Raw genomic sequence first — 57,671 nt, forward strand, 5'->3', positions numbered from 1 at the left:
TAAGCAGACGAACTATTCTAGCAACTTTTTTAGATCTGTCAACTCTATTTTAAAAGTTTTTGTGCTCGAAAATCGATCAACTCAAAACCCGTAAAACAAACCGTTTAATCAACACCTCAAATTAACTAAGGGGATAAAAACGAAACTGACAAACCCAATTGTTAAAGTGCCAATCTTGCAAACTCCGCTAATTTACTCATGAAACTCGCCTCGCCGCCTGGAAGATTTTTTGTTCTCTGCCGAAACAGGTGATCAATTATAGCGAAGATTTAGATTACGTCAACCCCGATTTAAAAGAAAAACGAAAGATTGTCACAAATCCGCAATAAGACCATGATTTGACGAGGAAAGAATTTTGATGTTTTTAGAAAATTCTCTCGAAGATCTATTTAAGAAGCTTTGACACCCTACTTTAACTCTCCCTACCCTCGCACTCCTCCCCCACTCTCTTCTTATTACCTTATATATTCCTTATATATAGGCCTTTATATATAAACACCCCTCGCTTAAAAACCCTTTATCTATATAGAGATAAATAAAGATTCGTTATTTAACGCAAACTTTTATTGCAAAAAACGACAGAAAACACTGATTTATATATCAATTTAGGTATAATATTTCGACATACAACAATCAACTACCCAATACCGAGGTGTTTTATGGCACGGCGCATTCAACTTTCGCTGTTTTTATTCTTATCCGTTCTGCTGACGCCGCTTTTTGCAGGCATCAGCTCCATCAATCTTGCCACCATTGAAGATCAGGCCTCGATTGCAATCTTTTTTGATTCTCCCGAAACTTTTAATGAAACCGCTCTTTCCGCACAATTTTCCATCGATGAGATTGTTGATTACGACTATCAAACCGGTGAAGAGAGTAAAAAACCGCTATCGACCGGGAAATGGCACGCGAGTAAAGATGGCCGATATATCTATTACACGCCAATTAAAACCGGTAGCTATATCGTGACGCCGAATGATTATCCTAATCATAATTCGCGCTTTAATACGACCTACATCTATTCTGGAGAAGCCCCTGAAGTGGTAAACATCATAGGCAAAGGCCCGGTTATGCCGCTCACTCAGCGCTCACTTCCGATTGAATCGGTAGGCGTTAACGAGGTGGATATCGAGTTTTTCCATATCGATAACCCCGCGCAATTTTTAGAAGATTACTACCTTGGTAAAACCCTCGATTACTGGACGCTTCGCGAGATCAGCCGCAATCACTTAAAGCCTAGCGGTATTTTCCGTTATGTTATGCCTAATGATGTGGATCTCAATAAAAAGACCGAACACCGCATTCCCGTCGATAAGAATATCACCTCCGGCGCTTATGTTGTTACGGTAAATCCTGCCGGACAGATCAATCGTACACTCGATGCGCGCATTCTTTTCATCTCGGATATCGGGATGCACGTGCGTCAATATAGTGATCGCGCACTTGTAATGGCCAACTATTTTTCAACCACAAAACCGCTCAATCACGGCACGCTTGAAATTTGGCGTCAAGAAAAGGGTAAACTCGTTATTCAAGAGGATGTTTGTCAATTTAAAGAGGGACTGTGTGAGATTCCTCGCGCACTCAAACAAAATGAACTGTTAGTTGCGAAGACCAATAACGATATCTCGATGTTGCCGATGCGTGAAATTGCGCTCGATCTAAACGATTTTGCCATTGCAGGTGACCGTTTCCAAAAAGCGCCGGCCCATCTATATAGTAATCGCCTGCTCTATCGCCCCGGTGAAACCATTACCGTTAATGCGCTACTCCGCGACCAAGATGGCGGTATGTTGCCTTCGCAACCGGTAGAAGTAAAACTGATTAATACCGAAGGGAAAGCAGTCCAAACGCGCACGCTCACCGCAAAAGAGAGCGGCTTTTATCAAACGGATTTCACCACCGATCACGATGGAAAAACGGGGATTTGGAAAGTTGAACTCCGCACAGACCCTTCGCTTGATATCCCCAATGGCTCGCTTACACTGCATATTGAAGAATTTATGCCTGAGCGCATGGAGCTTATTTTAAAACCTGGGCATACAAAACTCACCGCCCGCGATACGCTTCAGTTTGATATTGCGAGCCGCTATCTATTTGGCGCTCCCGCTGCGGGCAATGAAGCCAAAATCACCACACGTTTACAGCCGAATCTCCACCCTTTCCCCCGCGAGAAGGATTGGTATGTGGGCACCAATGAGTATTTCTATCAATCCCTTGATCAATACTCACTCTCCATGAATGAGATTCTATCGGATGAAGGGGAGAAAACGGCACGCATTTCGTTACCGCTTTCAGATACAAACAACCTACCGAAACAAATTATCCGCGCGATGGTGGATGTGAGCGTACTCGATGGCGATGCTACCGGCATTAATCGTAATTTTACCGCAGACTTTTGGCCGCAAGAGATCGTCCCGGTGGTTCACCCGCTCTTTAATTCCCGTGATCTTGGTTATGGGCAAAAAGCCGATTTTGAGATTTTCGCCGCCGATAGTGATGGCAATATCGTTCCGCGCGATCTCACCTTAACGCTGCGCTTTACGTCTAATTGGTGCATTTGGGTCTACAACTCAGGCCGCGGTTGGCGCTGTCATGAAAATGATAGTGCGACGATTCAAGCGCTCAACACCATCGATAAAGATGCCGGAATCTATCGCTTTAGCGTTGATCCTTACAGTTGGGGACGTTACGAGCTTTCGATTGTTGATAATGAGACCGGATTTGAGACCGTTTACCCCTTTAGCAGCAGTTGGGATGATGGCCAAGGCGATCAATTGCCGGCCGCTCGCCCGATGAGTCTTAATTTAACGCTCGACAAAGTGGCCTATCAAGATAACGACACCATGAAAGTTGAGATCGACTCACCTTTTACTGGCACGCTCATGCTGCTAATTGAAGGGGATTCACCGCTCTATAAAAAATCGCTTAAAGTGAAAAAGGGTAAAAATAATCTTTCGATTAAACTTGATCCTTCGTGGAAACGTCACGATCTCTATTTAACCGGACTCCTTCTCTCTAAAAATAGTAAAGAAGAGATTGTCCGCGCCCTTGGCATTCAAGCGATTCGTCTTGATCGTCACGAGCGTTCATTAAAGGCAGAACTCAATTTTGAGCCCGTTGCCCTGCCTGAAGCGCCGGTTAAAATTAAGGTGAAAGTGCTCGATCCAAAACCCAATGAGAAACTCTTTGCAACGCTATCGATCACCGATCAAGGCATCTTAAATATGACGCCGACGCAAAATAAAAAGATCTTTAATGCCTTCTTTGCGCAGAAACGTTATAACGTCGATATTATCGATTATTACAACCGTCTCTTTGGCAATAGCACCAAAGCGCTCTTAACACCGAAATTTGGGGGCGATGGTGAAGTGAGTGAAACCGAGGCCGACCTCAATCTTACCGAAATGAAAACTGTCTCGATCGCGACTGAACTTCTTGCGCTAAATGATGACGGTGAATATGAAGTAGAATTGATGCTCCCGGATTTTAATGGGGAAGCGAAGGTTCTCGCGACACTCTTTTCCGATACGCGCATGAACGAAACGGAGAAACAGCTCACCATTCGCGCGCCGATTATCGCGGATCTCATCACCCCGAATTTTATTCGAGTGAACGATCACAACCACTTTTCGCTCTCGCTCCATAATATGAGTGGCAACGAAGAAGCGGTTCGCGTGCGCCTTGAGAGCGATTCCCTTGAAACGGCGTTTGATAAAACTTATATGCTTAAAGATAAAGAGAGCCTCAATGAGCTGATTCCGGTACGCCTCTTGGAATATACCCATTACGCGGATGTGAATCTGATTATTGAATCCGATGCCTTTTCAACGACGCGCAATTATCGTATCGGCACCATTCCCTATGCGGAAAAAGCGATATTTTATGATCGCGCGGAGCTCACTGTCGATCGCCCTTGGAATAAGCTCAACACTCAATTTAGCTCAATGACAGGCAATGTCTCTGAGTCGCTTCTTGTGTCGCGCTTCCCGATTATCGATGTGCTCACCTATACCAACAATCTTTTTAGCTACCCTTATGGTTGTACCGAGCAGACTACAAGCCGCGCGTTTCCGTGGCTCTTCCGCTCGCATCCGATCTTAGATATGGAGAAAAAAGCGCTCCATCAATACTATCTCGATCGAGAAGAAACAAACGGCCGTAACACCCCGCTTGAGTATGACGCGTGGGAATATCAATTGATGGAAAATGCGATCAATCGGATCTTGATGCGCCAAAACCATAACGGCGGATTTAATCTCTGGTCGAGCGATTATCACAACATTGCCGTATCGAGCTATGTGGCAGACTTCCTCTATCAAGCAGCACGAAAATATCCTGAACTAGTATCATCGAAAACGCTTGATGAGGTGAGTGCTTATATAAAAAGTTCAGTCACGGATATGAGCCGAAAATTAAATTACGGTCATCACTACTACCTGCTCAATGACACCGTTTACGGCGCTTGGGTTTTAGCCCGTGAAGGGAAACTCTTTAGCGCGGATCTGATGATTTTCAATAAACATACCGATAAGATGAGCCCGCTAAGCCAAGCGTATTTGGGTGCTGCAAACCTTATAGCTGGCAATCAGAGCGTTGGCGAGGCGATTCTCGATAAGGTGACGTTTACCAATTGGAATAGCTATTATGGCTATTATCATACGGACGTTGCAGAAATTGCCCTAACGATCGATCTTATTAACCAACTCACCGCGAAAGGCGTATATACCGCGCCCGAAGGTAAGGTGAAAACGTTAATGAATCTGATGAATGAGCGCCTCAAAAATCGTACCTATTTTAGTACGCAAGAGCGTTACGCAATGATTAAAATTGGCATTGATACCCCTGATGATGGCACCCCGATTGAGCTTGTCGATCAAGATGGAAATCGCTTTAATGTGATGCCCAATACCATGATCGACTCAAAAGGTTTTACAGAGCTGTATAGCGATGAGCCGCTCTATCTTTCCTATAAAACGGAAGGATTCCCAATGAAGCGCACGTCAACCTCCACCTTTGATGTTGAGATTGATCGCCAATACCAACGCCTTGGAACAACCGCGAATGTCGGCGATCGTTATTTAGTGGTGCTCACGGTGACACCAAAACGCACAATTAAAAATGCTCTCATTGAAGATGAGATCTTGGGTGGTTTTAACCTCATCAACCCAAATCTTGTGAGCGATAACGTCTCTGAGTTTTACCGCTCCTTTAATATTAAAGCCGCGGATAAACGGGCGTCCAATATGCATCACGAAGAGTTCCGTTTTGATCGTTACGTGGCATCGCTTGATCTTGATATCAACAAAACCTATACCTTTGTCTATGTGATCGAGGCGGCGATTCCGGGGGATTATGAGGCTCCCAATACCTATATCGAAGCGATGTATCTACCCGAGCTCCGTGCGGTACGCGCCTACTCAGGTAAAGCGCCGATCAGCATTTTAAAAAGCCGATAGGTCTTCCGTTTATAACGCAACTAAAGCGCCGGTTTATTGATTAAATCGGTGCTTTTTTATTGTATGATTCATACTACATTTTAGTTTTTATTTTGCGCCTCTCTATGAAAAAATGGCTTAAACGAACCTTCTACACCATAATCATCCTCTTTTTGAGTCTGATTGTTGGGTTTAAAATTCTCGATCATCTCTATCCTCTCCCGGAGGTTAAAATTGATGTTTCCCCCGTTGCGCTCGATCGTAATGGAGATGTTTTGCGCCACTTTTCCAGCAAAGAGGGCGTTTTTCGCCATTGGGTCACGCTTGACGAGGTAAGCCCGCTCTATATTGATGCGCTCCTTGCCTATGAAGATCGTTTTTTCTACTCGCATTTTGGCATTAACCCTCTTGCGACGCTCCGTGCGACGTTTCAATGGATAACCCACGGAAAAATCATCTCCGGAAGTTCGACGCTCACCATGCAGGTCGCTCGCCTGCTTGATCCTCACGAGCGCTCCATCTCAGGAAAATTTAAACAGATGTTTCGTGCACTGCAGCTTGAAGCTCGTTATTCAAAAGATGAAATCCTCACCTTTTATCTCAATTTAGCACCGATGGGCGGTGCGATTGAAGGCGTGGAAACTGCCAGTTGGCGTTATTTTTCAAAGCATGCCCGCGACCTAAATCACGGTGAAAGCGCCCTATTAGTCGCCCTTCCCCAGCGCCCAAGTCTCTATCGCCCCGATCTCTATCCCGAAAATGCGCGCATGGCGCGAAATAAAGTGCTCGATCGAATGGCCAAGCGTCAGCTCATTAAACCGCAACAGGCAGAGCAGATTAAAAAAGATCCGCTCGATTATCGCCCGCAACCAACCCTCTTTCTCGCTCCCCTTTTAAGTGAGCAATTGCGCAATCAATATCCCGACGCGCATCGCCTTGAAACGACGATCGATAAATCATTGCAGATGCAGATTGAACGCTATATCGCGCGCGAATCAAAACACTGGCAACCCGCGCTTTCTACGGCGGTAGTCGTCATTCATAATCCCACTCACGAGGTCTACAGCTATGTGGGCTCTGCCGATCTTTTTAATCAAGAACGTTTTGGTTATATCGATATGGCGATGGCGATTCGTTCACCGGGATCGACGCTCAAACCCTTTGTCTACGGCATGGCGCTCGATTACGGCATCGTACACGAGGCAAGCCTTTTGACCGATATCGAACGCAATTTCAATGGCTATATTCCCAAAAACTTTGACAATCAAGAACGCGGCGCGGTGCCACTTTATCGGGCATTGCAACAATCGCTCAATATTCCCGTTGTGCAAGTGACTCACCATTTAACCCCCGAGCTTTTTATCAAAACGCTCCGCGATAGTGGCATCGATATTTTGATCGATTACCCCAATCTCAGCGTCGTGCTGGGCGGTGTTGGAATTAATCTCATTGAGCAAGCGCGCCTCTTTTCAAGCCTTGGGACGGAGGGAAAGCTCTATCCTCTTCACTTTCTCAAAGATCATCCCCCTTCAAATGCCACCGGTTCTATTATGAGCCCGGAAGCGAGTTATCTTATCAGCCGAATTTTAAGCGATGTCAGGCCCAAAAACCGTTATACAAAACGGCGCATTGCATGGAAAACGGGGACAAGTTACGGGTATCGCGATGCGTGGGCGCTGGGGGTGAGTCCCGATTGGACTATTGGCGTTTGGATCGGCAGGCCTGATAGCGTACCAAATGTCGGAACGCTTGCGAGCCAATATGCCCTTCCGATGCTCTTTGATCTTTATAATTATCTCCCGAGTGACACGCGTGATTTCCCTAAACCAAACACTATCATCCGCGAGACCATCTGCTGGCCGTCAGGCATTTCCAAAAAACAGGCAACGGAGTGTGATGAGGAATTTACCATCGATACCGTTCGAGGCATGGTTCCGCCAACGCTCTACGATGCCCCCGGGGAAATTCGTCATAACGGTTGGCCTGCGGCATTAAAATATCACCCAAATACGATACAAGATGCTAAAATTATCACCTTTGCCGATGAGAGCATAATTTTTAAAACTCATCGTACACTCACCCTCGAAGCGCGCGGTAAAGCCCCTTTTTTATGGTATTTAAATGGCGAATTACTGCCGAGCAATCAGCTCGATATCGGCGCGATGCCTGAAGGCAATAACGTGCTCACCGTTGTCGATGCCAATCAAAAACGCGATCGTGTCCGCCTTGAAGTTCGAGAATATTAATCAACGCGGGCGCTAACCCACATCCGAGCAAAGTATCCTACTATTTATATATAGGGCGCGCTATAGAGCGATACAGATTGCCCTTAGAACTTTTTGCGGACGCAATTTGATAAATAAAAAACCATCCCCATATTGCTTAATAGACCCAAAAGAGCAAAATAGAGAAAAGAATTAACATCATTGCATATCGATTTTGATGTGCTGATAAGGAGATTACATACATGGCGATCGATGACCGCGATCTTATTCCAACCCATCCACAAAGCGACAATCAGGACGCAAACGAGCCGCAAAGTGGAAACCACGAGATCATTATCGAAGGGGATACGATCTCGAATATTATCCATGTTTTGCCGCTCAACGAACGCCCATTTTTCCCGCCCCAAGTGGCGCCGCTTGTATTAAATGAGGAACCTTGGCTTACAACGCTCGATTCCATTATGGATAATCGTACCCGCGTTGTCGGTCTTGTGCTCACGAAAAAACAACCGGGCCCATCCCTCGATCCGGATGATTTTTACGAATATGGAACGCTCGTGCGCATTCATCACCCCCACCGTGAAGATGGTCGGGTGCAATTTATCGCGCAGGGAATTCAACGGTTTCGCATTAAAAAATGGATCTCCACCGAGATTCCGTTTGTAGCGCAAGTAGAATATTTTGATGAAGAAGATAAAAATAGCGAGGAGCTTCGCGCCTACTCAATGGCGGTTGTGAACGCGCTCAAAGAGCTGCTTCCGCTCAATCCGCTCTTTTCAGAAGAACTCAAACATTTCCTCTCGCGCTTTACCAGCAATGAGCCCTCGCCCCTTGCGGATTTTGCCGCGAGCTTAACGACGAGCTCTGCGGAAGATATGCAGGAGATTTTATCGACGGTACCACTCCTTGATCGGATGCAAAAGGTGGTTGCGCTCATTCATAAAGAACTTGAAGTGGCGAAACTGCACAACCAGATCCGCGAGCAGGTGGAAGATAAAATCACTGATCAGCAGCGTCAATTTTTCCTCCGCGAACAGCTTAAAGTGATTCAGCAGGAGCTTGGCATCGCTAAAGATGATAAGACGGCGGATATCGATCAATTTGTCGATCGTCTGCAGGATAAAAATCTTCCCGAGCATGCGCAAGAAAAGATTGATGAGGAGCTCGAAAAGCTTCAAGTATTAGAGACGGGCTCGCCTGAATATGCGGTTACGCGCAACTATCTTGACGTGATTACCTCGCTCCCCTGGGGCAATGAAAGTGACGATAATTACGATCTTGATCGCGCACAACGCATTCTCGACCGTGAACATTTTGGCCTTAAAGATGTGAAAGAGCGCATCATCGAAATCCTCGCCGTTGGAAAACGTAAAGAGGAGATTAAAGGATCGATTGTGGTGCTCGTTGGCCCTCCTGGCGTGGGTAAAACCTCCGTCGGGCGTTCGATTGCTCACAGTTTAAATCGTAAATTTTATCGCTTTAGTTTAGGCGGCGCCCGTGATGAGGCTGAGATCAAAGGCCATCGCCGCACCTACATTGGCGCGATGCCCGGTAAAATTATCCAAGCGCTCAAGGAGACCGGTACCGACAATCCCGTCATTATGCTCGATGAGATCGACAAGATGGGCAGTTCCTACCAAGGCGATCCCGGCAGTGCGCTGCTCGAAGTGCTCGATCCTGAACAAAATCACGACTTTTTAGATCACTATCTCGATATTCGTTACGATCTATCGAACGTACTTTTTATCTGTACCGCAAATACGCTCGACTCGATTCCCGCAGCGCTCCTTGACCGTATGGATGTGATCCGTCTCTCGGGCTATATCTTGGAAGAAAAAGTAAAAATCGCGCGGCAATATCTCTGGCCGAAATTGCTAAAGCGTGCGGGATTTGAAAAGAGTGAACTTCGCATTAGTAATGCGGCGATTAGCAATGTGATCGATGGTTATGCCCGCGAAGCCGGTGTGCGTCAGCTTGAAAAACAGCTCGCAAAACTTGTACGAAAAGCGGCGGTTGAATTTGCAAAAGATGAATCCCTTAAAGCGCTCAGCATTGGCGTGAACGATATTAAAACTCATCTTGGCAATCCCATCTACACCCGTGAAAAACCGCTTGCCGGCGTTGGCGTAGTGACCGGGCTTGCCTGGACATCGCTCGGCGGCGTCACCCTTAACTTAGAAGCGGCGAAAATTCACGCAAAAACCCGCGGCCTAAAAGTGACCGGGCAACTCGGGAAAGTGATGCAGGAATCCGCAGAGATCGCGTATAGTTTTGTGATGGCCAATCTCAAGCGTTACGGCGCTGATGAAACCTTCTTCGATGAGACCTTTATCCATCTTCACGCCCCCGAAGGTGCAACTCCTAAAGATGGCCCAAGCGCGGGAATCACCATGGCATCGAGCTTACTCTCGCTTGCCTTAAATAAACCGGCGAAAAATATCGCCATGACCGGAGAAATTACCCTCACCGGGCACGTACTGGAGATTGGTGGCGTTAAAGAGAAGTTGATTGCGGCAAAACGCGTCGGCATTAGTGAAATCATCTTCCCGTATGGCAATAAAAAAGATTGTGATGAACTTCCTGATTATCTTAAAGAGGATCTCACACTCCACTTTGTCAAAACCTATGACGATGTAGCTAAAATCTTATTTGAAGTCACTGCGAAATAATGACCGCTCTCAAACTCGGCTCTTTTTTATAGTGTGTCGCTTTAGATATCTATATAAGAGAGTCTGAGCCCCTCTAAAACCTTCTTCATCGATCGCTGAGCGAAAGATAAAGAAGGTTTTTTATTGTTTGTGTCATTTCTACAACATCAAACTCACCGCTCAATGGAACCATTTATTCGTTTTAATCTGCATTAAATTTCCTCTATCGACGTAAAGCCACCCTTCAAAACGAGATATTTTCGTAAAAATTACAATCTATTTTTATTTTTCTACGGATGATTTTAAAAGTGTATCTTTTTTGAAACAACAACCTCAAACACAAGTATTAATGAGCCTTCTCGCAACTATAGTGATCGGTAACAATAAACAAAAATGCCCTTTTATCGCTCTCAATCGTATAAAAAGAACCACTATTTGTATTAAAAAAACAAAAAAGAGTTGCTTTTTAGATAAAAAAGCGTTTTAATAGCACCCATAGATAGTTTTCTATCTTTCGATTTGATTAAATTTTATTAACAACTTTTCCATGGAGTTCAACATGAAAAAAGGTTTATTAGCAGTAGCAGTAGCTGGTGCACTTACAATGGGTGCAGCACAAGCTGAAACTTCAATCTACGGTTCTATCCGTTATGATTACAACAACATCAAACAAGAAATCGATGCTCCTAAAGGAGAAGCTAAACGCGTTTCTGATATGCAAGACCAAGGTTCACGTATCGGTATCAAAGGTTCTGAAGATCTAGGTAACGGTTTAGCATTAGTCTTCAAATTAGAATTTGGATTCAACGGTATGGAAGGCTTAAGCACTAATAATGGTGACGGCTTTAATAACCGTATCGCAATGATCGGTTTAGCAGGTGACTGGGGTACGTTCGCAGTGGGTCGTTTAGACAACCCATTCAAACAAACCATCGTTGACGGTTCAGTAATTGATGACTTCAACAGCACATGGTCAAACTCTTCAGCTAATGCAGCGCTTCGATATGCATTTGCTGACCAAAATATCGACCGTGTTGGTAACGCATTAGCATATATTTCACCTGAGTTTTCAGGTTTCTCTGCAAACGCTGCTTTCATCATCGATGACACCTTAAACTTAGGTACTAAAGAGAAGCCAAATTTTGTAACTAAGAAAGAAAAACATCTTGATATCTGGACTATCAACGCACAATACCAACACGAATTAGGTTTCTACGGTAAAGTGGGTTACATCCAAGGTAAACTTGGTGAGCGCGATCAAGAAAATGTAGAGAAATCAAAAGCTTGGGGTACTCAACTTGGCTATAAACAAGATCAATTTGGTTTAACCGTATCTTACGCTGACTCTAAGAATGGCAATAAAAAAGATAAAGGTTGGGATCTTGGTGGTTACTTCGCATTTGGTAACGACTACTCAAGCACTATCCGTGCTAACTACGGTCAAAACAAACCAAAAGTTGATGGTCAAGGCGAAAAAACCAAACGTTGGGCACTTGGTTTCCAACAAGATCTTTCAGAGCGTACACGCGTATGGGTTGAGTACGGTGAAACAAGAGAAAAAGTAGCTGGCGAAACTTTCAAAGACAACGGTCTTTCAATCGGTATCCGTCACGACTTCTAATTTAACGCTCTAACGAGTATTAAATTTATGATAAAAAAGCTCGCTTTATGCGAGCTTTTTCTTTGCCTTAAAATTTATCTCAAGATTTTAAGGCTTTCTCAATTACGCCTCATCAACTCATTAATCCATAGCACAAATATGATATACTTAATCCGTTCAACCCTAATGGAAGATAGTAAAAATGAGTGATCTACAACATTATCCAAAAATTGCCGTACTCGGCGCAGGCTCATGGGGAACAGCCCTTGCAATGCACACAGCGCTTGAATTCCCCACCATGCTTTGGAGTCACGATGAAGCGCACGCTAAAACCATGATTGAGGAGCGCGCCAACCATCACTATCTTCCTAATATTGCGTTTCCGCCCCTCTTACAGGCCTCAAGCTCATTTGAAGAGACGGTGCTCGATGCGGATCTTATCTTATTAGCGATTCCCTCTACGGCCTTTACCGAGACGCTCAAACGTTTACAGGCGCTTCATTTAGACTCGCTTCCCCCTGTTTTATGCGCCACAAAAGGGATCGACCATGATACCAATGGTTTTTTAAGCGCTACCTTTGCACACCACTTCCCGAATGCTGAATATGCCGTGCTTTCGGGCCCAAGCTTTGCCAAAGAAGTGGCGCTCAAACACCCGACCGCAATTGCAATTGCGAGCGATTCAGAAGCGACAATCGACTTTTTTATTCCCTATTTCCATCACAATACTTTAAGAGTCTATGGTAATAGCGATATTAAAGGCGTTCAGCTCGCTGGAGCGTACAAAAACGTCATTGCGATTGCCACCGGTATTTCAGATGGGCTTGGATTTGGTGCAAATGCGCGCGCGGCTCTCATTACTCGCGGGCTTGCGGAGATGTCACGCCTTGGTGTAGCGCTCGGAGGCGATCTGATTACCTTTATGGGGCTAGCTGGCATGGGGGATCTGGTTCTCACCGCGACGGACAATCAATCCCGTAACCGCCGTTTTGGTCTACTTTTAGGGGAAGGCATCACCGCGGAAGAGGCATTTATTAAGATTGGGCAAGTGGTCGAAGGTACCAATATTGTGAAAAATATTTACGCCCTTGGGAAAGAGTATGGCATTGATCTACCGATCGTCAATCAGGTCTACAATATTTTGCATAAAAACGTCCTCCCGATGACCTCCCTAAAAGAGCTGCTTGCCCGCGAACAAAAATCTGAGTAGTCTGATCAGCCGCTTTTACCCCAATATGAGGATGCGTAAAGAGGCTGTCGATTCACCGAAAAGAGCGTATAATAATCCTTTTGTTCTTTGATAGTTAAATCATTTATGCGAAACCAGTTGACCATTATCGGTAAAATCATGGGGATTTTTATCAGTAGTTTTAGTTTTACCTACTTGATTCCAGTCCTCATCTCACTTATTTACCGTGACCATCAAGCGCGCTATTTTTTAATCACGTTTGCGATTACGCTCATCTTGGGTTTAAGCCTCTATCTGCCCTTTCGTAAGGCGAAAGCGCGCCTTAAAACCCGCGATGGTTTTATCATTGTTACCCTCTTCTGGACCGTTTTAAGTATCATTAGCGCCCTGCCACTTCATCTTTCATCGGCGCTCCAAGTCCCGCTCACGCACGCAATATTTGAGGCAACCTCAGGGTTTACCACAACCGGCGCAACTGTCCTTGTCGGGCTTGATCATCTGCCTAAATCCATTCTTTGGTATCGCACCCAACTTCACTTTTTTGGCGGGATGGGGATCATCATTTTAGCCGTGGCGATTATGCCTCTTTTAGGCATGGGGGGCATGGCACTCTTTAAAGCGGAAGCCTCTGGCATGGTCAAAGAGGATAAAATCACCCCTCGAATCGCTCAAACGGCGCGAAGCCTCTGGGCGGTATACCTCATACTTTTAATTTTATGTGCACTCACTTATCTTATCGGCGGAATGGATCTCTTTGATGCGGTCACACATGCCTTTACCACCATTGCAACGGCAGGCTTTTCCAATTACGATGCAAGCCTTGGCCATTTTAATAGTAAATTTATCGAGAGCAGCGCGATTCTCTTTATGTTTTTAGGTAGCATCAACTTTACCGTTCACATTCTGGCATTTCGTAAACAAAATATTCGCTACTACCTCAATAATACGGAACTGCGTACCTTTTTCACCATCTGCGTCAGCGCCATTGGAATCATCGGCATTACCCTCTATCATCATGGCGTTTTTCATTCATTTTGGGAAGCGCTCCATCAGGCGGCATTTGCGGTGATGGCGATGATTACCACAACCGGTCTTTCCATCAGCGCCTTTAGCGAGTGGCCCACCTTTATTCCGCTTCTCATTATCTTTCTATCCTTTATTGGAGGCTGCGCAGGATCAACCGCCGGCGGCATTAAAGTGATCCGCATTATTCTATTGACCAAACAAGCACTTCGCGAAATTAAACTCCTCATCCACCCCCATGCAAAACTACCAATCAAGATTAATAATCGCCTCATTCCGCACAATGTTCTCGGAAGTGTTTGGGCATTTTTGGGGCTCTACGCCTTCTCAACCGGCGTGTTAACCATCATTGTTACAGGCTTTGGATTAAGCCCGCTCGATGCCTTTTCAGCCGTTGCTGCGTGCTTAAATATCACCGGCCCTGGACTTGGTGAGGTAGCAAATAACTATCAATCGCTTTCCAATGGAACGCTCTCCACGCTCATTTTTACCATGCTCTTAGGGCGCCTTGAGATCTTTACCATCTTCGTGCTCTTAATGCCAAGTTTCTGGCGCAATTAGATCGCCCCCTTTAATAATCGGAAGCAAAAAAGAAGGCATTAACCCGACGTTAATGCCCAAATTAGAAGCCGTTGATTTTAGTAAGTCATCGTAATCAACAAACGATGTTGGATTTTAATGTCTCTTAAAACGTTCTTATCTGCGACGTGGCGCTTCATTCATACGAGGACAATCGCCTTGCATCTGTCCGCGCATCTGCATCGACCCATTTTTCTGATTCATATTCATGCCCCGCATCGATTGACCATTCATTCGATCAGAGCGATTCATGTTTTTCGCGTAATGGCGACCTTGATGATGTTTCTGCCCTTTCATATGATGACGATTATTCCCCATCATATTGGCCTTTTGCCCGCGCTCGCTTTGACGATTCATCTGGCCTGAACTGTTTTTACGTTGCCCGCGATTATCTTGGTTTAAATTTTGGTTTTGGCGACGATCATTTTGATTGTTATAGCGGGGCGTACGATTGCCCTGCTTATAATCATCATAACGCTGACGCATCCGCTCCATCGCATCTTCCTGATTGTCTTTAATGATCTTACGTGCAAGATTTTCATCAAAGGTGTCGCCTTCCATCAATCGCTGCATATCAGCGCTCATACCACGCGCAATGCGCTGTGGGCGTTCCGCATTTTGCGTCATCATCTGCCCACGTTGTGCTGGTTGATTCATCTGATTAAACCCACGATTCCCCGGTGCATTTTGGTTTTGCCCTTGAGCGCCCGGCCCCATCCACTGTGCTTGCGCTAAGAGTGAACTGCCCGCCATTAAAAGAATTGCAAGTGATACTTGTTTTCTACCCATCTTCATTTGATTTCTCCTTTGATCTCAATTGATCTTGACTCTAGTCTATCGTTCGATTCGTAAATCAGGGTTATAGGCTTGTAAACTTTGGTAAATCTCCGCTATGCTAGATAATGAATCGCTATAATTGATCCAGGAGGGAAACTATGACCCATGTACTATTTGTTGATGATGACCTTGAGTTGCAGAGCCTCGTTCAAGAGCTCTTAACCATCGAAGGCTTCAAGGTTTCGATTTGCGGGAACGGCGTGGAATGTCTCGATTTTTTAAGCCATACGCTCCCCGATATTATTATCCTTGATGTGATGATGCCCAAGAAAAATGGCTGGGATACGCTGAAAGATATTCGCAAAGAATTCCCGAGCCTGCCGGTTCTGATGCTCTCGGCAAAAGGCGATAGCATTGATCGAATTTTAGGGCTTGAACTTGGCGCCGATGACTATATCTCAAAACCCTTTGATGATCGGGAACTCATTGCCCGGATTCGCGCGCGGATGCGTATTTTAGAACAAAATCGCCCAGAAGAGAGTGACGAGGAAGATGAAACCATCATCGAAATTGAGGGTTTAAAACTCAATAATGCCCAATTTAGAGCGACCTTTGAGAGCACCAATCTTAATCTCACCAGTACCGAGTTTTCACTTTTATATTATATGGCGCAACACCGCGGGGAGACCGTTAGCCGGGATGAGCTAAGTCGCGAGGTTCTCGGGAAACGTCACCAAGCCTTCGACCGCGTCATCGATATGCATTTAAGTAATATCCGCAAAAAACTGCCCGATCGCCCGAGTGGCATCGCATGGTTTAAAACCGTTCACGGCCAAGGCTATCTCTTTTTAGATAATTAGGAGTTCTCCCTTTCATGATGAAGCGTTCGCGTTTTCTCCTCTCAGACCGGCTTAGTACGCGGGTTTTCTGCACGATTTGGCTTAGCATGGCGATCATGATCTGGCTCACCGTGCTCATTCCCCGCTTTGACCAGCGCCGGATTTTACCCTTAAGTACCGAAGAGGAGGAGATCTATCAAGAGCGCTTTGTGAATCGATTAGTGGCTGAAGAGATTCTCGCCAATCAGAAAGGATTTCGCCGTGGGCATGATCGTAAATCCCGTGGCGGTCGCCAATTGATCACGATCCCCAATAATGTGGAAGGGCGTTATTCTGCAATTCATAGTCTCCGCAATGATGGCTTTACCAACTTTATTATTAACACCATTAACGGAAAGCGTGCAAGCCAACAATCGGTAGGAAAAGAGCTCATTGTCGGCCCGTTTCATGTCTCCGCAACGCCCGATTATCACTATTACATCGTCTCCCATGCGCCACCGCAAGCCTACTATCTCTCCCGGCTTTTTGATGCCCCTCTTCTCCTCATTATGCTAATGACGATCATCAGTGTGCCCTTTGTCATTATGCTCACTTGGTCGCTCTCAAAACCGATGGAATACTTTAAAAAAGCGGCCGAACGAGTGGCTGAAGGGGATTGGTCGGTAGATAAACGACTCGAACAGGGACCAATAGAATATCGTACCGTTGGGCGTAGCTTTAACCGCATGGTAGAAGCGCTCACCAGTGCTGAAAATGAAAAAAATCGACTCTTTGCCAATCTCTCCCACGAACTCAGAACACCGCTCACGCGCATCCGCTTAACCAATAGCCTCATTCGCCGTAAAGCCAGTGATGATATTTTGCCGGAGGTGAAACGCATTGAGGATAATCTTATTTTGATTGAAGATCGAATTCAGTCGATGCTATCGCTCTCCCGCGAGCTCATTATCAACCGCGAACGCTTCGATGAGGTGTCGCTTGTCGAGCTTTTAACACCGCTCTTAGAAGATGCGAAATTTGAAGCAAAAGAGAATCATATTAAACTCGGCTACAACCGGATACCGAACCTAAAACTTGCGCTCAATAGCGAGCTCTTTACCAGCGGACTTGAAAATATTCTACGCAATGCGGTCTATTACGCGAGCAGTGAAATTAAGGTAAATATTTATGAGCGCGGGAAAAAGCTGATTCTCAATATTCATGATGATGGCCCGGGCGTGAAAGCGGCCGATCTTGATCATCTCTTCGAGGCATTTTATCGAGGCGAGCGCCCCGATGGTATGAAAGATTACGGCGGTTCGGGACTCGGGCTCTCCATTGCAAAACAGATGGCGCTAAGCCATAAAGGCGAAATTAGTGCGGAAAATGATAATGGGCTCTCCATTACGCTCACCTTCCCGCTGGCGGAACTGCGCGCAAAAAAGCCTCGTTTTCGTGATGGAATCCCCAATCACACCATCACAGAAACGCCGCTTTGGGTGATTAAACCAAAAGAGAAAACTGAAACAGATAAAGAGAACGATCCCGATCAGGATACAGATCTAGGCAAAGATAAGAATCCGTAATGACTAATGTAAGAATTACGGTGTGGGGCGAGTGATCGGACGGGTCACGCCCCAGATTCCAACGAGGGGTTTGGCTTTCCAAAAAGGCGCGCCGTAGGTTTTTCCGCGATAATAGAGTCTTGCCAAGGTGCCATCTAAATAGAGCGCGTCTTGGCAACCGATTTCATCTTTAAAATAGGTAGCAAACTCAAAAAAATTGACGCTATCTTCCGTCACCACAAAATGGACCTTTTGATCCATCACGCAGACGCCACTGCGGATTTTAAGGCTACGGGAATGCTCAATAAAACGGTGATTATAATCGCCATTAATAAGGAGCATCGGCCCCGATTGCGTTGCATATTGAATCGGTTTATCTTGGCTAAATTCGGCAAACTTATCGGTGGTTTCAATGTAGGCGCGATTGTGATCGTCCACATAAAAAACCCCATTGGGAAGAAGCGCAAAATTGCCCTGCCCTTCATTAAAGGTCACCGTATTGAGCGGGACTTTGGTAATGCCCTTTTCAATAAAGAGCCCAAGCGGGGTGTAATGCTCTGCATAAATGCCGCTGTTTACCGCAAAGAGCAATTCCTCATGCTGATCGGCACTTAAATGCCGTGCAAGCGATGGAATTGAGGCGAAATCTTGCTCGGTCTGTTCGTTTTTCCAATAGAGTTTTAACGGCTCTTTAGTTAAATCAACGATCCCTTCCACATAGCGATGCCCTTCATAACGCGCGGTTTTAAGCTCAAGTGCACAGACATAAGAGAGCGTACTGCTTGCAATAATTCCGAGCGCACAGCTAAAAAGCATCTTGCGTTTTAGTCCACGTAAGATGCTTTTTATCGATTGTGTTTGACTGAATCTGCTCGCAATTGCGCTCAATTTCATCCTGCCCTCATTATTTGAGCGCGACTAACATCTCTTTTAAAAGACGCGGTGCAACCACCACAATTTCGCCACTCATTAAATTCTCTTCACTGCCGCGGAAATCGGTCACTAATAGACCGGCTTCACGGGCAATTAATACCGCACCTGCGATATCTTCTTCCGCAAGGTGAGCGCCTGAATAAAAGCCCGACGCTAAACCGCGCGCAGTCTGAATAATATCGCCTGCCACATCACCATAGCACATGATCGATTTCGCGTTTCGTTGAAGCTTTGCAAATTGCTCATGATCAACAACAGTGCGGCCAATCTTAGTGAGAAGGTGTGCATTTTCTAGCTTACCATCATTTTTGGGAGCGCGTAATTTTTGATCGTTAAAGAGCGCACCTTCAGTGCGGGACGCTACCGACATCTCATCGAGCACGGGATTATAAACCACCGCGCTTTGAAGTTTTCCACCCATCTCATAGGCAATCGAGACCGAGAAATTTGGTCGGCCAGCACGGAAGTTTTCTTCTGCGGTCATGCCACTAATGTACCAGCGATGATAGGCATCATTTTCACGAGTATCGTGATATTTCGCTTGAATGGTGTGGCTTGGATACGCGCTACGAATGCCAGCAATCAGCTCTGATTCGATCTGCTCGTAACAACGTAAAAAGAGCTCATCATCGGCTCTTTGCTCGGGGTTTAACGCCTCAAGACGGAAATAGATAGTACGGATTGTACGGCTTGCATCGCGTGCAACTTGTTGTGCTACTGTGGTATGTGAATTCATCTCTACAACTACTCTTAAATATAAAAAAATGATCGTTTCGTAACGGTGTTACTCGCTTCGAATTAATCCTGTTCAATCTTGGAAATTAGGGATTCAAATAGGCTCGACGCGCCAAATCTAAAATGATCCGGCGTCCCCCACTCGCTTCCCATAGTGGCAATCACAAGCTCAAGATAGATAAGCGCTTGCGAAAAGGTGCTAATGCCCCCTGAAATCTTAATGCCCGTGCGCGCTTCCGCTTCTGCGCTTCGAATCGCGGCGAGCATTGTTCCAACCGACTCCACCGACGCTCCTTTTGAGATGCGGCCGGTCGAGGTTTTAATAAAATCAGCGCCAATACGAATCGCCATCTCTGATGCTCGTTTGACATAGCCTTGGGACTTTAATGCGCCCGTTTCTAAAATTACTTTTAGGGTTTTATCGCCCGCTGCCTCTCGTACGCCCCGCAAAAAATCTTCACAAAGACGGGCTTGATGATTTAAAAAAGCAAAATATGGGAAGACCACATCGATCTCATCGGCACCATCATCAATCGCTTTTTTTACCTCACTACAGGTGCGATAGAGATTGAGATCCCCACTTGGGAAATTAGCCACGGTCACAATTTTTACCTTGCTACCAATCCGCGCATTAAGCTCTTTGACATATTGCGGCAACACGCAGACCCCGGCGACCGTTCCATAGGGCGAAATCGCTTTTTCACATAGGGCATCAATATTAAGGGCCGGCGAAAAATCGGTGAGATCTAAAATCCCAATCATCTTCTCCGCCACTTTTATTTCAAATTCTTTCATCGATTATCCCTCATTTGATTCGCGATTATCAGTGGCGGCTGTTGCCTCTGACGGATCATCTTTTTTTGGTTTACGGACCGGATTTTTCATCGGATAGGCGACATAGAGCCACGCCAGCACCAATAAAATCGCCGCAAAAAAGACCACGAGCGGACTTTCAAAACTGCCGCGAAGTTGCATTCCAAGCTGACCGCCCACCGCAATGCCGATAAATTGGCTTGAGGAGAAAATCCCCATCACCATGCCGCGATTATCTGCCGGCGCAAAGCGCGACATAAGCGAGGGTTGCATCGCTTCTAAGGTATTAAACCCTAAGAAAAAGAGCATCATCACCACTAATAATCCGCCATAGCTGATCTTGAAAAAGGTGAGCATGAGCGCTAGACCAAGTAACCCGATCGCCATTAAAAAGACTTTACGGTGATGGTAAAAACGTTCTGCAAATCCCACGATCGGGAAGAGCAAAATAATCGAAATTAAAAATCCAGGCACATAGACGCGCCACGAAACAGCATTATCAAAGCCGTGATTGATGAGATAAAACGGAAATGCGGTGAATGCGAGGGTTAAAATCATATGCACCATCATTCCGCCAAAATAGAGCCGATTGATGTTGCCATCCTTAAAGGCCGCTTTAAAATTCTCAATACCGCCCGCCGCTTCCGCTGCACTGCGATCAATTTTAGGCGGCGTCGGTAGCATAAACCACGCCAGTAAAATCCCCAAAACACCTAAAATCGCACAGAGAAGAAAGACCCCTAATCCACCGGAAAAGCCAAGACTTTCGGTAAAAGCATAGAGCTTTGGCGAGATAAAAAAGGCAACTCCGAAGGTAAGCCCTATCGTAATGCCGATAATCGCCATCACCTTCGAGCGCACCTCTTCACGGGTCAGATCCGTTGCAAGGGCTAAAATCACCGCCCCAATCGCGCCGGTTCCTTGAATAATTCGCCCTAAAATCGCCACATGAATGTTGGAAGTAAAGGCAATAATCGCGCTCCCAATCACAAAAAAGAGGAGTCCTGCTACGATGGTCTCTTTGCGGCCAAATTTATCAGAGAGCATTCCGAAAATCGGTTGAAGAATAATTTGCGTTAGCGCATACCCGCTCATAAATAAGCCTGCAAGAAACGGCGTTACGCCCTCGAGCGAAGCGGCATGTTGTGCAAAGATCGGAATAATAATAAAAATTCCGAGCATCCGTAACGAAAAAAGACTCGCTAAATTGAGGCTAATCCCACGCTCAGCGCGGGTTAAATGATGCGATTGGGTAGTCATACGATTCTCAATTCCTTCTGGTTAGCTATGGCGCTTTATCCTCGATTGCTTTAACGCTTATTTTAATGTTAATGCCATCTCATAGAGTCTGTTTTTGGGCGTTGCCGAGAGTTTTGTCGCAACTTTCACCGCCTGTTTCACAGGAATCCCTTCCGCAAGTAACGCCGTTAATAACGCCTCATCACTCACGCTCGATTGGTCGCTCTCAGACTCAGTCACCCCGCCAATGGCCACCACAAATTCGCCGCGCACTTTATCGCTGTGATCGGTCAAATAGGTTAAAAGCTCGCCAAGCGTTCCGCCACGATACTCTTCAAAATGTTTGGTCATTTCACGCCCGAAAAAAGCCGGATGATGCTCACCAAACACCTCAACGGCATCGCTTAACATCGCGGTAATTCGATGGCTTGATTCATAAAAAACCATCGTTCGCGGTTCGCTTTGAAGGTTTAAGAGCTTTGTTACCCGCTCCCCTTTTTTGGACGGCAAAAATCCTTCAAAGGTGAATCGATCAGTGGGAAGCCCCGAGACCGAAAGTGCGGCAATAATCGCCGAAGGCCCGGGAATGGGAATAACATCAAAATCGTGCTGACGCAGATGCGCGACAACCGGATAGCCAGGATCTGAGATAAGCGGTGTGCCCGCATCGGAAATAATCGCCACCGACTCGCCCTCTTCAAGATAACGCACCACTTGCGCTGTACGCTCACGTTCGTTATGCTCGTGAAGTGAAAGGAGTTTTGCTGAAATCCCAAAATGAGATAATAATCGACCCGATACGCGAGTATCTTCCGCAAAAACGACCGTCACACTTTTTAAGGTTTCGAGCGCGCGTTGACTTAGGTCCGCCAAATTTCCAATCGGAGTTGCTACGATATAACAGATCGCCATAGATTTTGATTCAATTGTAAAATAGTAAAAATATAAAGAACCATTATAGCAGGAGTTTAGAGCAGATGACGAACTCAATCACAGAAGGCAGACACGGAGAATCCATTGCGCAAAAGTTCTTAGAACAGCAGGGGTTTTCACTCATTATCCAGAATTATTATGCCCGCTATGGTGAGATTGATCTCATTATGAGCGATGAAAAAATACTTATTTTTGTGGAAGTCCGCGTCCGCAATAATCCCTATTACGGTTCAGCCATTGAAAGCATCACCGACGCGAAGATCGAAAAATTTCGCCAAACGGTGGAACTCTATCTTCAAGAACATCCTACCGATCTGCCCGTTCGCATTGATGTGATCGGCATTCAAGATTCCCATATTCCCAATCCTGAGATTGAGTGGGTACAAAATGCGTTCTAACAACACAGGTTTTTGAAAGGGTTCGACGTTAGACTAAGAGCGAGGCTTTCAGCGCTTCAAAGTCACGGCGTAAACGAATATTGGTCTCAAGCTCTTCTTGAATTCGCTGACATGCATGCATCACCGTTGAGTGATCGCGGGAAAATGCACGGCCAATTTCCGGAAGGCTATGATCGGTCAATTCCCGTGAGATATACATCGCTAATTGACGCGGGCGCACAATATTCGCTTTACGGGATTTACTCACAAGGTCATTCGCATCGAGATCAAAATAGCTCGTCACCGTTTTTTGAATATTGGTGAGTGTAATTTGACGATCTTGCAGTTCCGTTAAATGTTGCAGCGCATCTTGCGCGACTTCAAGCGATAACGGCATTCCTTTAAAGCTTGCGAGCGCATTGGTTTGTTTGAGCGCCCCTTCGAGTTCACGCACGTTCGCACGGACTGTTTGCCCGATAAAAAATGCCGTTTCAGAAGGAAGATCAATGCCCCACGCTTCCGCTTTTTGCATTAAGATCGCAATGCGGTGCTCAAGCCCTGGCGGTTGAATATCCACAATTAATCCTGACGCAAAGCGCGACTTAAGGCGCTCTTCCATCGCATCGAGCTCTTTGGGATAACGGTCACAGGTTAAAATTACCTGATGCCCCCCATCAAGCAGCGTATTAAAGGTGTGGAAGAATACCTCTTGCGAGCCCTCTTTCCCCGATAATAATTGAATATCATCAATCAGTAACGCATCGAGCGTTTTATAGAAATGGCGCAATTCATTGATGGTATTGTTACGAATGCTGCGAACAATGTCTTCAATAAACCCATCACAATGCTGATAGATAAGACGCGCATCGGGATAACGCTCTTTAATGGAGTTCCCGATTGCGTGCATTAAATGCGTTTTACCTAAACCTGTATTTCCGTAGATAAAGAGCGGATTATGGGATGTCCCGGGCTTTTTTGAGACTTGCGAGCAAGCTGCAAGCGCAAAGGTATTCGATTTTCCTTCAACAAAGTTGGAAAATTGGAAATCCTTATTTAAATTGCTTGTCTCAATCGATTGCTCGCGCACCGAATATTTCGTTACCTCGCGAGCTTTACCGCTACGCTCACGACGTTTTGAGCTGCGTTTTTGAACCTGATGATCTTCATAATCCGATTCGGTTCCAACGCCATACCGCAGTTCGATTTCCGCGCCCAACTCTTCTTCAATCGCCGCTAATAGAAGGTCTTCAAACTTGGTTTGTACCCCGCGAAGCACGATCTCATTGGTGGCAAGAATCATGGCGTGATCATCTTTCATGACCACGTTTAATGGGGAAATCCACATAACAAACTCATCTTGAGTCAAGTGTTCTTCCAAGTAGCGTAGACAATTTTCCCAGTTAAAAATACCCATAAATTCTAAAAATCCGACCTTCTAAACTTAAACTTTTAACTCTAACCAAACAAGATTGCCGTTAGAATGAAATCCGCCACTAAGATTAATAATGACGCTATAACAACTGTACTTGTGGTGGCTCGAGCGATACCTCCCGCAGTAGCGCGACCGTGTAAACCGGTGAAAAGCGCTACGAGGTTGCTTATAATACCAAAAACAAAACTTTTTAATACTATTCCTTGGCCAATATCGCTGCTTAAATTTACCGCAGACTTCATTTGCGACCAATATGCGCCGCCGTCCACCCCAAGGGAGAGCGTTGCCACCAAGTATCCACCGATAATTCCTACCGCACTAAACATAAGTGCAAGCAGTGGCACCACCAATACGCCCGCCCAAAAGCGCGGCGTTAAAATATATTGAATCGGATTAATCGCCATCATCTCATAGCTTGCCCACTGCTCCGTTGCCCGCATGAGGCCAATCTCAGCGGTGAGCGATGAACTTGCCCGCCCCGTATAGAGAAGCCCGGTCAAGACCGATCCTAATTCCCGAAAAAGCGCCAGCGCGACAATCGTTCCGACCGACGCTTCCGCACCAAAATTCACAAGGTTAATATAGGCTTGAAAACAGAGCACCATTCCTACGAAGAGACCGGCAAGCAAAATGATCGGTAACGACAAAACGCCAAGTTGATAGACTTGACGTGTAAATAGAAATGGCTTTTTAAATAGATACCAGCTCTCTTTTAAAATCGTGAGTAGGAGAAGCACGGCTGCACCTAAAGCAAATACAAATCGCCGCGTCCCTGCACCTAAATTTTCGATGGCTTTAATCAAAATAATGCTTCCTTCAGTGGAGTCGTCGGGAGATGAAATGGCACCGGCCCATCAAAATATCCATGAATAAACTGCCTCACCCAGACGTTGTCGCTATTGCGAATCTCATCGGGCGTGCCGCTTGCAGCAATGGTATTTTCCGACAAAATACAGACATGATCGGCAATGGAGAGCACTTCAGCAACGTCATGGGAGACCACAACACTCGTTAAGTTGAGCGCATCATTGAGATTTTTGATCAATCGTAATAAAACGCCCATCGAGATCGGGTCTTGCCCCGCAAACGGCTCATCATATAAAAGGAGCGTTGGATCGAGTGCAATCGCCCGTGCAAGTGCTGCTCGTCTTGCTTGACCGCCTGACAGCTGATTGGGCATTGAACCGGCTAATGCACGAAGTCCCACGGCCTCAAGTTTTAATAGAACCAGCGTACGAATCATCGATTCACTCAGACCCGTATGCTCGCGAAGTGCGAACGCAATATTATCAAAAACGGTCATATCGGTAAAGAGCGCGCCCGATTGAAAAAGAACTCCCATCTGCTTTCTAAGCGCGTAAAGATCACGGTTAGAGATATCAGTTAATGAGTGCCCCATCACCGTCACATCCCCTTTATTGGGCGTGAGCTGTTGGCTGATCAATTTCAGCAGTGTGGTTTTCCCTGTTCCCGATGGCCCCATAATGGCCGTAATTTTCCCCTTTGGGATTGCAACATCCATCTCCTTAAAGATGATTCGCTCACCAAATTTAAGGGTAATGTCGCTCATCGTAATGATCGATTCTTGCATATACACTCCGTTTTCATCACTTCATAGTATCAAATAAAACGGTTTTGATTTGAGAAAAAATATCGGTAAATTCCTGTTTCACTTTCGCCACAAACGCCGCATCATATTTCGGCGCAGTAATCAGACCGTGCTCGATCTCATTGAGGCGATCGGCCAATCGATCCATATTGATCAAACGAATATTCGCTTTGAGCGTATGGGCAATCCTTGAAAGCGATGAGATGGTATCTTTCGAATAGCTCTCCGCCTCTAAAAGCGCGTTCGCTTCCGCCTCAAGCTCTTTTGTTTCATCGGCAATCGCTTCAAGAAGCACTGTATCACCGAAGATATCGGCCATCTCTTTTCCGCGCGATGAGATCGAGCGCTCTTTTTGTTTTAGCGGAGCACTTGAAGCCACCTTCGCTTTCGACTTTGGTTGCGGCTGCGATCTGACGATCGATGCTACCCCTTCCGAACCACTAATTCTTTGCGATTCTTTACGCATCTTATCATTTTTTTCAATCAGTTCCGCTTCAGAAGTTATTTTTTTTTGAGAACCACTGTCTCCCTCTATCTCCTCATCCTCTACCATTAAAGAGAGGCCATCAACCCGATCATTATTGACCTTAAGTTGCGGTGCGGAGGGTTCACCTAGATCGACCTTTGGAGGATCGGTCAGTTTCGCAGGTTTTTTCGGTTTTGCATCCGGATCTTCAAACGAGAGATTTAAAAATGAATCACTCACTTTAAGCGGATCATTTTCTGGCATCAGATCGCCAATCTCTTGGGTTTTGGTATGAAAATCAGGCGCGGCGTCAAAGAGCGCATCGTCATCTAAAAAACTTAAATCGGGGGCACTAATTTCACCAATTTCCACTTTCGGAGGCGCGGTAAGTGGCTCGATCTCATCATCGTGCATAAATTGTAGATCAAGATCCGCTGTCGGCGCCGTGAGTCGCATGAAAGAGGGCTTTTTACGATCTTCCGCTTGATTGTTTAAAGAGGCTGTTGCCGCATCAAATTCCTTAGAAAGTGACTCATCTAAATCATCCCCAAAATCGATAGTGATCTCTTCAATCTCAGGTGCGCCTGCTTCTACAGAAACGGTGTCTGCCGGCTGAAATACTGGTGTACGTGGCGATTCTACGGCGGGTTTTGGTGCAACTGTAGGCTGGACTTTAGGTTGAGCTACTGGTTGAACCTTGGGCTGAACTTTAGGTTGCGCCTTCACCGCAGGCGCTGGCTCAATTTTCGGAGCGTCTGGTGCCACAGCTTGAGAAGCGGATTGCGGAGCTGGCTGAGGGGCTCGTTGAGCCGTTGATTGAGGAGCCGATTTTACCGATGGCTTCAGCGCAGCCGGTTTATCCCCATCAATGCCCAATAATTGATATGCATCTTTTAAGATCGCCGGAGCAATCGGGCTACTCGTGCTATTTTTATTAGCAATATATTCAAGCGCAAGGAGCAATGTTTCGAGCTCTTTTGGATTAAAGAGACGTTTTAACAAAACATCAAGCGTTGCGCGGAGAAGCGGATTTTCAGGGCGCATATGCGTTTCCGCATAACAGAGCAAAAAGAGCTGTTGCTGAAGCGCTTTCGCATCCACTTGCCCACTTTTAACCTGTTCTGCTAAGCCATGATAGCGTGTCGCGAGCACTCGATAGGCCTCGCGTTTTGAATTCATTAAGCTCCACGCACTGATCTCTTCCACACAGACCGGCACTTCCACATCATTGAGCTGATAGAGATTGGCAATGGAGTTTTCAAGCGACCAAACGGAGTTTACCGTCGCGTAAAAGCCTTTTTTGTCCCCAGGATTGGCGAGCACTCGATTGATTTGATCAAGCACGGTAAACGCCAACTTACTCAAACGCGCAAAGCCCATCAGATGGAAGACTTGCCCAAGATCGAGAAGCAGTTGTTTATTCGCTTCAATTTCGTCCGCTTGGCTTGAATCGAGATAGAAACGCTCGAAACTTTCATGAAGTTTTAACAGTTTATCGCGCAGTGAATTACTAAAGCGTGAATAGACGCTTGCGCTTACATAGGTGCCCGATGAACGAAGATTGGTAGTAAGCCAGTGATAGCCATTAGGGAGACGGCGCACCGCATCCATTAGCTGAGGCAAGAAGTCTTCTTTAGGCGCTTTAAGCTGTAATACGCCCGCGAGTTTTTGATCGAGAAGTGCTAAAATTTGGAAAAAAGCTTTTGGCCCTTTCGGCGCAGGGTTCGCCTCATATTGTGACAGATAATATTCAAAGGCCTGCCATTCGTTGTGCATGCCTTTCGGGAGCTCATCAATGAGATCACCCACCACGCTCTGAAGCGTTTGCAACCCTTCATTTAATTGCCCACCACGGATCATCGCGAGCAACTCTTTTTGATAGTGCGTTCGCAGAATTTTCACGAGCCCGTAATTGATATTTTCTTCGATCGTTTGGCTACCGCCCGCAAGGGAGAGCTCACTTAAAAGGGGAATGAAAAACTCATCGTCCACATCGACGCCCAATTTTTCCGTCGCGATAAATTCTTCAAGCAGAAGGCATAACAATAATACGCCCCGCTCGTTTTCACTCTCGCCAAACTCTTCAAGAAGATGCACGCGCCCAAGCGCAAGGTCAATGAGCGCGACAGCCTTATCAAATTTTGCCGCGGCAAAGACATTTTTAAGCTCGGTCAAACCATATTCGATATCCTGACGCTCTTCCGCCTCATCGCTCGAATCTTCAAGGAGCGTCTCAACATTCTCATTTAATTGGGTTACTAATTCTTCAATGTGTGGATATAGTTTACTCATTCTCTTTTTCCTTTCTCGAGGTCACCTCGTGAAGATCGGCCATATCAAAATCGAGCATCGCAAAGAAATCGTCATCGGTCGGCATAGTAAAACGTTCCACCGCCTCGTTGAGTGCTTTCGCGAGCCCTAATAATTCGGCATTATATTCTTCAACACTTTTGATGATATTACTGTACTTCTCAAAATCTTGCGAGAGCGCAACAAGCTCATGATTTAAGAGTGACGCATTATCAAAGACTTCGACCCCTACTCCTGACAAAATATTAAACGCATGCTCAAATTTATCGAGCTGATCGCCGGGGAGATGAATTCGCCCAATCTCAATTAATTGGTGTAACATTCCGTCGGATTTATTTAAATAATCAAAGTATTTATTAATGATATTGAGTTTTGCCGTCATATTCTCAATATCTTTTAAGAGTTTACGATATTCCTGATGCTGAGTGCGCTCGTATTGAACCACCTTTTCAAAGATCTGATCGCCATCGATCACCATCTCCACAATGCGATCTTCAATGCGATTCACCCGCCCAACGATCATCCGAAGCTCTTCAACAGCGACGTTAATACTATCAGCAATCACCCCGGTTGAATCGTGCGTGACCGTCATTTCGGCACTTAAATCTCCTTTAGCAAGGAGCGCAACCTCATCGACAAGACGCAAAATCGCATTTTCATGATAATCATTACGGGCCTTTTCACTCGTCGCCTCAAAGTTTAACAGCGTCACCCGGCGTTGCAGTAAAATAGCAACAAGCACCAATAAGAGCCCTAGCGCGCCCATCGCACCCATCAATAACCAGTTCGAGCGGCTCATAAATTGGGCCGCTTCATGATCTTGTAGGCTCGCCGCAAGCATCGATTCACGTAATTCATCGTTAATCAAACGGCGCTCAGCATCAATCACGCCCATCACATTTTTAAGCGCTACTAATGAGCCTGCGTTTTCAATCAGCTCTGTGAGCTTATCGCTCATCGAAGCAAAGACAAACTCAGCTTCCGTTAAGATCTCATCATAAAAACTGCCCGCTAAACTCTGCACCCCATCGGCATAACTCCCATGTTTTAGGGCATTTAAGCCTTGATTGAGCGAGTTTAAGTGACTTGTCATATTGGCAAGTGCAATGGCGTGGCTTGAGCTCTTTTCCGACAATAAATTCATCATATCTGCTTCAATTTTAAGCGTATAAGCAATTAAAAGATCGGCATAGCGTACCGTTTCCACGGAAAATTCACGCGTACTACGGAGACTATTGGAGAGCGACAACAATAATTCGTTTAAGCGCGAAAGCTCTCCTTTGACTTGCATCTCAAGGCGCGGCAGCTTTTGCACTAACTCTTCTGAGAGCTCATTTCGACCAAGTTCCGTCTTAAGTAAATCCCAATGTACTTTCGCCTCTCCCCCATCGATGCCATGCGTTTTTAACTCTTCAAACGCACGATCGACCTTGCTCGCCTGTTTTAGAACGCGGTCATAGGAAAAAGGCTGCTCGTTACTGGTTAAATTTAGATCGCGTTCGAGCACTTCTACCTCGCGCGCAAGCCCGTTAAGCGACACAAATCGCTCTTGAGAACTTCGCTCGGGCGTTGCCCAAAAAAGGTAGATAATAAGCGCTAAAACCGCCACCAAAACCAAACTAATCAATAAGATTAATCGGTTTCGGCGACGGTCTTTTGGCAGAACCACTGAAATTGCAGCGACCTGCCCACGTTCTTCTTCCGTTAACGATACATTAGACGTTACTCTTTGACGGGTCAAAATATGCCCCCTTTATCTGTAAATTAATCAAGAATGACGCTCGATTGCATTTACAATCTCGTCACGCGTAAATGGTTTGGTAATGAAGTCATCACAACCGGCTAGATCGCCTCTAGCTTTATCAAACGCGCCATCCTTGCTCGTTAACATAATAATCGGGATTTTCGCCACATCGTGAGGCGATGATTTTAAAATTTGACAGGTATCGTAGCCATCAAGATTGGGCATCATCACATCCATAAAGATAATGTCTGGTTTAATGCGCGAGACGTTCACTAACGCATCAAACCCATCTTCGATACCAACGACTTCATAATTCTCTTTTTTTAGAATTAGCTCAGCGGTTTTCCGAACAGTACTACTGTCATCCACCACCATCACTTTTAGTCCGTAATTACTCATCTATCTCTCCTAACACTCAATGGAATTTAGAATTTATAAGGCGATGCTAAGCGGGAGAAAACAGCCATCCCACTTATCAATCGCCTCAATACTGCGTTACTTTATAACTTTATATTATGGACGTTTCCACTCAATCCAGTTGTAGACAATCCCTGCGCCACCAATCACTAAAAACGCAAGGAACGTCCACATCGGAATGGATAGTCCAAATAGTTCCCAATCGATCTTTGTACAGTCGCCTCTCGCAAATAAAAGCTCTCGAATGAAATCGAAATTTAAAAACTCTTCAATCTGCATGGTCGTTTGACGGCATGAATCAAGCTCATCACTGTGGTTCAACTGAAGCCACGAGTGCTTGCCTGATAGAAATAGCCCAATCATCGTCGCTACCCCAATCAATCCGGCATAAACCTTCGCGCCCCACCCTTTCGGATGGTGAATTCCCGCCACTAAAAAAAGCCCGCCCAAAAAGCCAAACGCCAATCGCTGCAAAATACAGTATGGACATGGCTCTAGCCATAAATAGTTTTGGAAATAGAGAATCGCTATCCCAATCGCTACAAATGAAAATCCTGCCAAGGTGAGATTAAACCAACGTTTTGATCTGAAAAATGATCGCATACTCGTTCTTCCCTTGAGTCATTTATATAACTCGCTATTCTACCTTGATTTTAAATCAAGACGTATTCAAATCAATGAAATCTTAATATCTATCAATAAAAAAAGCCTGCATCCAAATGAATGCAGGCTTTCGTATGATTGGCGTCCCTACGGGGATTCGAACCCCGGTTGCCGCCGTGAAAGGGCGGTGTCCTAGGCCTCTAGACGATAGGGACATGTGTCTTGGTGGAGCTAGACGGAATCGAACCGACGGCCTCTTGCATGCCATGCAAGCGCTCTACCAACTGAGCTATAGCCCCAGACGTTGTCTGAGGATGACTATAATACTGAAAGGCCTATCCTCTGTCAACATTAACATTGCGCAATTTTAAGCCAATTAACCTGCACGGGATTTTTCTTTCTGCTCTTCAACCTCTTTACAGTCAATACAGAGCTCTGCAGTCGGGCGTGCTTCAAGACGTTTAATGCCAATTTCGATGCCACAGGTATCGCAATATCCGTAATCATCAAGGCCTAAACGACGTAATGTTTTTTCAATTTTCGCAAGCAATTTACGCTCACGATCACGCGTTCTTAACTCAAGCGAGAAACCCTCTTCTTGCGTCGCTCGATCGTTTGGATCTGGAAGATTGAGCGCTTCGTCTTGCATATTATTGACGGTTTTTTCGCTCTCGCGCATTAACTCACTGCGCCAGCCTTCCAAAATTTTGCGAAAATGCTCTTGCTGAGCTTCGTTCATATACTCCTCTCCTTCCGCAGGAATATATGGTTTAAAATCTTGAAACTGATCTTTCATAATATTTAATCCTCTAATACGATCGTAATTTCATTTAATCTCTAAATTAAATTTTAAAGAGAGCTATTGTAATCAATCTGAAAATTATTCCTATCTTTATTTCTTAAAAAAGATAGCGTGTATCAATTTTCTATTAAAAACTACAGCTCCTTGTATTCACCTTCATATAAATTGCCGCGACGATCATTTTCGCCATCCTTTGGTGATGATTGGGATGATTGTCTCATCTCGTCATAAAACTTTGTCTGAGCGGCCTGCGCCTCATCCATCTGCGTTTTTAAGATTTTGCGAATTTGGCGAGTGCGCCACCAGAAGACTAGCGCGCCGATACTGCCTGCAATCAATAAAAAGAGCAAGATCACAGCGCCAAATGTGAAGGTAAATATTAACGAAACAATGCCTATCCCCGCCATCAGAATTTTCTGCCACAGCGTTGCGGGCTTACCATTAATGCGTAGTTGACTCATTGCGTTCTCCTTATGGTTCGGGGAGGGAATCTATCAATGTAGGGGGTGATTTGGCTTTTTTCAAGTATTAGCCAAGATTTAACACGTCATACATCGAATAAATATTAGGCGTCTTTTGCTCACTTAACCACGCTGCCGCGCGAATTGCCCCTTTTGCAAAGAGCGTGCGATCAAGCGCAACGTGAGTAATGGAGATCGACTCCTCTAAACTGGTAAAGGATGCGGTGTGCGTGCCGGCGATATTACCGCTTCGCTCCACAGACATCCCAATTTTGTGTTCTTCACGGGCGAAATGGCCGGGCGTGTAGAGCTCATAATTAAGATTGTAGACCTTCAATTTTGCGTTAATCATCTCTTCAGCGAGTGATACTGCCGTTCCTGAAGGGCTATCGACTTTAAAACGGTGATGCTTTTCATGGACATCAATATCGAAATCTTCATCCAAAATCTCCGCCATTTTCCCGGCCACATAGCGCTGTAAACAGGCACCGACACTGGTATTTGACGCGACAATTACTGGAACTTTTTCAGATAACGCTGAAAGTTTATCTGCCATCTTTTCAGGGCTCCAGCCGGTCGTACAGATAATGAGCGGCTTTGGCGAGCGCAGTGCTGCGGTTAAATTCGCTTCAACTAGCGACGCATGGGAGAAATCGATCACGAGATCATTCTCTTGAAACACACGATCAAGGGCGGCATCGCCTGAGTTTTCCATGCTGTAGCCAACCCCAAGCTCAAAGCGGGGATCTTGCCCAATCATCTCTGTCAAAATGGAGCCCATGCGCCCCGTTTCACCAATTACTCCAACCGTTGTCTTTGCCATAATCGTGTCATCTCTTATATTAAAATCGTCGTACATTGAGTTGTGCTGATTGCGCCTCCATCCGTCTCTATCTGCATCTATCAATGCCATCAACAATTGATGGGATAGGATAGCGTGAAAAATGTAAAAAAACGCAAATCGCCTAAAACTCTCGATAAAATAATCAATTTTACACTATACACAGTTTTTTAAAAAAGCGATAACTCTATCGAAAACGCTTAACTGTCTCTCTTTCGCTTTAGCAATGTCATCTAAAAGCGCTTACTCTACCGAAGCGTTATGACCGCTGTATGGTGAGATGGGTCATCAAAAAAACGCCCCGATAATCCCGCGCCGAGATTGCCCCTATATATACTATGTAACATCCGCAACAACAAAAGCCCCACTGAACCATCAGCAGGGCTTCTCTTCGTTCTGAGAAATCGCAAATGTAATTGGAGAAAATTACGCGACTTTTTTCGCCATATCCACTAGGAGCATGCGGATATCGTTCGGCGTTTTGGCTTCGCGTTCAAAGAAGAAACGATGGAGCACCTCTCCCATCGCGATAATAAATCCATATTGATCGATCGCCACCATCTTAAGCTCAGCATTTGGGAGCACTTCCACGCGGGTTTTCATAAAGCGGACAATGGTGTCGTGATGATCCTCATTCATATGATCGATCATGCTCGCTTCAGTCTCGGCATCAAAGGGCGAGGGCTGTAAAACGCGCTCCGTATCGACCCAATGAATCTCGCCAAATCCGTGAATATAACGATATTTTTTCGGGGTGAGCTGATAAAAATTAAAATCGTGCACCTCATGATAACGGCGACTCTCACCAAAGAATCGCTCATACCGATCGGCAATATCATCGTACTCGCTTGGATCGATCGGCGTAATATCGCCAATCACCGTTAAACGCCAGCCTTTTTGAATATTATCTTGGTCAATATTGTGAATCATCAGCGAGGCTTTCGGATTCTCTTTGAGGTTTTTCGTATGTTGAGCAAGATCACTAATGAGTAAAATCGGCTCGCCACGGGAGTTAAGGCAAAACGGCACCACAGAGCCAAAGGGATAGCCCTCAAGCCCGAGCGTATCGCGCATCGTCGTCGCTAATACGCCATTAAAGGTTGAAAGGAGTTGCTCGCGAGAATCCGCGGCCGCTTGATCTTTGGTGTACACCTGCACAAGGTTATTTTTTGTAATCTGATCGGTCATTATTTTCTCCAAAATAGTTCTCAGTCATGATGGTAAAAAGAAATTCTCCGTCCTAGCCTTGCTACGACAGTAGATATGAAAGGGCTGAAATTTCAGCATTATCGGGGTGATAGAGCGTTATAAAATCGACGCCAAACACCTCATTTAAAAGGGTACTTTCGCGCAGTTCATCGGGGGTATAGACGCCGTGAAGCGTTCCGCGCGCCATCAGCACTAATCGATCGGCCGATTGGAGCGCCTGATTGAGATCGTGCATCACGCAGATGATAGTCATCCCCGCTGTTTTAAGCTCTTTTAGATAGCGCAACAGCTTTTGTTGATGGTAAAGATCAAGATGATTAAAGGGCTCATCAAGCAGTAATACTCGCGGCTGATGGGGCGTTTCATCACACGCAAAGAGCGCTTGCATTAACACGCGCCCAATCTGCGCCCGATGTTGCTCCCCGCCCGAGAGCGTTTGATAGGTTTGATCGAGTAGATGCGAAAGTTCAAGGTGGGAACAGATCGTTTCAAGAAGTTCAATCACCCGTGAATCGCGATAACTCACTTCGAAAGGCATCACTCCCATTAAAAGCACCGCGCGCACATTGATCGCAAAAGGAATATGCTGAGTTTGCGGTAACACACTTCGCCGGTAAGCAAGCTCGCTAATGCTGTAATCATTGAGCGGTTTCCCCGCAAAGAACACCTCACCGGTTGTGGGTATTAAATCGCCCGCCAAGCAATTAAGCAACGTTGTTTTTCCAGCCCCATTTGGGCCAATTAATGCAGTAAATTCGCCCTGATGCAGCGTTAAATTAGGCACATTAATCAGCTCTTTCTGAAAGCGCTTTTGACGAACGCTCACCTTGATATTTTTTACGGTAAACATCCTCTATCTCCCCTGCTTAAAGACGAGATACCCCAAAAAGGGTGCCCCAATAAAGGCGGTTAAAATCCCGATCGGCACTTCACTTGGCGCTGCAAGCGTTCGCGATAATCCATCGGCCACCATCAACAGCATGCCGCCCAATAGATAGGAAAGCGGTAAGACAAAGCGATTATCCGAGCCAAACAAAATGCGAATAAGATGAGGAATCACAAGCCCGACAAAACCGATCCCGCCGGAAAACGCCACCGCACTGCCCGTCATAATGGCGACGCCCCAGATCTGCTGTTTTTTCAGCTTCTCCACATGAACCCCGAGATGGCGCGCCTCACGCTCTCCAAGCAACATCGCATTCATCTCCCTCGCTTTTAACAGCAAAAAAGGAATAATCACTGCCTGAATGCCTGCTAAAATCGCGATCTTGTGATAATTAAATCCGCCGAGACTTCCCATCGACCAAAAGGTGAGGGAGCGCAGCTCTGTTTCACTGGCGATAAAGGTTAAAAGCCCGATCATCGCACCGGTAAAGGCATTGATCGCAATCCCAATTAAGAGCATGGAGCTAATGCTGATCGAATGTCGGCTTTTCGAAAAATTGTATAAAATCGCCGTCACCAACCACCCGCCAATGCACGCCGCAACGGGAAGTGCGTAATCGCCGAGCGTTTCAAATGGATTCGGTAGCCACTTATAACCGAGCACAATGGTAAACGAGGCAAAGAGCGCCGCCCCACTTGAAACCCCGATAATCCCCGGCTCAACGAGCGGATTACGAAAGAGTCCCTGCATCACCGCGCCAGAGATCGCAAAAGCCCCGCCCACCAAGAGCGCCGAGAGCACCCGTGGCACGCGCACATTCCAAAAGATGTAATAATCGATGGAATCCGAATTAAACAGATTGCTCCACTCAATCGCCATCGCACCCTGCCACATCGCGCCACCAACCACCACGCAGAGCGCCGCAATGCCACCAAATACCAGCATTTTTTGATACTGATCAAAGAGCTGACTATTCATCTACTTTGCCTCCGTCATGCATGCATCAACGGCCTCTCGAAGCGCGAGCACTTCATCAAAAATATGGATTCCGTAAACCAGATAACGGCTCATATCGAGCTCAAAGACACATTTTGGCTGAAGCTTTGCCGGCCACTCTTTCATCCCCTTTGAGAGATGTTTAAACGGCGCAATTTGATCAAGACTCTCAGAGGCAAAATCCCGGCGACTCCCGATAAAGACAAGATCGGGACGTTTTTCCATCTGCCCTTCCATGCTCACCGATTTATAATTGTTAAAGTCGCTGCCAAATAGATTTTGAACTCCCAACAGCGTTAGCATTTTATCGGCACTGGTATCGCGACCTGAAATGGAAACACTCCCCTTTCCGCCCGCTTCTTGCATAATAAAATACCCACGATAATTGGGGCGCTTAGCAACCACCGATTGCAGTTGTTCTGCAGATGTTTCCACTGATTGTGCCAGCCGTTCACCACGAGATGCAACGCCTAACGCCGAGCTGATTTTTCCGGTCATCGCGACAATATCTTCCACAGAATTGAGCTCATCGATCATCAATTGCGGCACCTTTGAACGCGCCACTTGATCGAGCACATTTTGTGGCCCTGTGCCTTCAGCGATTAAAATCAGCGTCGGTTTAAGCGATAAAATTCCTTCCGTTGAGAGCGCTAAACGGTAGCCCACATCCGGGAGTTTTTTCAGACTCGGCGTTGTGCGACTCGTAGTATCAACGCCCACAAGTTCCGCCTCTTTTCCGAGCGCGACCACCACTTGGGTGAGTACATTTGAGGTGGTGATAATGCGCTCTTTTGGCGGCTCAATCTCCGCAAACGCCATCGTCTGCGTTAATCCAGCACTCGCAATCAATGCGAGCACCGAGGTTGAAAAAAAAGCCCTGCCCGATTTCGCTTTTTTCTGAAATCGTCTCTTCAATCGAATCGTCATGGAATACTCCACTTTTCCTTAAAAATCAATCTTGATCGAAAGCGCTGCATTAATGCCGGGTTTACTACCACGCTCGATCGATCCAGGAGAGGTTTGCATCATACGATCGCCCCAACTCCAATGTTTTTTATCAAAGACGTTATAAATTCCGGCATTGATAGTGATGTCGTCCGTTGGCTTATATTCCGCCACAAGATCGAGCATGCCATAGCCCGGAACGCGCCCAACGCCCGTCTCTTTCATACTTGTCGAGATCTCGCTGGCCTTTTTCGCCTTCACCATTTTGACCCGTGCGCCCACATAAAAAGACTCATCAAAACGATAATCAAGCCCCATCGTCAGCGTTAACGGATCGACGCCATTAATCGGCTCTTTCGTCTTTTTATCTTTGCTTTTTGCGTACGCCGCGCTCACATTGAGCCCGATGGAACCGTGCCCATTTTGCACTTCCATCAGTTCAAAACGCGCCTTCGCCTCAAGTCCGTAGATATAGCTTTTATCGAGGTTAACTGCCTGATAGACGAGATACCCCGACTCTGGATCTTTCCCCACTGAGCTGAGCTCATCAATAAAATTGTTATAGGTGGTATAAAACCCTGTAAGCGCAACGGAATGTTTCTCATCGGTGTAGTTCCAGCCAAGCTCATAAAGCTTACTGGTTTCCGCCTTTAAATTAGGATTGGAGCGGCTCGTGTAGCCAACAGCTGGATTGCTAAAACCGACATTCACCGCTCCAAACGTGGGTGCTCGGAATCCTTCGGAATAGTTAACGAAAAGCGTGTGTTCATCATTCGGGTGGTAGAGAAGCGCAAACCGTTTCGAAAATTGGCTTTTGCTCACTTTCGCCGGCGGTAATACCCCGAGGTTTGCGCTCTCATACGCTGTGCCTGTTTTTGGATTGAGGCGATAATGATCAAAGCGCAATCCTGCGATCAACTCGATTTTATCCTCCATCAATCCAATGCGATCTTGGATAAATAGACCGTATTCACGAATCGTTGAATCGGGGAAACTTTTATTGGGAAACGCCTCTCTCTCCACCGATTGCCCACTCGGGCGCATTCTCGTATCGCCGGTACGTTCGGTACTTACGCGATTCTGCCGAGCACTTAATCCATAGGTTACATTGTGCGTAATGCCGCTTTGAGTCTCAAGCAATTTGATAAACTCCGCACCAATCCCAAGACTCTTATTATCAAACGTAGAGAGTCGATCCCGCTCGGTGACCATGCCCCCTTTAATCATTTCACGCACCTCAAAACTGCGCTGCTCAAAGCTATTTTTCTGGAAATAGAGCTGCCAAAATCCTTGATCAAAGAGCGGCGTTTTTAGATTAAAATCGTGCCTAAAGGTGAGTTGTTGGCGTTTATTAATATCATTGGTTTCAAGGGCTAATTGCTTAAACATCCCAAAGGTAATATCGCCGATTTTTGCTTTCGGATCGACATCCACATCTTCCTTAAAATACTCATAGGTCGCGCTAAATTTGTGCTCGCTGTTTGGCTCAAATACCCATTTAGTCAGCAGATTATTGACGCTTGAATCGGAAGGATCGGGATGAAGACGATTTTTTCCCAATTGTGAACTTCCCGTACCATCCCCGTGATGATTGGCGCGCTCATGTTGTTTTTTGTACGTCAGGCGCAAAAATGCCGATAAATCATCGTTAAAATTCGCCGCTCCCGTGCCAGATAACAAGGTTTCACGTGAAGCCGAGCGATACCCTATCTTCGCCTCACCCCCATACTTTTCACCGGGTTTAATGTAATCGCTTGGATCTTTCGTCATCATGAAAATACCGCCCGCGAGCGCACTGCCGCCGTAGAGCGTCGACATCGGACCTTTGACAATATCCACCGATTTCATCGCATCGAGATCGAAATAATTTCGATTCGTTCCAAGATAGCTGCCGAAACTATAGGTCTGTGGAAGCGGCGCACCATCGACTAAAATAAGAACGCGATCGTCACCAATCCCGCGGATGCGAATATCACTCAAGCCACCAGATTTACTCTCATCTACGCTCACGCCCGGCTCATACATCAGCAAATCACTGAGCGATGTGGCATTGAGTCGATCGATCTCACTTTCACCAAAATGGGCAATGGTCGCGCCACTATCTTCGATGGCAAGCGCTTCTTTCATCGCGGTAACGATGATGCGGTTGAGTTTTAATTCAGGGATTTGAGCGTTTTTATCGAGTGCCTCACTCGTCCCGTCGACCCCGTTAAATGGGGCATTCGTTTTCGTTTGGGTAGGCTCCGCCGCTGCTTGCGCCATTAATATAGACGCAAGCAGAAACGGCAGCAGTTTTCTTTTTCCTAACATAGGTCCACCAAGCTGCATAAATGTAAATGATAATTGTTCTCCTTTGGCTATTATTGCTTTTTAATGATTATTGTCAATTGCAAATATTTACTAAAATGAGAAATGATTCATCCACACTGCTAAAAGTGTTCCTAAAAACTCAACTTTCAATGAGTTACATCGGCTTTTGATTTGCTAGAGATATCGAATTATTATCTTTGATTTAAATTATTAATTACAAATAACGTAATCTGTCCATAAATCCGCGCATAAAAAAAGCGATCCGAAGATCGCTTTCTTATTTTACATCGTACGTTTTATGTTAATTTTTAAACGCTCAACGCTCTAACCTCACTACACCCATTCAAGCGCAACGAGATTATCGCAGGCATGGAGCACACTTAATGCCGCCAACATTGAGGTTTTAGGATTTTTCGCTAAGGGATTGCCCTTAATGGTGATGGTGAAATCGCCAAAAACACCTTTAACATCGATGGTATGGCGATTTTTGATTGGATTGGGATCACACCAAAGTTCCACATCGGTGGCCTCAAAGCCTGCTCCGGCTAGCGCAATGGTTGCCGCAACATTGGCATTTTTCGGGAAAAGTATCGCCGCTTCCCGCGCCGATCCTTTAAAAAAGCAGGTCGCTTCCGTGATGCTATCAAGATCGATTAAATTTTCCGCATGGGTGCCACGCCAACCTTCGATCGATTTTAAACTCTGATACGAAACATGCTCAAGCCCCGTTCGCTTTGCCGCCGATAGTGCATCAATCCCGCCAAGTGCCCCAGGAAGCAACCAATATCGGCTATTGCCCTCTTTTGCAGCCTGTTTTAAATTATTGTGAAATACCTCATCGGCAAGTGCGCCCACCGACACAATCGTGAGCGGCCAACCAAAACGAAGCACCGCTTCCCCGTGCATTTTTAGCGCTGCCTGCCCCGCGACTTCAAGGACTAAATCCGGCGTCATCGAGAGATCATTAATGCATGAAACTACCTCGATCGGTTTGCCGGTAAAACGCGCCACAAGCGCCGGAATATTCTCAGGAACTTCTACCACGGCGGCCAGCTCAATCCCCTCAGGAAGATGCTCCGCTACATATTCACCAATCGCCCCAAATCCGATCAACACTATTTTTTTCATTCTACTCCTCGTCTTAATCATTATCGGCTATTTATCTATCTAGAATATCGGTTATGGCCAAATTACTCTATTTAAATCAGCCAAATAAATGATCTAGGACTCTCGCACTAAATGTAGATACTGGATATGACGCTCATATTGGTTCAAGATGTCGTTGATAATCTGCTCTAGTGAATAGTTTAAGAGATCATAGTCTTGACTTCCCTCAATCAGATGCACCTCAGCACGATAATATTGCTCTTTTTGTGAGGCTGGATGAAGAAGATTGAGTGCAAAAGAGGGCTTTTGATAGCCAGTCACTACCACTTTATAGCGGAAAGTTCGCTCATCCCCCATACGTACCTTAAGGCCAATCTCATCATATTCATCAGTACTTTCAAGTGCCACATCCAATCCTTTTTCTTCAAAGGCTTTATATACCTCTTCAAATGCCGGATAGACACTATTTTTCATAAAGAGACGCACTGTTTTCCGTGTTGGGAAATGCACCGTTTTGGAGATTCGCGCACGCCATGACGCAGTAGGCGCTAACACATCCTCATCAGAATTAGCCACCGCTGGCGGGAGCGTATGCTGTAGGCTCTCCTGACGACATCCCTCTAAATAGAGAGCACGATGAAGACCTAACATCAAAATCAATAGAAGAAAAGAGAATGGCAAGGACATCAACACAACCGCTGCTTTTAAAGAATCAACACTCCCTGCAAGCAGTAAACCGAGTGTAGTTAATGCAATCACTGCCCCCCAGAAAACGCGTAAACTTTTAGGTCCATCTTCATCTGGCTTACCATTTTCACAACTTAAATTGGAGAGTACGACGGTGCTTGAATCACCTGACGTAATAAAAAAGATAAATCCAATCACCACACAGAGTCCAACAATCACACTGGTCATTGGATATGACTCTAGTAATTGAAAAAATGAGGCGGCAGGCGCACTTACAGCTAACTCACCTAACTCCACCGTTCCTTGATAAAGTACCTGCTCAAGAGCACTATTACCAAAAATTGAGAGCCATGCAAGGGTAAATCCAAGCGGAATAAATAATACGCCTAAGACAAATTCTCGAATAGTGCGACCTTTTGAGATTCGTGCAATAAACATACCCACAAATGGTGACCATGAAATCCACCATGCCCAATAGAATATTGTCCAATCTGCTAACCAAGAGCTTGGCTCATCATGAGCATAAAGATCGAAGCTTTTAGGCACTACAACAGCAAGATAATCTCCTAAATTTTGCACCATAAGATTTAATAAACGGAGTGTGGGCCCGGTAAACAAAATAAAGAGTAAAAAGAGACACGCAAGAAGAATATTGAGATTTGAAAGGTATTTAATGCCCTTCTCCACACCTGAAATCGCCACAATCACAGCAAGCGTCATCATCGTTGCTACAAGTGCTGATTGAATATAGGGATTATCACTCGGGAGATCAATAAGATGTGTTAATCCAGCATTAATAAAGAGCACGCCAAATCCCATATCCGTTGAAAGCCCCACAACGGTTGCGACAATTGCAAAAATTTCAACTCCATGACCAATCGAACCATAAATACGGTTTCCAATAAATGGATAGAGCCCTGAACGCATTGTCAGCGGTAGTCGATACCGATACGCAAAGTAGGCGAGCACCATGCCTACTAGCGCAAAGACAGACCAACCATGCAATCCCCAGTGAAGGAAAACGGTCTGCATTGCGGCCCTTGATGCTTCTTGTGTTACAGGATCGGCACTCCCTGCCGGTGGAAATAAAAGATGGGTCAACGGCTCTGAAACGCAGAAAAAGAGAAGTGTAATCCCAATGCCTGCGGAAAAGAGCATACCTGCCCATGATAGATAACTAAATTCAGGTTTATCATGATCACGCCCTAAACGGATATTGCCATATTTTGAAATGGCGATCCCCCCCACAAAAAGTAGATAAACGGTAACAACAAGCATGTAATACCACGCTACACTATTTGATGCCCACGTTTGTGCTCTTAAAAACCATAGCTCACTCGCTTTTGGATTACTCATCACAATTAAATCAAAAAGTAAAATAAGCAGCGCTGAAATAATCAAAACAGGTTTACTAATCTTCATTTTTTTAGAGCTTTCTAAATCATTTTTAACATTATTATTGTTTAAATTTTGTTCATTTCCTAGGTGAGCAATTGCTGTGCTCTTGATCGTCGTATGCACGACTGAAATCTCCTTTTTAAGCCGATATAATGCCACTTTCGAGAAATTAAATATCGAACTTAATCCATTATATAAAGCACATAATCATACCGATTTTTTAAGACATGTCCAAACTTTAACGGTTTACAGACGCCTGAGATTTGTTAAGCTAATTAGGCGTAAATTATTCGACTAAACTCAAAAAAACTGACCCAAATTCCCCCTCTAAATCTCATTTTCTTTACGCAATTTCCCAAAAAAACGATCGACAACTTGCAATCAATAAGAGAGTACTCGAGGGCTTTTTTAATTTTGAAAAAACCAAAAGGAATTATTTATTTATGGCAAATCAAACCATCGTTGGACAATTCATTCATGGCCAAGAGATCTTCAATGAAACAGCAGAACGATTTGAAACTATCAACCCCGCCACGGAGGAAGTGATCGCGCTGGTTGAACAGGCAACGGATGCGCAAATTGATGCAGCCGTTGAGAGTGCGACAAAAGCGCAAAAGATCTGGGCGAGCTATCCGCCGGTTGAACGCGGACGCATTATTATGAAAGCCGTTAATCTCCTTCGTGAACGCAATCTTGAACTTGCAAAACTTGAGACCAACGATACCGGTAAGCCTCTATCAGAAACAGAAAGCGTGGATATTGTCACTGGAGCAGATGTCCTTGAATATTACGCCGGTTTAGCCGATGCCATCGAAGGAACACAACTTCCACTTCGTGATGATTCCTTTTTCTATACTCGTCGCGAGCCATTGGGCGTTGTCGCAGGGATCGGTGCTTGGAACTACCCTATCCAGATCGCCATGTGGAAATCAGCACCTGCCCTAGTTAGTGGTAACGCCATGATCTTCAAACCAAGTGAAGTAACACCTCTCTCTACAATGAAGCTTGCGGAAATCTTTGTAGAAGCAGGGGTTCCTGAAGGTGTTTTTAACGTCGTACAGGGCGATTATCGCGTAGGAGCCGCCTTATCAAATCATTCAGGTATTACCAAAATCTCTTTTACGGGAAGCGTTCCCACTGGAAAAAAAGTGATGGAGGGCGCTAGCCACTCACTTAAAGAGATCACGATGGAACTTGGGGGGAAATCGCCACTCATTATTTTTGAGGATGCCGACCTTGACCGTGCTGCCGATATTGCAATGATGGCAAACTTCTATAGCACAGGCCAAGTCTGTACCAATGGCACCCGCGTTTTTATCCATGAATCAATCAAATCTACCTTTGAAGAAAAACTATTAGAGCGCATCCAAAATGTCCGCTTAGGCGATCCTACTCATCCAGAGACAAATTTTGGCCCCCTTGTTAGCAAACCACACTTTGAAAAAGTGATGCGTTATATCGAACAAGGAGAGGCTGAAGGAGCTCGCCTCTTAGCGGGTGGAAAACACGCAGCCGAAACCGGTTACTTTGTTGAAGCAACCATCTTTACCGATTGCACTGATGAGATGGCGATTGTTCAAGATGAGATTTTTGGTCCTGTGATGTCGATTCTCTCATTTAGCGATGAAGCCTCTGTTATTCAACGAGCCAATGCTACCGAATATGGCTTAGCTGCAGGAATCGTCACCAATGATCTCACTCGTGCCCATCGCGTCATTCATCAAATTGAAGCTGGAATTTGCTGGATCAACACCTGGGGTGAATCGGCAGCACAAATGCCCGTTGGCGGTTATAAAGCGTCTGGTATTGGCCGTGAAAATGGATTAGAAACACTAAAAGCCTATACTCAAACTAAATCAATCCAGATTGAGCTTGGCGCCTTTGAATCCGTCTTCTAATGCTCGTTTTGTTATAACGTTTCATTTGATGACACAGACTTAAAAGGAATTTATTATGCAAGAATTTGATTATATTATTATCGGTGCGGGCTCTGCAGGGAATGTTCTCGCAACGCGCATCACAGAAGATAAGGAGGTGACAGTCCTTCTTTTAGAAGCCGGACCTAAAGATTATCGCCTCGATTTTAGAACCCAAATGCCTGCGGCACTTATGTACCCGCTTGGTGGCACATTTTATAACTGGGCCTATTTAACTGAACCTGAACCTCATATGAATAATCGTCGTATGGAGTGCGGCCGTGGGAAAGGTCTCGGCGGATCATCACTCATTAATGGAATGTGCTATCTTCGTGGAAATGCATTAGATTATGATAACTGGGCAACGTTTGAGGGGCTTGAAAACTGGAGCTACCTCGATTGCCTGCCCTACTTTAAAAAAGCTGAAACTCGTGATATTGGCCCTAATGATTATCATGGCGGTGATGGCCCTGTTTCTGTCACCACCTCAAAAGAGGATCACAATCCTCTTTTCCGTGCCTTTATTGAAGCAGGAAAACAAGCGGGATATTCTGAAACGGATGATTTAAATGGTTATCAACAAGAAGGATTTGGCCCGATGGATCGCACCGTGACACCCAAAGGGCGTCGTGCAAGTACAGGCCGTGGCTATCTGGATCAAACTAAATCACGCGAAAATATCACCGTTTTAACGCGTGCGGTAACCAATAAAATCCTCTTTGATGGGAAAACCGCAGAAGGGGTGGAGTTTCTCCACAAAGGAGAGACAAAACGCGCCTATGCTAAACGTGAAGTAATTCTCTCAGGAGGTGCGATAGCATCACCTCAAATTTTACAACGATCTGGCGTTGGCCCTTTGGATATACTTGAAGAGTTTGATATTCCTGTTGTACACGAACTGCCTGGGGTCGGGCAAAATCTCCAAGATCACCTTGAGATGTATATTCAATATGAATGTAAAGAACCGATTTCTCTCTACCCTGCACTTAAGTTTTGGAATCAACCAATGATTGGCGCGGAATGGCTCTTTAAAGGGACAGGCATTGGCGCAAGCAATCACTTTGAAGCTGGTGGATTTATCCGCACATCAGATGAGTTTGATTGGCCTAATCTGCAATATCATTTCCTTCCAATTGCGATCAATTACAATGGCACCAATCCAATTAAAACTCACGGTTTTCAATTCCATGTGGGATCGATGCGTTCAGAGAGCCGTGGCCGCATTCGCCTAAAATCACTCGATCCAAACGATCATCCAAGCATTCTCTTTAACTATATGGCACACGAGCGCGATTGGAAGGAGTTTCGCGATGCTATTCGAATCACTCGTGAAATTGCGCAACAACCCGCCTTCGACCGTTATCGCGGTAAAGAGATTGCACCAGGCATTAATTATCAGAGCGATAAAGAACTTGATGAGTTTATTCGCAACTTCGCTGAAACGGCATATCATCCAAGCTGTAGCTGTAAAATGGGCGAAGATGAGATGGCGGTAGTGAATGCCTACGGGCAAGTTCATGGCGTAAACAATCTTCGTATAGTGGATGCCTCCATTATGCCAATCGTCACCACAGGCAATACCAATGCGCCTACGATCATGATCGCTGAAAAAATTGCCGATCATATCCGCGGACGCAATCCACTTCCCCGCGCAAAAGTCGATTACTATGTAGCTGGAGATGCACCACTTCGTAACTCTCCTATGCGCGAATATGTTGCAAAAGATCTTATTATCGATTAGTTATCCTTTCAATCATCGACAGATCCTTAATATATAAAACTAAAACCACTCCTCGAACACTCGTTGAGTGGTTTTAATTTTTATATTCTCCTTCCCTCTACAGTCTAGCCATTAACTAAATGTTATAGCCCACCTCTAAAAACTCATTATCTCCTTGTATTGAAATCGATTAGTCTCTAAACAATTACGTACGGATTGACTACGTTATAACAATAATAAATCAAAGGAGAACTCATGTTTCAATTAGATAGCTATTTAACGCTAATTGCGGCAACCCTTGCCCTACTCTTAGGAGGCGTTTTAGTTCGCCGAATTGCATTTCTACATAACAATCATATTCCCGAAGCGGTTGTAGGGGGATTTGTTGTTGCGGTACTCTTACTTTTATTCAATAAAATAACAGGCATCAGTATCGGCTTTGATAGCTCTTTACAGAGCCTATTAATGATCGTCTTCTTTACCTCTATTGGACTAAGCGCAGACTTTTCTCGCCTCATCCAAGGAGGAAAACCACTCATTGTTTTTATCATTGCTGTTAGTGTCTTAATTATTGTTCAAAATATAGTCGGTATGAGTCTTGCGATGTTGCTGGGACAAGATCCTTTTTATGGGCTGATTGCAGGATCGATAACTTTATCAGGCGGACATGGCAATGGGGCTGCCTGGGGAGCGGTTTTAAGTGAGAAATATGGCATTACGAGCGCTGTTGAACTTGCGATGGCCTGCGCTACATTTGGATTGGTATTAGGAGGCTTTATCGGTGGCCCTGTTGCAAGACACCTGCTCAAAAAAATCAAAAAAGAGCGTAATGAAACACCTTATGAAATTAAAGAGACCTTCGAAGAGCCCAACATAAAGCGCCAAATTCATAGCTCTAGCATTATTGAAACAGTGGGAATGCTCACCGTAAGTATCAGTCTCGGTAGCTATTTAGATGTGATCACAAAAGAGACCATCTTCCATATGCCAACCTTTGTTTGGTGTCTCTTCTCTGGGGTAGTTTTACGCAATATCATTACCCATATCTTTCACCATGATGTTTATGATCAAACTATCGATGTCTTAGGAAACGTTGCGCTCTCATTTTTCCTTGCTATGGCGCTTATGTCGTTACAACTAGGCGATCTAACCAGTCTTGCTCTGCCTATTTTATTCATTATCGCCGTGCAAACAATCGTCATGATACTCTTTGCCATTTTCATCACGTTTAAACTAATGGGGAAAGATTATGATGCTGTCGTAATGAGTGCAGGGCATTGCGGCTTTGGACTTGGAGCGACTCCGACAGCAATTGCCAATATGCAGGTAATTACCAAAGCCTTCGGCCCCTCTCATAAAGCTTTTTTAATTGTCCCCATGGTAGGTGCGTTCTTCGTCGATCTTGCAAATAGCACCATCATTAAAGTTTTTATTGAAATTGCCGCACGTATAACCGGTGTCTAATAATGCTTTAAACAGCTTATTTTTATCTCCCATTACCTGCCTTTATGGTAACGTAAAATAATGATCTCCCACATGACCTTAAAGGCAAGTAATGCCATATGACGCTTAGACATTTAGAAATATTTTATGCTGTAATGGTCTGCGGATCACTCACTCGTGCAGCTCAGATGCTCCATATTTCTCAACCTGCAGCAAGTAAGGCTTTAAAACACGCTGAATTACGGATCGGATTTAAGCTTTTTGATCGTTCTCGTGGTAAATTATTACCCACTAAAGAGGCATATATTCTCTTTGAAAAAGCACAAATTATCTATCGCGATCTTTCAGATCTTAAAGAGCTAGCTGAGAATCTTTTAAATCATCCAGAGGGACGCTTATCCATTGGCTGCTTACCCAGTCTTGGACTAAGCCTAATCCCCAAAGTGACCTCTCTTTTCATGCGTCACCATACCGCAATCAATGTTGAAATTAGCACACATCACACTGCCGATCTTCTCAATTTGCTCTCACGCTATGATCTTGATTTTGCTATCAGCTTTACCCCTCTTGAGGAAGCAGGCATTGCTTCAATTCCACTTATGACGATTCCTCTTGTCTACTTAGATGCAATTCGCCAACCGACACCTGTCAAAATTGAATCCATTGACTTGTCTCGTTGGATCCATCCCGGTGTTGATTCCCTAGGACAGCGCATTAAAGAGCATCGCTCATTTCATTCAAGTCGGCTCAATGTACAGACCTATTACATGGCCGCGGCATTTGTAAAACAGAACATGGGCTGCACCATCAGTGATATTTTTTCAGCTACTGAAACCCTTCCAGAGACTATGATTCATCCAATCTCTCCTAAAATTGAACTCGATATCTGCCTATTACATCGTTCCGATATGCCACTTTCAAAAGCAGCCCAAGATTATCAGCTCATATTACAAGAGTATCTAAATCATATTGTGCCCATACTTAACCAAACGTTATACGGGAATGATAAAAACTCAATTGTGTAATGCGATAAAGTTTCTTCTAATAGAGCCATTATCTTTCTCATAAAAACAGTACGATTATGGCACATATAGATCAAACAATTACCATCATTGGGGCCGGTGTGATCGGACTTTCCACTGCTTACGCTTTAGTTAAAAAAGGCGTCTCCATTCAGCTTATTGATGCCTCAGATACGGTTGGAAGCGGGGCAAGTTATGCCAATGGCGCTCAGTTAAGCTATCGCTATGTTTCGCCACTTGCCGATCAAGGCGTCCCCCTTCAAGGTTTAAAATGGATGGGGCGTGCCGACTCCCCATTAAATATGCGGATTCGCTGCTCTCCCTCTCAGTGGCGCTGGCTCTTACAATTCACACTAGCCTGCAGCCAAAAAACAAATCGTTTAAACGGAAACCATATCCTTCGGCTATCCCTTTTAAGCCAAGCAACCCTCCACAACTGGATGCAAAAAGACCAATTGTCCGATTACCAATGGCATCGCTCAGGAAAAATGATCATTCATCGACAACAGCGTGATTTTGAATATGCCGCTCATAAAGTTGATCCATCGGTTCAAAAAGTACTCTCACCCAGTGAGAGTATCGATATTGAACCCTCTCTAACCCATATTCAATCTCAATTAGTCGGCGCAATCTATGCTCCCAATGATGAAACTGCTGATGCTCATCAATATTGTCTTGCGCTTTTAGATAAGTTACAGAAATCGAGCCGGTTTACCTTTATTAAAGGTACACACGTTAAAACGATCCTCACAGATAAGCAGAAAATTACTCAAATCATTACATCCCAAGGAGATTTTAAAGTCGATCAATTGATTATAGCGGCCGGTAACGGCGCCACTACACTCTTAAATCCCCTTGGAATACACCTTCCCATCTATCCGCTAAAAGGCTATAGCTTAACACTACCCTTTCCTCAAGAACCGGCCGTTGTTCCAAGCATTAGCGTCACTGATTATGGACACAAAACAGTCTATGCCAAATTAGGTGACCGGCTTCGCATTGCCGCAATGGTAGATATTGGTTATGAAAATGAAGGCATACGCTCCGAACGAATTCAGGCATTAAAAAAGATTATCCAAAGCACCTTCCCAAAACTGCGCCACCTTGATCAAGCAGAAGCATGGTCAGGTCTGCGCCCTTCTACCCCAAAAGGCCCTCCTATTTTAGGAAAGACCTCTTTTAAAAATCTCTGGCTCAATGTTGGCCATGGCAGTCTTGGATTTACCCTTGCCGCAGGAAGCGCAGAGGTCTTAGCACATCTCATATTGCAAAATGAATCTCCCATCGATTTAACAGGGCTCACTTATCAATAAATCGATCACTCCCATCTTGATTAAACTAAGGATAAAAAATGATTGTACGCCATCACCCCAACCAAAGACTCGCAGCTTACGTTGAGTATCACAATTTAATCTATCTCTCCGGACAAGTACCTACCAACTTGAACGGCGATATCACCCAGCAAACCTTAGAAGTTCTCACTAAAGTTGATGCTCTCTTAAAAAAAGCAGGCAGTGATAGATCTCGCATACTCACAGCACAGATCTGGCTTAAGGAAATCTCTCGTGATTTCGAAGCATTCAATGCTGTATGGGACGCGTGGTTGCCAGAAGGAAGTGCACCTGCTCGTGCAGCAATTGAAGCCAATATGGCCCGCGAAAACGTCCTAGTAGAGATCATGCTCACCGCCGCAAAAGACTAACACAAATCCACACCGTTAATCTCTCTCGAAACAAATTCTCTTCGCACAGACATTCTGAAGAGAATTCACGCCATATTATTACGGAGACTCAATGCTGTAATTGCCACTTTCCACCGCTTTAATAACTTCATCAATCATTCGAGTATTGGGGAAATGTTTTTGATAAACTTTAAATGCTTCGAGCGCCTTTTCATCTTGATCTTGGCTCAAATAGACAAGCCCAAGCCCATAATATGAGTGGGTATCCCCGAGTTCAATGGCGCGTTTGAAGTGCGTTTTGGCATATTCATATTGCCCGGTTGAGGCTTGGAAATTAGCGATAAAATTGTGAAGCGATGCATCGTCCTCTTTCAGCTCAAGGAGTAAATTGGCCGTTTTATCAAATCGTTTTAAACTCTCAAGCGGATTATGATCAAGATTATAGGCCACCGCATTGAAACGCAAAAAGAGCTGTAATGTGCCGATATCCTCATTAAATGGATAGATCACGCTGAGCATGTCCACCAAAATCACATCATCAATTGCTTGTTGCTGTTCCATGCGTGAATCAAACGTCACCGGATAGGTACGCGCATGCTTTTCAAAATTGAGCACCGCCTCTTGCAATTTATCCAGGTCAAAACTGACAAAATATTTACCGCTCTCTTCCCGAATCGACAAAATCTCTTCAAGACTCTTAATCGGCGTATACGGCTCCGCCATGACCCCACTCAACATTCCCACGCATAACAACGCAATACTCCACAACTTTTTCATCACTGTTCCTTATTTCTCACTGGTTTTCATCACACCCAATAGTCTCGCACACAGCTCTTATCCCAACAACACCATAATCATGCCTAATATCGAGAGTGAACATAACAAAAAAGAGAGCACAATAAAACGTCTAAAAAGCTTCATCACGCCTTTCATTCGACACTCTATATCCCTAGGAATAGACGACTTTAGTAGATTTAAGGAGATCAAACTCTGATCAAGCCGTTCAAATAGATCAATGCCAAGTCTATCGCTCTGCATAAGCCGAGTTAAAATTGCCTGATCAAATCGTAATCGCCATGCATAATAATAGTTCAAGAATAACGCCATGCTCACAGCGAGGAAAATGGTGATTTCCAACGTAATTGTTGCCAGATCCCCTTGATTATCGAACGTCACCATCATGCCGATCAACATTAATCCAGCAAATAGTGATACAGCGATTTGAATTACGGAGAGACTCTCTAAGAGCGCAACCACCGTCTGAATTAATGCCTGATTCTCCTTATTGATGCGATATTCCTCTCCCATTATCCCTCCTTATGCTCAGCCATGATATTTATTGGCTCCCACCAATCTTCAAGCGCTGTATAAACATCTTGCGAGATCACAATTCGGGGTCTCGATCGCTTCACCGCACTTAAAGCATCCTCTAAGGCACGTAACTCTCGTCCTTCCACTAACCAAATTAATGAGGCAATAACGCTTCTTGAATAGCCTAGCCCACAACAAATTAAGATTTTTTTCGATGGCTCAAGCGTCACAGCAACTGTTTTTACGAGCTGACGAATCGCCTCAAAGTCTCCACAGGTTGGTTTAACCATATCTAGCATGGGGTATGAATAATACACTCCCTGAAAAGTGAAACGATGAGATAAAGAATGCCATCTACACTGAAGCGGGAAAGGAAACTCCGCCGTTAAATCGATGACGACATCATACTGCCCTACCAACAATTCTTTGCTCGTAGGTATACGCCCTAAGTAGAGATTTGGCGCGATCTCATCGGCCCCATTATCGCCATGAGTCCAAAGTCGAGAGTTGATCGCCATAATGACAATATAGGGGAAAAACAGCAATTGATTCGTCACAGTAAACGACCCATCACTCCGCTTTTGAAAGCCTTTTGCACCCACTCCCATATAGTTGAACGCAACCATAGCAAACGAGACCGCAGGCCAATTGAGGATCAACCACATTCCCCCTAATGTTACACCTAATATCAGCGATAAAAGCGCCAATGTTCCGTAGAGAATCACCCAGCGCAAACGACCATTACTCAAATTAAAATGAAACGTGCTTAATGGGGAACTCCCTTCAAATGGCCAAAGCCAAAGTACAAAACACCCAACCAATATGCCTAATGGCACATCCAGAAAATGATGTTGCCACGTTGTTAAAACCGAAAGCCCAATCAAGAAAAACCAACCATGTAGCAGGAAACGTGACCAACGCGCCATCAGGGGATAGTACGTTGCCCACAAGATAACCAACAAGGTGATATGCAACGAGGGGGCTTGATTATACTGCTTATCAAAGCTACTCAATAGATTAAATAACTCTCCATAAAATCCCCCTACCTCTGGCTTTATAAAGGTTGCTTCTAGAGGAAAACAGAGAAATGAGAACACACAAATAACTTGTGCACTCAACAATCTCGCTATATGACGTTTTAATTCTAACGCCGTGCGTGGAATTAAAAATGAGAGCCCATAGAGAAGATTAATCGACCAATATGGCACAATCGTCCACGGTAAAAAGGGAATATGACGCTCCCACATAAAAACCACATTGCCCACATCATTGCGCTGGTCGGTAATCCAGGTTGCAAATCCATAGGAGATGTAAAAAATGAGCGCCAACATCAAGAGCGCTCCAACCGCTTTTTTCAAGAGCCCCGGTTCACGTTTATCTAAACGAATCAGCATAACGGTCTCTTACGCGCAATTGAAACAGTAAAAATGCCCCAACGATCAATCACCTGCTCAATCTTCTCAAATCCAGCAGCTTCAACCAATTGATCCATCTCAATCTGTGTACGGCGGCGCATCACCCATGGTTTACCATTGCGATGACTTGTCAAAACGCGCGCAATATATTCAAGCTGAGGATGCCACGGTTGTGCGGTATAGATTAAATATCCTCCCGATTCCATATTGTCATAGATCCCTTTAAGGGAATTGCTCACCAATAGATTATCGCCAAATAATTCATAAAGCCCTGAGACAACGGTGAGCGTCGCCCGCTCAGGAAGCGTGGCTAGTTCCTCTCGATTAAACGCATCACCCTTTTCAAATCGGGCAATTTCATGAAGCCCTTTAATCTGAATCAGCGCGCGCCCTTTTTCAATATTTAATTCACTATAATCCCGTAATAAAATCGATTCTGGTTTAACTCTAAGCTGATTAACCCCATCTAAAATATAGCGCCCATGCCCTGCCGCCACATCCATAATTCGTACGGCTCGCCCCTCTTTTTGGAGCGCTTCAATGGTTTTAATTAAGCATTGTTCGGCATTGTCTTTACGCTTCCGAATACCACGCCATCCGATAGAATTGAGGTAGACAAAATCGGCAAAACGCGCAAAACTTGCCTCTCCTTGGGGTTCATTTTTATAGATATAATCCAACGTTGAACCTGAGTCAAACCCCGTTTCAAACCCTAACTCTACCCCTTTAGAAATCCGCTTTGCATACTCAACAATCCTTCGAGCCATCCACCAATAGAACGTTTTCACAAGACCTTTAGGTGGTGCTTGTAACCGTACCAACTCCTCTTTTGTCACCCCGATTCGATCGGCATCTAATAAAGAAGGAAAGCGCAGTGGCTCTGCAAATGCATCTAAAATAAATTGACGCGCCTTTTCAATGGCAAGATGACGCTCTTTCTCTCCTAGAGTATCGTGATAAAATTTTGGCAAAAGATGAAACTCTTTTTTCGCCGAACTTAACTTATTAAAAAATTGACGTTGTGGCTGACGACGCACGACATAATCTGAACCAGACACCAACAATTGTGTGGGTACATGAATCGAATCAGCATCATCAATTAACCGTTTTGAACTATCATGAAGGTCTAAAAGTAGTCGCACCGAAATTGGTCGCGTAATGAGAGTATCTTGCTTAAAAGAATCAATTCTTGCAGTATCATGCGTCAAAAGAGAGGGTTTAACATAACTATTAACATAAAAATTTCCCCTCACATTATACATTAAGCGCAACCCAGGAATTGCAAAGGGCACATATAACTTAATACGAAATGCGGGAGAACCCAAAATCATCGCTCGAATTTTAGGTACGTAATCATGCACCCAGCCCGCCGCAATCACGGCGCCTACGCTCTGTCCAACCACGGCAATATCATTATCCGTCAAAGCATGTGTTGCCTTAATATGGCGCATAAAGCATTCTGTATCCTGCAGAATCTGTGCAAAACTCTCAGCATCACCACGCGCACCTTCAGAGAGACCTAAGCCCCGCTGATCCCATGCAAAAAACTGAAAGTCGGGAAGATTAAATTCCTCGACAAGATGCTCAATACGACCGGAATGCTCATGCCCTCGGTGAAACAACACAATCGCAGGTGCCGCATTATCGCCATTGTTTGCTCTCCAATGACGATAAAAAATCTCGTTGCCATCATAAGTGAAAAACCTATTCTCGGTCACTTGGCGCATAATTAACGTCTCCAAAAGTTATCAATCGTTAACATTATTTATACAACCACATGAAATTGAGTTCAAGTAATTATTATACGTTACGATCATTTGAGGTGACTCAAATCAATCTCGCCTCAAACACCCCTCTTAATCTTATAAAATCATTTAACGATAGACTTAAAATCAATGGGATAAAATTGAATAAATCCCGTATACTCAAGCATCATTCCCTATTGCAATATTATTTAGGATTTAGAAATGCACTCTCTTTCAGTCAATGGCATTAATCTTCATTACACCAAGCGTGGATCGGGCGATCCGCTTATTTTATTGCATGGAAATGGGGAGGATTTAACGATTTTTGATCCGCTTGCAGAAAAACTGGCGGAGCATTTTACTGTCTACGCGATCGATAGCCGTAATCATGGAAAGAGTGAGAAAACCGATCAGTATCATTATGAAACGATGCGTGATGATATTTTAGAATTTATCGAGGTTTTAAACATTAAAACCCCGCATATGCTCGGCTTTAGTGATGGCTCAATTGTAACGATGTTGATGGCGATTAAAGCGCAAAATAGGCTGAATCGGCTCATTCTGCTTGGGCCAAATTTAACCCCTGATGATCTCACCGATGCGTGTCTGCGTTATGTGCGAATCTTATATACCAAGACTCAAGATCCGCTCTATAAAATGATGATGGACGAGCCCAATATTACGCCAGATGAGCTAAAAAATGTGCAGAACCGGACGCTTGTTATCGGCGCTGAAAATGATCTTTACAAACCAATGACCTTTGAGCGGATCGTCGGCGCACTACCTCATAGCGAGCTAACCATCATCAAAGGTCATGATCATGGAAGTTATATTGTCAATAATGATCTCATTTATGAGGACGTTTTTACCTTCCTCACACAAGATTAATTATTTCTGCTCAGCATCGTGAACAAGCACATTCGCCTGCCAGATGCGATATTTCACTTCAGTGCCTTCAGGGGTATAGACCACAATCGGAAGACGGCTGTTATAGCGTACGAGATCTTGCCCTTGAAGCGTTACAAACTCCTGCTTTTTATCAGCATCGGCACAGGCCATTAAGGTACTCATCGGGCCTTTTAATTCAGACACTTCATAATAGTTATAGCCAAATCCTTCAACGGTTTTCTCGGTCATTTCACCGCCAAAAAAGTGGTGATTACAATCGGTTTCAATCGTTTTACCCACCAATAATTCCACTTTTGCCGTGTATTCATCAGGGAGTGCGGGAAGCTCAATCACATGGCGCACCTGCCCTTCGCCGGCTTCAGGAAAAGATTTTAAAGTATCGGCATCTGCCGCTTGGCCATAGGACATAAAAAAGATTCCTGATAACGTTAATAATGTTTTTGAAAATTTCATATTTGCCTATCCTTCTATTATGGATGAATCGTACGGCGCGCCTTGTGGGCACATTTGCGTACGTGATCCCTTCAGTGTAAACGGTTTTTCGCCCAGTTTAAAGCGTTTTATGCGGAAAACAGCGCTCTGATTTATAAATCAAATCATGAACGATCAAAGAGATAATTCAGTAAATTGCGAAAGAGAGATCCCTCTTCAAGTAAAACGCTGACAAGCTCTGTCTGAAAACAGAAGTCGATCGATGCTAAAAAGGGATAGAGGTATACCGTCACAATACCGATAAAATTTCCGCGTGCAGTGAGCGTTAAAACCGCTTATTAAAAGCGATGGTGCGATCACTCTACAAAACTGTGCAAATCCCCCTTCAATTTAAATTAATCAACAAACAACTTATCTCATTAATATTAACTATAATAGATTAATTGTCGTCAATCTAATGGCAAATAGCCGAGGTTTTTCACTAAAATGATGTATATTGAAAGAATAAAGACACCTCTATTTTGCAATATTCATCGATTTTATTTCGTTTATTCAGTTCCTTTATTTAGTTACTCAGGAGAGCCATTATGCGAACTCATCCGTTCATGCGCACTAACCGATTAAAAGCGTTATGGAGACGATCTCTTCTTACAATAATCTCCCCTTTTTTAATGACGGCAGCGATGGCTAATACGCCATTTGAGCCGGCGCAAACGCCACTTACCTATGTAAAACCGCCAAAACCCAATGTCATTGTATTTATGGATAATAGTGGCGCAATGGCGAGCAATTCGCGCAGTGAAGGCGTTGTATGGATGAAAGATGAGCAACACTGGCGCAATTTTGAGAACTCTCTGCGATCAAATCCCTCTATTTTAAAAAATACACCCTACGAAAAAACGAACTACATGAACGTAAGACCTTACGGTCTTGCGCAGATTTTATTGGCGCAAATGATCAAT

Annotated in this window: 45 protein-coding genes and 2 tRNA genes (1 of these 47 running past the window's edge); 17 read left to right on the forward strand and 30 right to left on the reverse strand. The window is 44.9% G+C overall.

All coding sequences use genetic code 11. The features are described from left to right. Window positions 1-659 precede the first annotated feature (659 nt). From OXI21_RS00005 to OXI21_RS00030, 6 genes are all read left to right on the forward strand, one after another. Window positions 660-5,459: an MG2 domain-containing protein gene (locus tag OXI21_RS00005; RefSeq protein WP_279617497.1), complete on the forward strand. Its 4,800-nt coding sequence runs from the start codon at window positions 660-662 to the stop codon at window positions 5,457-5,459. 104 nt (window positions 5,460-5,563) lie between these two features. After that, a complete protein-coding gene (pbpC, locus tag OXI21_RS00010) occupies window positions 5,564-7,684 on the forward strand; it encodes a penicillin-binding protein 1C (protein WP_279617498.1) in 2,121 nt (706 codons plus the stop codon). 221 nt (window positions 7,685-7,905) lie between these two features. After that, entirely contained in the window at window positions 7,906-10,332 is a 2,427-nt protein-coding gene (gene lon, locus OXI21_RS00015) for an endopeptidase La (protein ID WP_279617499.1), read from the forward strand. Between the two features lie 538 nt (window positions 10,333-10,870). Then, window positions 10,871-11,932 (forward strand): porin, encoded by a 1,062-nt coding sequence (locus tag OXI21_RS00020; protein WP_279617500.1) that lies wholly within the window; start codon window positions 10,871-10,873, stop codon window positions 11,930-11,932. A 181-nt stretch (window positions 11,933-12,113) separates the two neighbouring features. Further along, complete coding sequence (locus tag OXI21_RS00025) at window positions 12,114-13,121, forward strand: NAD(P)-dependent glycerol-3-phosphate dehydrogenase (protein ID WP_279617501.1); 1,008 nt, start codon at window positions 12,114-12,116, stop codon at window positions 13,119-13,121. 105 nt (window positions 13,122-13,226) lie between these two features. Further along, window positions 13,227-14,684, forward strand: a complete 1,458-nt coding sequence (locus OXI21_RS00030) for a potassium transporter TrkG (RefSeq protein WP_279617502.1) — start codon at window positions 13,227-13,229, stop codon at window positions 14,682-14,684. Between the two features lie 135 nt (window positions 14,685-14,819). On the opposite strand, the gene OXI21_RS00035 is transcribed toward OXI21_RS00030, so the two are convergent. Beyond that, on the reverse strand, window positions 14,820-15,497 hold the full coding sequence (locus tag OXI21_RS00035) for a hypothetical protein (protein WP_279617503.1): 678 nt from the start codon (window positions 15,495-15,497) through the stop codon (window positions 14,820-14,822). A gap of 140 nt (window positions 15,498-15,637) precedes the next feature. On the opposite strand from OXI21_RS00035, the gene OXI21_RS00040 reads away from it, so the two are divergent. Then, a complete protein-coding gene (locus OXI21_RS00040; protein ID WP_279617504.1) occupies window positions 15,638-16,339 on the forward strand; it encodes a response regulator in 702 nt (233 codons plus the stop codon). 14 nt (window positions 16,340-16,353) lie between these two features. Continuing rightward, entirely contained in the window at window positions 16,354-17,883 is a 1,530-nt protein-coding gene (locus OXI21_RS00045; RefSeq protein WP_279617505.1) for an ATP-binding protein, read from the forward strand. Between the two features lie 15 nt (window positions 17,884-17,898). Here the strand turns inward: OXI21_RS00045 and OXI21_RS00050 are convergent, their stop codons facing one another. The 5 genes from OXI21_RS00050 to rsmI all read right to left on the reverse strand — a co-directional run bounded on the left by OXI21_RS00050 (window position 17,899) and on the right by rsmI (window position 22,494). Beyond that, window positions 17,899-18,678 carry a phosphodiester glycosidase family protein gene (locus tag OXI21_RS00050; RefSeq protein WP_279617506.1) on the reverse strand — a complete coding sequence of 260 codons (780 nt, stop codon included), beginning with the start codon at window positions 18,676-18,678 and terminating at the stop codon, window positions 17,899-17,901. 88 nt (window positions 18,679-18,766) lie between these two features. Continuing rightward, complete coding sequence (locus tag OXI21_RS00055) at window positions 18,767-19,531, reverse strand: inositol monophosphatase family protein (RefSeq protein ID WP_279617507.1); 765 nt, start codon at window positions 19,529-19,531, stop codon at window positions 18,767-18,769. A 62-nt stretch (window positions 19,532-19,593) separates the two neighbouring features. Further along, the gene (deoC, locus tag OXI21_RS00060; protein WP_279617508.1) at window positions 19,594-20,325 is read right to left on the reverse strand and encodes a deoxyribose-phosphate aldolase; all 732 of its coding nucleotides are present in this window, start codon (window positions 20,323-20,325) and stop codon (window positions 19,594-19,596) included. Between the two features lie 3 nt (window positions 20,326-20,328). Further along, window positions 20,329-21,603, reverse strand: coding sequence for an MFS transporter (locus OXI21_RS00065; RefSeq protein ID WP_279617509.1), 1,275 nt, complete (start codon window positions 21,601-21,603; stop codon window positions 20,329-20,331). 57 nt (window positions 21,604-21,660) lie between these two features. Further along, complete coding sequence (gene rsmI, locus OXI21_RS00070) at window positions 21,661-22,494, reverse strand: 16S rRNA (cytidine(1402)-2'-O)-methyltransferase (protein ID WP_279617510.1); 834 nt, start codon at window positions 22,492-22,494, stop codon at window positions 21,661-21,663. Between the two features lie 65 nt (window positions 22,495-22,559). Between rsmI and OXI21_RS00075 the strand changes: the two genes are divergently transcribed. Continuing rightward, on the forward strand, window positions 22,560-22,913 hold the full coding sequence (locus tag OXI21_RS00075) for a YraN family protein (protein ID WP_279617511.1): 354 nt from the start codon (window positions 22,560-22,562) through the stop codon (window positions 22,911-22,913). Window positions 22,914-22,941: 28 nt separating this feature from the next. Here the strand turns inward: OXI21_RS00075 and dnaA are convergent, their stop codons facing one another. The 19 genes from dnaA to betT all read right to left on the reverse strand — a co-directional run bounded on the left by dnaA (window position 22,942) and on the right by betT (window position 43,211). Continuing rightward, entirely contained in the window at window positions 22,942-24,306 is a 1,365-nt protein-coding gene (gene dnaA / locus OXI21_RS00080) for a chromosomal replication initiator protein DnaA (RefSeq protein WP_279617512.1), read from the reverse strand. 41 nt (window positions 24,307-24,347) lie between these two features. Beyond that, window positions 24,348-25,124: a lipid asymmetry maintenance ABC transporter permease subunit MlaE gene (mlaE, locus tag OXI21_RS00085; protein ID WP_347815474.1), complete on the reverse strand. Its 777-nt coding sequence runs from the start codon at window positions 25,122-25,124 to the stop codon at window positions 24,348-24,350. Next, window positions 25,124-25,915: an ATP-binding cassette domain-containing protein gene (locus tag OXI21_RS00090; RefSeq protein WP_279617514.1), complete on the reverse strand. Its 792-nt coding sequence runs from the start codon at window positions 25,913-25,915 to the stop codon at window positions 25,124-25,126. The genes mlaE and OXI21_RS00090 overlap by 1 nt, the downstream gene beginning before the upstream one ends. Window positions 25,916-25,931: 16 nt before the next feature. Then, complete coding sequence (locus OXI21_RS00095) at window positions 25,932-28,691, reverse strand: hypothetical protein (RefSeq protein WP_279617515.1); 2,760 nt, start codon at window positions 28,689-28,691, stop codon at window positions 25,932-25,934. Continuing rightward, entirely contained in the window at window positions 28,684-30,450 is a 1,767-nt protein-coding gene (locus OXI21_RS00100) for a hypothetical protein (protein ID WP_279617516.1), read from the reverse strand. Before OXI21_RS00100 ends, OXI21_RS00095 begins: the two co-directional genes overlap by 8 nt. Before the next feature lie 27 nt (window positions 30,451-30,477). Continuing rightward, window positions 30,478-30,852, reverse strand: coding sequence for a response regulator (locus OXI21_RS00105; RefSeq protein WP_279617517.1), 375 nt, complete (start codon window positions 30,850-30,852; stop codon window positions 30,478-30,480). Window positions 30,853-30,966: 114 nt separating this feature from the next. Then, on the reverse strand, window positions 30,967-31,473 hold the full coding sequence (locus tag OXI21_RS00110) for a disulfide bond formation protein B (RefSeq protein WP_279617518.1): 507 nt from the start codon (window positions 31,471-31,473) through the stop codon (window positions 30,967-30,969). 139 nt (window positions 31,474-31,612) lie between these two features. Beyond that, window positions 31,613-31,688 (reverse strand) — tRNA-Glu (locus OXI21_RS00115). An 8-nt stretch (window positions 31,689-31,696) separates the two neighbouring features. Beyond that, window positions 31,697-31,772, reverse strand: a tRNA-Ala gene (locus OXI21_RS00120). A 77-nt stretch (window positions 31,773-31,849) separates the two neighbouring features. Next, window positions 31,850-32,269, reverse strand: coding sequence for an RNA polymerase-binding protein DksA (dksA, locus tag OXI21_RS00125; protein ID WP_279617519.1), 420 nt, complete (start codon window positions 32,267-32,269; stop codon window positions 31,850-31,852). Between the two features lie 140 nt (window positions 32,270-32,409). Continuing rightward, entirely contained in the window at window positions 32,410-32,736 is a 327-nt protein-coding gene (locus tag OXI21_RS00130; protein WP_279617520.1) for a hypothetical protein, read from the reverse strand. Window positions 32,737-32,803: 67 nt separating this feature from the next. Next, window positions 32,804-33,559, reverse strand: a complete 756-nt coding sequence (gene dapB, locus OXI21_RS00135) for a 4-hydroxy-tetrahydrodipicolinate reductase (protein WP_279617521.1) — start codon at window positions 33,557-33,559, stop codon at window positions 32,804-32,806. A 444-nt stretch (window positions 33,560-34,003) separates the two neighbouring features. Further along, complete coding sequence (locus OXI21_RS00140; RefSeq protein ID WP_279617522.1) at window positions 34,004-34,765, reverse strand: DUF2470 domain-containing protein; 762 nt, start codon at window positions 34,763-34,765, stop codon at window positions 34,004-34,006. A 61-nt stretch (window positions 34,766-34,826) separates the two neighbouring features. After that, complete coding sequence (locus tag OXI21_RS00145; RefSeq protein ID WP_279617523.1) at window positions 34,827-35,636, reverse strand: ATP-binding cassette domain-containing protein; 810 nt, start codon at window positions 35,634-35,636, stop codon at window positions 34,827-34,829. 3 nt (window positions 35,637-35,639) lie between these two features. Continuing rightward, window positions 35,640-36,650 (reverse strand): iron ABC transporter permease, encoded by a 1,011-nt coding sequence (locus OXI21_RS00150; RefSeq protein WP_279617524.1) that lies wholly within the window; start codon window positions 36,648-36,650, stop codon window positions 35,640-35,642. Further along, window positions 36,651-37,595: an ABC transporter substrate-binding protein gene (locus OXI21_RS00155; protein ID WP_279617525.1), complete on the reverse strand. Its 945-nt coding sequence runs from the start codon at window positions 37,593-37,595 to the stop codon at window positions 36,651-36,653. 18 nt (window positions 37,596-37,613) lie between these two features. Further along, the gene (locus OXI21_RS00160) at window positions 37,614-39,923 is read right to left on the reverse strand and encodes a TonB-dependent hemoglobin/transferrin/lactoferrin family receptor (protein ID WP_279617526.1); all 2,310 of its coding nucleotides are present in this window, start codon (window positions 39,921-39,923) and stop codon (window positions 37,614-37,616) included. A 333-nt stretch (window positions 39,924-40,256) separates the two neighbouring features. Then, entirely contained in the window at window positions 40,257-41,051 is a 795-nt protein-coding gene (locus tag OXI21_RS00165; RefSeq protein WP_279617527.1) for an aspartate dehydrogenase, read from the reverse strand. A 93-nt stretch (window positions 41,052-41,144) separates the two neighbouring features. Further along, window positions 41,145-43,211, reverse strand: a complete 2,067-nt coding sequence (gene betT, locus OXI21_RS00170) for a choline BCCT transporter BetT (RefSeq protein ID WP_347815475.1) — start codon at window positions 43,209-43,211, stop codon at window positions 41,145-41,147. Window positions 43,212-43,558: 347 nt separating this feature from the next. Between betT and betB the strand changes: the two genes are divergently transcribed. From betB to OXI21_RS00200, 6 genes are all read left to right on the forward strand, one after another. Further along, window positions 43,559-45,013, forward strand: coding sequence for a betaine-aldehyde dehydrogenase (gene betB, locus OXI21_RS00175; RefSeq protein WP_279617529.1), 1,455 nt, complete (start codon window positions 43,559-43,561; stop codon window positions 45,011-45,013). Window positions 45,014-45,068: 55 nt separating this feature from the next. Beyond that, complete coding sequence (gene betA, locus OXI21_RS00180; protein WP_279617530.1) at window positions 45,069-46,772, forward strand: choline dehydrogenase; 1,704 nt, start codon at window positions 45,069-45,071, stop codon at window positions 46,770-46,772. Window positions 46,773-47,006: 234 nt separating this feature from the next. Beyond that, window positions 47,007-48,215, forward strand: a complete 1,209-nt coding sequence (gltS, locus tag OXI21_RS00185; RefSeq protein ID WP_279617531.1) for a sodium/glutamate symporter — start codon at window positions 47,007-47,009, stop codon at window positions 48,213-48,215. A gap of 98 nt (window positions 48,216-48,313) precedes the next feature. Then, complete coding sequence (locus tag OXI21_RS00190; RefSeq protein ID WP_279617532.1) at window positions 48,314-49,219, forward strand: LysR family transcriptional regulator; 906 nt, start codon at window positions 48,314-48,316, stop codon at window positions 49,217-49,219. Window positions 49,220-49,284: 65 nt separating this feature from the next. Next, window positions 49,285-50,529 (forward strand): D-amino acid dehydrogenase, encoded by a 1,245-nt coding sequence (locus tag OXI21_RS00195; protein ID WP_347815476.1) that lies wholly within the window; start codon window positions 49,285-49,287, stop codon window positions 50,527-50,529. Window positions 50,530-50,567: 38 nt separating this feature from the next. Continuing rightward, window positions 50,568-50,918 (forward strand): RidA family protein, encoded by a 351-nt coding sequence (locus OXI21_RS00200; protein WP_279617534.1) that lies wholly within the window; start codon window positions 50,568-50,570, stop codon window positions 50,916-50,918. A 78-nt stretch (window positions 50,919-50,996) separates the two neighbouring features. On the opposite strand, the gene OXI21_RS00205 is transcribed toward OXI21_RS00200, so the two are convergent. The 4 genes from OXI21_RS00205 to OXI21_RS00220 are packed head-to-tail and all read right to left on the reverse strand — an operon-like array spanning window position 50,997 to window position 55,350. Continuing rightward, window positions 50,997-51,674: a tetratricopeptide repeat protein gene (locus OXI21_RS00205; RefSeq protein ID WP_279617535.1), complete on the reverse strand. Its 678-nt coding sequence runs from the start codon at window positions 51,672-51,674 to the stop codon at window positions 50,997-50,999. 57 nt (window positions 51,675-51,731) lie between these two features. Further along, window positions 51,732-52,205 carry a hypothetical protein gene (locus OXI21_RS00210; protein WP_279617536.1) on the reverse strand — a complete coding sequence of 158 codons (474 nt, stop codon included), beginning with the start codon at window positions 52,203-52,205 and terminating at the stop codon, window positions 51,732-51,734. Further along, window positions 52,205-53,602, reverse strand: a complete 1,398-nt coding sequence (locus OXI21_RS00215; RefSeq protein ID WP_279617537.1) for a phosphatase PAP2/dual specificity phosphatase family protein — start codon at window positions 53,600-53,602, stop codon at window positions 52,205-52,207. Before OXI21_RS00215 ends, OXI21_RS00210 begins: the two co-directional genes overlap by 1 nt. Next, window positions 53,596-55,350 carry a bifunctional alpha/beta hydrolase/class I SAM-dependent methyltransferase gene (locus OXI21_RS00220; RefSeq protein ID WP_279617538.1) on the reverse strand — a complete coding sequence of 585 codons (1,755 nt, stop codon included), beginning with the start codon at window positions 55,348-55,350 and terminating at the stop codon, window positions 53,596-53,598. Before OXI21_RS00220 ends, OXI21_RS00215 begins: the two co-directional genes overlap by 7 nt. A gap of 240 nt (window positions 55,351-55,590) precedes the next feature. Between OXI21_RS00220 and OXI21_RS00225 the strand changes: the two genes are divergently transcribed. After that, window positions 55,591-56,256, forward strand: coding sequence for an alpha/beta hydrolase (locus OXI21_RS00225; RefSeq protein WP_279617539.1), 666 nt, complete (start codon window positions 55,591-55,593; stop codon window positions 56,254-56,256). On the opposite strand, the gene eco is transcribed toward OXI21_RS00225, so the two are convergent. Further along, on the reverse strand, window positions 56,257-56,730 hold the full coding sequence (gene eco / locus OXI21_RS00230; protein ID WP_279617540.1) for a serine protease inhibitor ecotin: 474 nt from the start codon (window positions 56,728-56,730) through the stop codon (window positions 56,257-56,259). A 662-nt stretch (window positions 56,731-57,392) separates the two neighbouring features. Here eco and OXI21_RS00235 point away from each other — a divergent pair. After that, a protein-coding gene (locus tag OXI21_RS00235) for a PilC/PilY family type IV pilus protein (protein ID WP_279617541.1) crosses the window boundary here: on the forward strand, window positions 57,393-57,671 show its 5' portion. The gene runs 3,150 nt beyond the window's last position; only the first 279 of its 3,429 coding nucleotides appear in the window; it begins with the start codon at window positions 57,393-57,395; its stop codon lies off the right edge, out of view.

Source organism: Ignatzschineria sp. RMDPL8A (assembly GCF_029815055.1).
Classification (GTDB): domain Bacteria; phylum Pseudomonadota; class Gammaproteobacteria; order Cardiobacteriales; family Wohlfahrtiimonadaceae; genus CALZBJ01.

Bases quoted from the DNA above. Each gene is read 5' to 3' on its own strand.
- OXI21_RS00095 (WP_279617515.1), bottom strand. From the start codon at position 28,691: ATGAGTAAACTATATCCACACATTGAAGAATTAGTAACCCAATTAAAT.
- betB (WP_279617529.1), top strand. From the start codon at position 43,559: ATGGCAAATCAAACCATCGTTGGACAATTCATTCATGGCCAAGAGATC.
- OXI21_RS00210 (WP_279617536.1), bottom strand. From the start codon at position 52,205: ATGGGAGAGGAATATCGCATCAATAAGGAGAATCAGGCATTAATTCAG.
- pbpC (WP_279617498.1), top strand. From the start codon at position 5,564: ATGAAAAAATGGCTTAAACGAACCTTCTACACCATAATCATCCTCTTT.
- OXI21_RS00165 (WP_279617527.1), bottom strand. From the start codon at position 41,051: ATGAAAAAAATAGTGTTGATCGGATTTGGGGCGATTGGTGAATATGTA.
- OXI21_RS00050 (WP_279617506.1), bottom strand. From the start codon at position 18,678: ATGCTTTTTAGCTGTGCGCTCGGAATTATTGCAAGCAGTACGCTCTCT.
- lon (WP_279617499.1), top strand. From the start codon at position 7,906: ATGGCGATCGATGACCGCGATCTTATTCCAACCCATCCACAAAGCGAC.
- deoC (WP_279617508.1), bottom strand. From the start codon at position 20,325: ATGAAAGAATTTGAAATAAAAGTGGCGGAGAAGATGATTGGGATTTTA.
- OXI21_RS00040 (WP_279617504.1), top strand. From the start codon at position 15,638: ATGACCCATGTACTATTTGTTGATGATGACCTTGAGTTGCAGAGCCTC.
- OXI21_RS00190 (WP_279617532.1), top strand. From the start codon at position 48,314: ATGACGCTTAGACATTTAGAAATATTTTATGCTGTAATGGTCTGCGGA.
- OXI21_RS00215 (WP_279617537.1), bottom strand. From the start codon at position 53,602: ATGCTGATTCGTTTAGATAAACGTGAACCGGGGCTCTTGAAAAAAGCG.
- OXI21_RS00025 (WP_279617501.1), top strand. From the start codon at position 12,114: ATGAGTGATCTACAACATTATCCAAAAATTGCCGTACTCGGCGCAGGC.
- betA (WP_279617530.1), top strand. From the start codon at position 45,069: ATGCAAGAATTTGATTATATTATTATCGGTGCGGGCTCTGCAGGGAAT.
- OXI21_RS00200 (WP_279617534.1), top strand. From the start codon at position 50,568: ATGATTGTACGCCATCACCCCAACCAAAGACTCGCAGCTTACGTTGAG.
- gltS (WP_279617531.1), top strand. From the start codon at position 47,007: ATGTTTCAATTAGATAGCTATTTAACGCTAATTGCGGCAACCCTTGCC.
- OXI21_RS00065 (WP_279617509.1), bottom strand. From the start codon at position 21,603: ATGACTACCCAATCGCATCATTTAACCCGCGCTGAGCGTGGGATTAGC.
- OXI21_RS00140 (WP_279617522.1), bottom strand. From the start codon at position 34,765: ATGACCGATCAGATTACAAAAAATAACCTTGTGCAGGTGTACACCAAA.
- OXI21_RS00030 (WP_279617502.1), top strand. From the start codon at position 13,227: ATGCGAAACCAGTTGACCATTATCGGTAAAATCATGGGGATTTTTATC.
- OXI21_RS00145 (WP_279617523.1), bottom strand. From the start codon at position 35,636: ATGTTTACCGTAAAAAATATCAAGGTGAGCGTTCGTCAAAAGCGCTTT.
- OXI21_RS00160 (WP_279617526.1), bottom strand. From the start codon at position 39,923: ATGTTAGGAAAAAGAAAACTGCTGCCGTTTCTGCTTGCGTCTATATTA.
- OXI21_RS00130 (WP_279617520.1), bottom strand. From the start codon at position 32,736: ATGAGTCAACTACGCATTAATGGTAAGCCCGCAACGCTGTGGCAGAAA.
- eco (WP_279617540.1), bottom strand. From the start codon at position 56,730: ATGAAATTTTCAAAAACATTATTAACGTTATCAGGAATCTTTTTTATG.
- OXI21_RS00155 (WP_279617525.1), bottom strand. From the start codon at position 37,595: ATGACGATTCGATTGAAGAGACGATTTCAGAAAAAAGCGAAATCGGGC.
- OXI21_RS00045 (WP_279617505.1), top strand. From the start codon at position 16,354: ATGATGAAGCGTTCGCGTTTTCTCCTCTCAGACCGGCTTAGTACGCGG.
- dnaA (WP_279617512.1), bottom strand. From the start codon at position 24,306: ATGGGTATTTTTAACTGGGAAAATTGTCTACGCTACTTGGAAGAACAC.
- OXI21_RS00020 (WP_279617500.1), top strand. From the start codon at position 10,871: ATGAAAAAAGGTTTATTAGCAGTAGCAGTAGCTGGTGCACTTACAATG.
- OXI21_RS00055 (WP_279617507.1), bottom strand. From the start codon at position 19,531: ATGAATTCACATACCACAGTAGCACAACAAGTTGCACGCGATGCAAGC.
- OXI21_RS00075 (WP_279617511.1), top strand. From the start codon at position 22,560: ATGACGAACTCAATCACAGAAGGCAGACACGGAGAATCCATTGCGCAA.
- OXI21_RS00225 (WP_279617539.1), top strand. From the start codon at position 55,591: ATGCACTCTCTTTCAGTCAATGGCATTAATCTTCATTACACCAAGCGT.
- OXI21_RS00205 (WP_279617535.1), bottom strand. From the start codon at position 51,674: ATGAAAAAGTTGTGGAGTATTGCGTTGTTATGCGTGGGAATGTTGAGT.
- OXI21_RS00105 (WP_279617517.1), bottom strand. From the start codon at position 30,852: ATGAGTAATTACGGACTAAAAGTGATGGTGGTGGATGACAGTAGTACT.
- dksA (WP_279617519.1), bottom strand. From the start codon at position 32,269: ATGAAAGATCAGTTTCAAGATTTTAAACCATATATTCCTGCGGAAGGA.
- OXI21_RS00005 (WP_279617497.1), top strand. From the start codon at position 660: ATGGCACGGCGCATTCAACTTTCGCTGTTTTTATTCTTATCCGTTCTG.
- OXI21_RS00220 (WP_279617538.1), bottom strand. From the start codon at position 55,350: ATGCGCCAAGTGACCGAGAATAGGTTTTTCACTTATGATGGCAACGAG.
- dapB (WP_279617521.1), bottom strand. From the start codon at position 33,559: ATGGCAAAGACAACGGTTGGAGTAATTGGTGAAACGGGGCGCATGGGC.
- rsmI (WP_279617510.1), bottom strand. From the start codon at position 22,494: ATGGCGATCTGTTATATCGTAGCAACTCCGATTGGAAATTTGGCGGAC.
- OXI21_RS00110 (WP_279617518.1), bottom strand. From the start codon at position 31,473: ATGCGATCATTTTTCAGATCAAAACGTTGGTTTAATCTCACCTTGGCA.
- OXI21_RS00035 (WP_279617503.1), bottom strand. From the start codon at position 15,497: ATGAAGATGGGTAGAAAACAAGTATCACTTGCAATTCTTTTAATGGCG.
- OXI21_RS00090 (WP_279617514.1), bottom strand. From the start codon at position 25,915: ATGCAAGAATCGATCATTACGATGAGCGACATTACCCTTAAATTTGGT.
- OXI21_RS00150 (WP_279617524.1), bottom strand. From the start codon at position 36,650: ATGAATAGTCAGCTCTTTGATCAGTATCAAAAAATGCTGGTATTTGGT.